Here is a 57671-nt window from a genome sequence, read left to right as displayed (position 1 = left end):
ACAAGTTCTCCGACGAGATCCACCAGAGAATCGAGTTTATCGCTTGCAACTCTTATCGACATTCCCGCTTTTCCGAGGGTTGCACTTCTTTTTTCCTGGACACGCTTGCCATGCTCCTGTTCCTGCAAGGCAGCCGAAATATCGCCACGGGAAACAGCCTTTGTTTCGACAAGCACTTCTCCAAGACGTTTCTGCTTTCCGAGAGCCTCCTTCAAGGTCTCTTCACTGATCACTCCGCGTTCGAGAAGAATATCTCCCAGTCGCCTTGACGGAGAGTTTTCAATCATATCGCTGAAACTTTCAATGGTATCGATTTGAATCGTCGAATCCGATTCGATGAAAATAAAGATATCGCGTATGGCGTTGATATCGGCTTTTGTTGTTAAGATGATTTCCCAGCTGCAAAAACAGGATTCGGGATCGAACTTCTTCAATCCTTCGATAGAATCAAGGCGGGGAATGATCGTGCAATCACCGAGTTCCCGAAGCTCACGCAAAAGCAGTATGGGATTAGTTCCCGATTTAAAAAGATAAGAAGGTGGAACAAAACGAATTCGGTACGTCACCTCTTCCTGATTCGATTCCTCCTTTTCCATTTCGGAAACCGCTTCTTCAGCCTCACCCTCTGTTTCCACATCAGAAGATTCCTCTCCCTTCGCCTGCTGCGCAAGCGTCCGAAAGGTCTGAAGAACCGCTTCACACTCCTCTTTTCGTTCGTTAGAATCCCCTTCCTCTTCCAGCATTTCCCGGATAAGATCCCTTGCCGAAAGAGTGGCATCGATTATCTGCCGATCGATGTGTAATTCGCCGTTTCGTACTTTATCAAAAAAAGATTCCACTTCATGGGTAAATTCCGAAATCGCATCGAAGCCGAACATGGCCGAAGATCCTTTTATCGTATGCATCACACGAAAGACCGACGACACAAGCTCCTTATCATCGGGGCTCGACTCCAATTCGAGAAGATCGCTTTCCAAAGACGCCAGAAGTTCGAAAGCCTCTTCACGAAAAGTTTCTTTGAAATTATCCATTGACGACAAAGCTGTTTCTCCTTCGGCCTTCAGTCAAAATCAATCAGTGAACGGTGTAATACGCTAAGATCGTCTACCGGCTCATTAAGGAATCCGGCATCAACCAAGGTATCCAAGAAAGCCTGAGAAGCCGTGCCGGTAAACTGAAATGTCTTTCCCTCTTTATCGGCCTGCCGTTTTGTCGCGTACATGAGCTGGATCACCGACAAGTCAATCTGCTCGACCTGCTCGACCTGAAAGAGAAGCGTATCGGTTTGTTTTAGCTTTGCCCGAATTTCATCGGCAAGAGAGGAAACCTGCTCTATTGTTGCTTTTGCCCCTAAGGCCACGACCACAGAGGAATCATTCTGTTCGTTCACACGAGCCTCCCTACATCAGTATAATCTACAGAAACGTTTTTGCAAGGAGAAGGAGAAACGAACTTAGAGAAAATTTGTAGTCTCGAGATAAGATGCCATCTGCACCCCGCTCTCGAGAAAGCCCGCCTTTCTTTTTTTTATCCTCAATACGGCAACAACAACACCAGGATCATCGATGACCTGCCATTTCTGGAGGGTAAAAGGATCAAGGGGAGAAAACCCCGTCTCATCCGCACTCGATCCGGAAAAGACCTCCTGCACCTGATAACGATCGGAGAAGAGACCGCCACCGATAAGTTCAACTCGCATACCGAACAGCGGAGGGAAAAGGTCCTCGGGGCGATCGATTTTGGCAAGGGGCAGAAATGGTGTCGGTTTTCGTTTTTCCATTCGAATAAGAAGAGATCGTTCCTGTCCATCTCTCAGCCAGCGAGTGGCAACGAGCTCACCGGGAGCATGATTGATCAGCAGAGGATGGACCTGAATTAACTTGTTCACCTTCGTACCATCAAACTCCGTCAACAGATCTCCGTACCGAATACCGACATTTTCCGCAGGAGAACCGGGTGCGACATAAATAACGCTGAGGCCTTCCTGGGTTTCCCTCACGGCAAAACCGATGGAGGGGAGAGGGGTATCACCACCTTTATATAATTTTTCCAACAACAAAAGTGCCCATTCCGAGGGGATGGCAAAATTGATCCCTTCAAACTGTTCTATTCCCGCAAAAACGATCCCGATCAACTCCCCGCTTGCATTAAGCAAAGGACCACCGCTGTTTCCATGATTGATAGGAACATCGACCTGAAAGACATCACCAAGTTGAAGGAATTTTCTTCCCGTTGAAGAAACAATGCCGGCGGTCAGGGTATTCTCAAGCCCTCCAGGAGAGCCGATGGCAAAAATTTTCTCTCCGACGTGGATCGTTTTATCGGGGCTAAAAGAAAGAAGCTGTTTTGGTTCTCTTTCGGTTTTAAGAAGCGCAAGGTCAAAGGTTTTGCTGTAGCCAACAACACGAGCGGGAATTCTTGTGTCACTATCATCGGAAAATTTCACATACAGGCGACTGTACCCTTCGTAGCTGGGGTCCACCTCGCTGGCAATGACATGGTAGTTTGTTATCAGATACCCACGTCTGTCGATAAAAAAACCGGAACCGATGACCCTGTCCGGTAAACCGACACCGCCGGTGATGGTCATCCCCCGATTGACCCATACGGTGGCCACGGCAGGAAGCTGTTCTTCGGGGCTGCGTTTCCTTCCATTAATAAAGGAACTAAGTGAGGAATCAAGCGTTTTTCCCCGATTCTGAAGCTCCCCGGCTATACGGGCCGCAACCGAACCGTTTGCTTCGGCCACCGAGAGCGCAGCTATCTCCTCTATCTGCGCATCCGAAAGGTCGTCGATCTCTTCAAAAAGGAATCGATTAAGAAAGGGAACAGGAGAATCATCCCCCGCCTCCTCAAGCTTTCGAAGAGCCAGCTCTCTTTCGTCCAGAAGATCAATATCTATCTCGGGATGGAGTATATGGAGGGCCGCAAGGCTCCTTCCCAGAGAAAGAGCAAGGTAGTAATCATTGGAATCGACAGCCTTATGGTAACTATCGACGAGCCCCTCGACGGACCGCGTAAAGAACCAGTCGAGGTTTTCATGTTCGCCCTCCTGCGGCTGCGAGGCGGGATCGAGAAGCTGGACTTCCTGAATCACCTCTTCATAACGTCCCGCCTCAAAGGCATCTTCAATGCCTTGATAGGTTACCTCTGAAAGAGGCTTACTCTCTCCACGAGGCTCCGGGCCGGAACTACAACCGATATATGCAATCGTGGAAACAAAAAGAAAAATCAGAACAGAGGCTCGCTTCGCTGCATCGTAATTCACGTCAAGTACCCTCCACTTCCTCGTTTAAACGAAAATCAAAGACCCCATCAAGCTTCGTCGAAACCTCCCGGACACTCCTTCCCGACTCGTCGATGTATTCGCGGCAGTCATAAAGACCGTCGTCGTTTAGGTCCCAGAGATAGACCGTTTGTTCTCCATGGGATTCCATGTATTCAGGATGTCCGTCGCCGTTTTCATCAAAGGTAAGCTCGATAAGTTTATTATCGAGATAGCGCTCTTTCACCTCAAAAATCCCATCATCGTCAGGATCCCGCTCTCGTATGATAAAGGTTCCATCACTTCGCCGCTGTTCTCTAACATCGCCCTCTCTCGGAGAGGTAATATGGTATTCAACACCCCCGGCAAAAGGCCGATCCATGGTAATCGTTTCACGGTTTTCCTTTACATACCGTTTTTCAGAAAGAGATCTGGCCGAAATACGTTCTTCGACAGGAAAAGTGATATGTACAACTGGCTTGCTGTCGTTCAAAGAATCCGTCAACCTGGGAAGATATTCGAGACGATGAATCATACTATATGGATATAGCATATAGGTGACGGTTCCTGTATCATCACTCAGTTCCGCCTGGTCAATATAGGGATAGTCCGCATAGGTCAGTTTCCAGGTATCGGATTGAATCGACGACGGTCTTCCATCCTCGAAATCCACACGATATTCATAGCGGCCATTCTGATCTTGATCAAGACGATATTCGGTAAGAATCCCATCCTTGTACCTTTCAGAGGTTTCAGAATATCCGTCACCATTCAGGTCACTAATAAGGAGCCCCGAAAAGGAAGCAAACCAGGCATCATAGGTTTCTCTATCGGTTTCGCCGGTAAAAAGGGATCGGAAAAAATGAATAGCTTCACGGGAAGCGGGAGTATGGGCGGTAAGTGCCCGTCCTATCAGCGAAGCACGCTCCTGCTGATCCACCACATCACCTATCCCCTCGGTTAAGTACCAGAAAAGATCTTCCCCGAAACGCTCTTTATACGCTCCTGCAATCTCGTGCTTCAGGTCTTGATTTCGCAGACGCACATAAAGCAGCTGATAAACATCTTTGTCGTAAGCAGAAAGCTGCCGCACCGCTTTTGGGTTATCAGGCGGCTTAATAAGAAAGGGAGGGAGATATCCGGCATCCACCTGCAAATACACCTTTACAGCAAGGGATGAAGAGGGATAACGGGAAGCAAGCTCCCTCGCAACATCGACGGATTCATCTTCCTTTCCAAGAAGTGAAAGGATTTTGACAAAAAGCGCCCCGGTCTCAGGAGTAATGTGCTCTCCTTCCGTCAATGGCAACAAATAAAGATACGATCGTTCCGGAAATCCAAGCCGCAAGGCGGTATCGGCCATACGACGCCGGAGCCGCTCCACATCAATCAGGGCCGTCTGGTCTGGGACATATGCGGCAGCGGTCTTTTCAAACAAACGAAGAGCCGATTCAAGTTCTCCCCCGTCGGCGGTAAGCAGAGCGGAAACCGCAAGAGCATCACGATTTCCCGGATCAAAAACCAGAGCCGCATTGGCGAGGCGGGATGCATCACTTTTTTCTCCCGCATTATAGGCGTCATAGGCATAGCCGGCATACAATGCTCCCAGTTCCGATTCTGCACCGGAAAGAGATCGTACCGGTTGAGCAAGAAGAAAAGCAGGAATCAAGCAAACTGCCAGAAAGAGGACAGGGAAGAACCGAGAAACCATACGTACCTCGCTACCGCTTCAATTCTTGCATACCGATCTCTTCGGAGCCTATTTCTCCTCATCCTCATTTTCGGGATCGCTTTCGGAATCTTCAGGCTCCGAAGTTTCTATTTTCAGACTTGTTATCGACTCCCGAGGAGGAAAACCGAGAAGGATTCTAATCTCGGCATCGTCAAGGGTCTCTTCCTTCACCAAATTTTTGGCAAGCGTATCAAGCTGATCTTTATGCTCGGTCAGAATCACGCGAGTTTCGTCCAGGGCATCCTTCAGGAGTGTTCGAACCGAGACATCAATTCTGGTTGCAGTATCCTCGGAATAATCTTTATGCTGGGCAATCTCTTTTCCGATGAAGATCGGTTCATCCTCCTGCCCAAGGGCCACGAAGCCAAGTTCATCGCTCATGCCCCATTCGGTGACCATTCGTCTGGCGATACTGGTTGCCTGCTTGATATCGTTTTGTGTTCCCGTTGTGGTCTCACCATAAATGAGCTCTTCAGCAACATATCCCCCCATAGCGATCTTTATCCGATCCATCAGCCAGCCTTTTGTTCTGGAATAGGTATCCCGCTCCGGCAAGGAAAGAGCAAGCCCAAGAGCCCTGCCGTGAGGAACAACGGTTACCTTGTGAAGAGGATCCGCATGTTTGAGATAATAGTGGAGCAATGCATGACCAGCCTCGTGATAAGCGGTGGCCCTTTTATCCTCCGGGGTAATAACCCGGGATTTTCGTGCGACACCCAGGAGGGTTTTATCTCTCGCCTCTTCGAAATCAAGCATACAAACCGTCTGACGATTGTTACGAGCGGCGAAAAGAGCCGCTTCATTGACCATATTGGCGAGATCGGCGCCTGAAGTTCCGGGAGTGGCCCTGGCAACTCTATTCAAATCCACATCATCGGCAAGCTGAATTTTTTGACAATGAATTGCGAGAATATCCTCCCGCTCCTTTACATCAGGCATATCGACAACAACCTGCCGATCGAAACGGCCGGGACGAAGGAGCGCAGGATCAAGAACATCAGGACGGTTCGTCGCCGCAAGAATGATCACTCCATCCTTCGTATCGAAGCCATCCATCTCCACAAGCATCTGATTCAAGGTTTGCTCGCGTTCGTCATGTCCGCCGCCGTATCCTGCACCACGGGTTCGGCCTACGGCATCAAGTTCATCAATAAAAATGATACAGGGAGCATGCCGCCTACCTTGCTCAAAAAGATCACGCACACGACTTGCGCCGACACCTACGAACATTTCGACAAAATCGGAACCCGACATATGGAAAAAGGCCACACCGGCCTCCCCGGCCACCGCCTTGGCAAGCAATGTTTTTCCCGTACCGGGCATTCCGACGAGCAAGACACCTTTGGGAATCTTCGCACCTATTTTTGTAAATTTCGTGGGATTCTTCAGAAAATCGACCACCTCTTCAAGCTCAAATTTCGCCTCGGACTGACCCGCAACATCATTAAAGGTAATTCGACTATCCTGCTCAAGATATTGCTTCGCCTTACTCTTTCCGAAGGAAAAGGCCTTGTTTCCCCCTCCCTGGACCTGTCTGAACATGAACCAGAAAAAAAGTAGAAAGAGCAGCCAGGGAATAAGTTCAAGAAAAACCCGGCCGGCAGAAAGCCCCTTGGTCCCTCCTGAAATATTAACATCGTGCTCTTCGAGCATAGGTATGAGATTATCGTGGTAATACGGAATGGTTGTGACGAAAACTACCGACTGCCCGTCGGAGCCCTTCATCGTTCCCCTGATTTCGCTGTTGTCAAGAATCTTAACAGCATCAACCTGTCCCTCTTTCAAATAATTGAGGAAACTGGAATAAGAAATTTCCATCTCCCCTCCGCCGGAATTCATCATGAAAAGAAGGACAAACATGATGATCAGCGAAATCAGAAAGAAGAGAGCAAACCTGTTCTTGTTAAAATCGAACTTTAGCTTGTTCGGATCGTTGCCATTCTTATCTGGCTGTCTGTTCTCGGGATTCACCTACATACTCCATTTTGATTGAACAATATTTCTTTCCACCAACGGCATATCTATCGGGAAAACCAAAAGGGCTGCCCAAAACGGCAGCGATACCGCGGCTATCTTCCAAAACAGGAACCATATTACGAAGACTCTGTGGCAGAGCCCATTCCTGAAAAAGTTTTTTCAGCCTTTTCTTCCCACCCGTCGTAGAAATAACATCCCCTTCCATTCGGTATCGAATAATCACCGGAGGGGTTAGCCCGGAAAAAGAAAGGCGAACCTTACCAATATTGGGAAGGTTTACCAGGCTACCATCCTGTATCCGTCTAATGTAACGGTTTTTTCCCCGAAGGACAACAACCCCGTCCCAAAAAATCCGATCTCCCCTCCTGCTTATCCTGGAACCGAATGCTTCAATCAAGGCTTCCGGCTTATCGTCCATGCGAATAATCCGTTCGACAAAGGGATATGGTAAACGCCGCTGAGAAGAATCGATTTCCGTATGGATGCGATAAAGAAAACGGCGGCGTGCCTCTTCCGGAGCGGCAAAAAAGGATTCGGCATCCCAGGAAACGGAGGAAGGAGATTCCTTCCTGAAGGGAATCTCAGGCAACAACGCTCTCAGCGCCGAATCGGCCATTCGTTGCTTTGCAAGAAAGGATTCTATGGCCGTACGATATGCGGGAAAAACAGAGGCGACAACAGGAATAATCTCGTTCCGAATACGATTACGCAGATACAAGTTCTCTCCGTTGGTCGAATCCGTCGAAAAGGAGAAATTCCGTTCTCTCAGGTAATCAAGCAAATCGGACTTTTTCACCGAAAGAAAGGGTCGAAAAAACGGCCCCCTGCGTTCGGGTATGCCCAAGGAGGAATCAAGGGCCGCCCCTTCGAAAAGACGCTGAAGGATCGTTTCCACCTGATCATCGAGGGTATGTGCCAAGAGGCAATAATCAAATTTCTCATGAGAAATGAGATTTTCAAAGCAGGAATAGCGGTATTGACGAGCCGCTGCCTCAACCCCGCTGCCTGACGCGCCTGCCTGTGAGACTATTTTCCCTTCTCCGGCGGATAGCAGATGCAGGGGAACATTCCAACGACGGGTCGCGGCCTGAATAATAGTACGTTCTTCCCGGCGTTCATCCTGGCTTCGCAGGCAGTGATCGATATACACAGCTTCAAGGGTAAAGTCGGCAGAAACGGAACGAAGCGCAACGGAGGCAGCAAGTAAAGCGGTAGAATCCGGCCCCCCTGAATAGGCAACAAGAAGCCTCCCCCCCGCTAAGGCCCCCACGGCTTCTAATTTCTGGCGCAACAGCGATTCAATGTCCGTTTTCACGATTCCTTCTATTAAAGCGGTTCATCACACTTTGCAGCTCCTCACCTTCAATAAGCTGGGTAACCGCTTCGGCGGCACGTACAATACCGGCCTCGACAGCCTTTTGTTCCTCTCCTTCGATAGGAATCCCAAGTACGTGATCGACAATGGTTCCCCCATTGGGGCGACCGATTCCTACATAGACACGAAGGAACTCTCCGGTCCCGGCGGCAGCGATGACCGATTTTAAGCCGTTATGACCGGCAGCAGAACCGCCTTTCCGAATACGAACCTGTCCCGGAGCAAGATCGAGATTATCGCACACAACGAGCATACTCTCAGATGAAGTACCGCTTTTCTGTAAAATTGCGGAAAGTACATCGCCGGAACGATTCATGAAGGTAAGAGGCTGGGCAAGAAAAAGCATCGCATCCGAATGTCTGTGCCTTGCAAAACGATACGGTGAGAAGAAGGGCCTTCGCCACTGAGCTCCGAATTCTTTGGCAAGAGTCTCTAAGACAAGAAACCCGACATTGTGTCGGGTTTCCCTATACTGCGGACCAGGATTTCCCAGACCGATACAAAGCTGATGTATCAAGGCAGAGAACTATTCTGCTGCAGAAGCTTCGGCAGCAGCCGCATCCGCTGCAGCAGCTTCCTCTTCGCCTTCCTCAGGAGCAGTTTCTTCAACCTTGGCAGTTGTGATTGAGGCGGCAACCATGTCCGTGCTGACAAGAACAGTAACCCCTTCGGGAACCGAGATATCGGATATGTGTCGAGAATCACCGATGGCCATACCCTCTACATTGATTTCGAGATGAGAAGGAATATCCTTTGGTAAACATTCGATTTCAATCTCGTGGAAACCAAGCTCGAGGATACCCCCCTCTTTTATCCCCTGGGCCGTTCCTACGGCATGCAGAGGTACATGGGTCTTCAGCTTCTTGCCCCGCTCGATCTCAAAAAAATCAAGGTGGGTCACTTCACCCCGCATAGTATTTTCCTGGTAATCCTTGATAAGAACATCGTACTCTTTTCCGCCGACAGAAATGGTAATGATCGTGCTCTCGGAAAGATCGGAATACTTCTTCTCAAACTCGTTGGCAGGGACGGAAATAGGCACGGGTTCTGAGTGGCCGTAAATAATAGCGGGAATCTTGCCCTCTCGGCGAAGCCTTTTGGCAGCACCTTTTTTTAGCTCGGTACGGGCGAAACCGGTTAACGTCTTCTGTTCCATGAAAAATCTCCTCCGGATCTTTTACTAAAAATATACCTGGGGCGGCAGGATTCGAACCTGCGAATACCGGCTCCAAAAACCGGTGGCTTAACCGCTTGCCAACGCCCCACTGTTCTGGCAACAGAGTTATGTTTCTATCATAGTTTAGATTTTTTTTCCACTAGAACGGGTGATTTTACTCCCTTTTTTCTATACCAATCTATTCATCTTAAAGACTTTCGTCGTCTTCGTAATGAGGGACATCCTCACCGCTCTCCAAAACACGTTCATATTCATCAAGAATCTGCTGTTGCAGCCGCCCACGGAAGTCGGAATTAATGGGATGTGCGACATCCTTGTATTCACCGCTCCTGGTTTTTCTACTCGGCATTGCAATAAAAGCACCATTCTTCCCATCGATGATTTTTACATTGTGTACCACAAAGCAATCGTCGAAGGTAATCGTCACATACGCTTTCAACTTGCTGTCGGAACCAAGTTTCCTGATGCGAATGTCAGTAATTTCCATAAATCCTCCATGCGCGTTGCACCTTTAGCTGTTATCGCCCATTGTAAACCGGGTCATACGGGCGCGCAAGCATTTTTCCAAGATGACAACGATAGCCCATGGATTTTAGCCTTTCAAAGGCCCAAAGGGCCGTTTTTTCCTCACCGAAGAGTCCGAAAAAGGTGGAACCGCTTCCCGACATCTGCGAATAGAGGGCTTCCTGGTCCTGCAACCGTAAAAGGAGGTCACGGGATTCGGGAAACTGCAAGAGAACCGGGGAGGTGAAATCGTTAAAAAAAGGCCATTGGGCAACAGGCCTGCGGTATGCTTCGCGTAGTTGCCCGGGGGAAAGGAAGCGGGGATGATCCGCTTTTTCGAGCCTAAACCTATCGATCGCGGCATAGGCATCGGGGGTTGAAATTCTCCAGGAGGGAAATACCAGCACAAGTGGATAAGCGGGAAGAGGTTCCACAGGTTCGAGCACCTCGCCCCTTCCCTGAGCTATCTCGGCCCCTGTGTGGAGGAAAAAAGGAACATCGCTCCCCAAAGAAAGGGCGATCTCATCAAGCCCCCCCCTTTCGGGAAAAGCCCCGAAAAAACGCTCAAGCAGCTTTAATAGCGCAGCGGCATCGGATGATCCCCCTCCGAGCCCCCCCCCCGCCGGGATCCTTTTCAAACAGGAAATGGTCAAACCAGGAGCCGGGGGAGCGTTCGGAATCCTCTTCTGTCTCTCTCGAAGATAGGCCGAAGCAGCCTTATACAGTAAATTGTCCTTCTTCAGACAGTCGAAATCCCCTTCAAGTTCCACCGTTCCCCTTTTTCCTTCCGTCCGCAGGCTCACCCTATCTGAAAGATCGACGAGGTGCATTAAGCTGAGAAGGTCATGATAACCGTCTGAACGAAGCTTTCCAACTTGCAGGTGAAGATTTATCTTGGCCGGAGCCTCTATGGTCAGTGTCATGATCGATAGTATAACCGCTACCATGCGTTAGTTCAATTTGACACGCTCTTCGTATCAACCTATACTGAGGGGCATGATAAACGGCCATTTATCGCTTTTTGAAAAAGCCTTCGAAGAGGTCCTCCATGAAATTGGATTTGCGGACCTTACGTATAAAGCGGCTCCCGAAATGAACCCTCCGAGTGAGGCCGTCGCGACCATCGGTATTACCGGGGATATCCAAGGATTCTTACTTCTACGCTCCGATACAAAAAGTCTGGTTGCGTTCATCTCCAAGGTCCTTGCCAATATGGGGATGGAAGAGAGTGAAGAAGGTTTTGGAAGCTTTCAGCGGGAAGCCTTCGGCGAGATCCTCAACCAACTTTCCGGAAGGTCGGTGATGCTTCTCGCAGATCACGGTTTCGAATGCGACATCACTCCCCCGACCCTGCTCATCGGGGCCAACATTTCTTACGACATCAGAGCGCTGGATGATTTCCTCAATCAGGATATTTCCGGCGGCTTCGGAAAGATCAATATCTTCGTTGGCATAAAAAAGGCAAAAGAATGGTCGAAAAAGAGTTGACATGTTTTATAGCCATCTCGTAGATTAGGTGTAGGTTAAGGTTGCCTCGACCGAAGTAACATGTTCTTCAGTACAGTAGATGCTTTCTGTATGAGAATCTTTTTGAGGGAGGGTTCACGTACGTAATGATGGACGAATTGGAAGATTTGGATTTTTTATCCAGCGCTGACGACGATCATCTCGACAATGACTTTGACGATTACGAGTCTGACTTTGATGATGATTTCGACGACTTCGAAGACGAACTGCTTGATGAAGAGTACGGAGAAGATCTCGACGAAGGGCTGGATGACGAAGAGGATTTCGACGAAGAGGAAGGCGAATTCCTCGACGAAGAAGACCTCGACTACGACGATGGTCTGGATTACGACGATTTTGATGCCTGAAACGATGTAAAGGCGGAAAGAAGAAACGGAGGGAGGACCAGCCAAGTGAAAAAAACGGCTCTTCCTCCCCTCTTATCTATCTTGCTTTCTTTATGGTTTATTCCCTGAAAATTACGTCACCTTCAAACCAGAGTCGTTCAAGGTCGTAAAAATCCCTCATTTCTTTGGTCATGAGGTGTATCACCAAAAAGCCGCAATCGATTAGCTCCCATCCGTCTTCGCCGATACGTTTATGTCGCTGAAGTAGTTCTACTCCAAGTTCGGCAAGTCTCTCTTTCACATTGCGGACCATTCCTTTCAGGTGTCCGAGACTGTTTACCGTCGAAATAAGAAAATAATCCGTCCAGCTACTTTTTCCCGTCAAATCGATGAGGACCGTATTTTCGCCCTTATGGCTACTGATTTCCTCCGCCAACGCCAGGGCCGCCCGCTTCATCTCATTCCTCCTTGCAGTATCTTCCATCAAAATCCTTTCCTAAAACAATAGTTACATCAATAAGAACATCGCTATCGGTAGTTGAAGCAAGGGATGTTTCCGAAGCGCTTCGAACATCCTTGCACCTGATAAGGTTCGCTACCCGCTGAGCCTTTGTGATATCACCTGTATGATCGACGACATAACTCTTTTCTACCTCGGTTTCGGGTGCATTTCCAATGCCGACGACCTCATACCCAAAGCCCTTAAAAACAGTAGAGGTTCTTCCCGCCAGACCATTTCTTGAAGTGCCATTCAAAATCTCAAGTGATAATGTCAACTCTTCATTACTCAGGATTTCCTCACTGGCGATGGAAACGAGGGTTTGTTCCACCGCTTCCCGGACGACCTTTCCTTCATAATGAGGAAACAGAAGTTCCTTCCCATCGACATTCCGTATCGTCCCCAGAATACGTTGAAATACAACCCGATCAGCATCAAAGAGAGTAAGCGATTCAAGATAGGAAGAGAAGGCCCGTCTATTGAGGTTGGTGGAAATACGTTTATGCAAAAGCTTCTCAGCACTTCCTTCCATAAGCAAGGAAGCCTCTTCCCCCATCCGACCGAAAAAGGCCTGAGCGAGACGCTGACGCCGGTTTATGCGTTCAATATCCGACTCGTCGGGATCATGATAGGTTCCGTACAGCGCGGCCTTTGCTCCGTCAAGTCTGACGCTTCCGGACGGGAGGAGAACGATCTGGTCGTTCTCCATATATTCAACAGGATTGGCGATAAAGAGATCAACACCTCCCATGAGATCCACCACACCTTCGAGATCCTCATAGGAAAGAATGATGTGATACGGAATATCTACCGCCATCATTTTGGCCACGGCATTTCGAAATTCATCAGGATGCTCCGGATCAAAAATCGTTTCGATACGATCAATCCTCTTCAATGAGGGTATCATCAGACCGAGTTCTCCCGGAATATCGAAAAAAGCGCCTTTTCCGGTAAGCGGATGATAGATAAAAAGTTCCGAAAAGAGATGCTCATCCCCCTCGTGAACGGAAAACAACACAGGAATATAATGCTGTTCCGAACGGAGAGCGGCAATCTCGTCGGTTCTAGTATTAACGTATAAAAAAACGACCGTTATTCCGAGAATAAGAAGCAACACCGCCAAAAGCAGCAGTGCCTTATTTGAGTTTTCTGTTTTTCGCCTCACAGCTACCTCGTTTTAGCTCATCATATAAAAGGAGAGACTCCTTGACAATCCGTCTGCCCTGTGATCGTAGATAGGCAAGCTGATGCTCAAGCACGACGATACAGAGAGAATCCAGGGTTTCGCAACGTTCACTCGCCTCCAGCAATGTCCGATCGAGATGATCCCTGCCTGGTTCAAGATAATCGGCACAAAAGATGATCTTGGCGATCGTACCCATCCCCGGTTTTCCTGCGGTATGGAACTCGACGGCTTCACAGACGGCAGCAGGACAATCCGGGAATATCGCTTTCAGAAGGCGGACTCCATACCAGCCATGCAGCAACAACGGGTGCTCCTCTTCTTCCGGGCTGACCTTGCGCCCAACCGCTTTGGCTGTTTCAAGAACCACAGAAGGCTTCTCACCTCGCCCAAGGTCATGGGCAATTCCGGCAAGCCTTCCGAGCTTCTCATCCGCGTCAAACCTCCCGCATAAGCGGGCTGCAGCCTCCGCAGTTCGGACAGCATGTTGATATCGTAAGGGAGATAGCAGGCGTTTCGCCTCGACATCGACTCTTTGATACATCTTCTCGAGATTCATCTTCATCGATACAGGCCAAGATCCTCAATCATGTGGTAGACAATCTCGGGAACAAGAAAGCGATAGGCCTTTCCATCTCGCACCCGTTTCCGGATATCGCTCGAACTAATGGGAAGAAGAAGGTTTTCAATGGCAACGGAGAGTTCGGAGCATAAAGGAAGCGCATGATGTTCCCGCCTAGCAACCACTACATCGACCATTGCAGAGAGATGATTCCAACGTTTCCATCCGTTCAAGCCATCAAGAAGATCATCGCCTACGACAAGAGCCGGTTTCCCCTCAAAAGTATACGTTCGATAAATATAATCGACAGTATCGGCGGTATAGGAAACACCCTTCCGTTTGATTTCACAATCATCGACGATAAACCCGGCGGGTTCTGCGGCTTTCCGAACCATCTCAAGACGAAGCTGGGGATCAATCAGATCGTCGGGTCTTTTGTGGGGAGAAACGAAAGAAGGAATGAAAACAACCTGATCGTACCCTCCATCGGTCCTCAACTCATCAGCAAGATGGAGGTGCCCCACATGGATCGGATTAAAACTACCTCCGAAGAGGGCCATCCTCATTTCGAACGCTCCGCTTCTTCGCAGAGTCGACCAAAAGCCTGGCCCAGCTCCCGAATCCCAAGACCGATAAAAGTGGAAATTCCCAAGATCGATTCATTTGGTAATAAGGCCTTCAACTCTTCAAAGCGCCCCATCGTTTCGGGAAGATCCAGTTTCGTAGCAACGATCAGCCTCGGTTTCTCGGCTAAAATAGGATCGTAAGAGGCAAGCTCCCTAAGTAAAACAGGAAAAGCCTCGGCATAGCGATCATCGGAAAGGTCGATAAGAAAGGCAAGCCCTGTTGTACGGGAGATATGCCGAAGAAAGGTATGCCCGAGACCGGCTCCCTGAGAGGCGCCCTTGATAAGGCCAGGGATATCGGCAAGGATAAGCTCCCTATAGCCGATATTCATCATCCCAAGATTAGGAATCTTTGTGGTGAACTCATAGGATGCGACCTCGGGCTTTGCATTGGTAGCGGCCTTCAGCAGGCTTGATTTTCCGGCATTCGGGAAACCGACGAAGCCTATATCGGCAATCAGGCGAAGTTCAACATGCACCCTTGCCTGAATTCCCTCTTCCCCATCCTGAGCGAAACGGGGAATCTGGCGTCTTGCAGATTTGAAGTGCGTATTTCCCTTGCCCCCGCGGCCTCCGGAGAGAAAAATCCAACTTTCCCCCTCCTCCAATTCCGCAAGATCTTTTATGATCTCTTCGCTCTGGGGGTCACGCAAAATAGTCCCCGGCGGAACCGGAATAACAGCATCGGCGCCGTTACGGCCATGCCGACGCTGGCCGCTGCCGGCCTGCCCAGCCTCAGCACGAAAGTGGCGTTCCTTTTTCAAATGTGCAAGCGTTCGCAAATTTTTCCGAACAAGAAAGACAACATTTCCACCGTTCCCCCCGTCACCGCCATCAGGTCCCCCTTTGGGAACATATTTTTCACGACGAAAGGAAATGGCGCCGTTACCTCCGGATCCGGAGGCAACGTCTATATAGGTCTCATCAGCGAAACCAATCACGAGTTTTGACTTATTGCGCTATGGGATCGATATTGATGTAGTGTCGCCCAAGTCGTCTCTTGAATACGACGGTCCCGGCTTCTTTTGCAAAGAGGGTATCATCCTTTCCTTTTCCTACATTCAAACCGGGATGAAATTTCGTCCCGCGCTGTCTGACGATGATTTCTCCTGCCTTTACGACCTGTCCGCCGGCACGCTTTACTCCAAGCCGCTGAGCTGCGGAGTCTCGACCATTCTTGGAACTTCCGCCACCTTTTTTATGTGCCATTTCACGCTACTCCTTGAATCTTTTTACCCTCAACGAACATTGTCGGGGAAATGTCTCATGGAGGTCGGAAAGACCAGTCAGCAAAAACTGAGAAGCCCCCTGAAAAAGAGGCTCCCGTTCCCGACAGGGCTTACCAACACTCGCATACAAAACGCCGGATTTCGGCGCTTCTCCTTCAACGGACTCTATCCCTCCAATCTCGATCCAGCGGAGATAGGTCCGAACAAGAACCGTAACGGCGGCACAAACAGGATTTTCGCCCTTGGCAAAACCGAGGGCATGTCCTTCCGCCGTCATTTCCCGGACGATTCCGGCCTCGTCAAGAGAGACGACTACCGTTACCATCCGAACCTTCTTGCCTTAGGCGCCGATAATATCGGTAACCCGAATAGAAGAATACTTCTGCCGATGGCCCTGTCGTTTTCGATAGGCTTTCCGCTTCTTGAATTTGAAAATAGTGACCTTATCACCCTTTTCTTCTCCTTCAACGGAGACCTTTACCTTAACACCATCAACATAGGGAGTGCCTACGCTTACCTTCTCGCCATCGCTGGTAAGCAGAACCGAATCAAACTCCAGCTCCTGACCTTCGGGAGTATCAAGTCTGTCGACCGTAAGCAGAGCCCCTTTTTCGGCTTTGTACTGTTTTCCTTTAATTTCAACCAGTGCGTACATCAATCCAACCTCAATCAATCCATAATAATACGTAGACGAACTTATACCATAACAAGGCAATGGGGGTCAAGCTACATCACTTCGAGAAAAGGAATCCCCACAAGCCGATAGGCATTTTTCAGGACCTGCAAAACCCCTTTCGCCAGGGAAAGCCGTGTAAATGCCAAATTCTTATCATCGTTGTTCAAAATCTGATTATCGTGATAGTAGCGGCTAAAGGTCCGGCTCAGATCGTACAGATAGGTGGTGACGATGGAGGGATTAAATTCCGCTCCAGCCTGTGCCACCCTCTCCGGAAACAACGATATCAACTTGATAAGTTCCCGCTCTTCAATCGTGGTAATGAGCGAGGGATCCACTGTCGCCCCCTTGAACTCATCGCTTCGTTCTTCGAATTTTCTCAGCATGCTGCTGATCCTCGCCCCCATGTACTGCAGGTAAGGGCCTGTATTGCCGTTGAAGGAGATCGACTCCTTCGGGTCGAAGATCATATCCTTTGCAGGAGAAATCTGAAGGAGATAATAGTTGAGAGCGGCAAGTCCGACGGCTTCTGCCGTTTTTTCGACATCTCCCACATCACTTTCTCGACCCTTCGACTTGATTTCCGCAGCAGCCATGGAACTCAATTCGGCAATAAGATCGTCTGCATCCACAACAGTCCCCTCCCGGCTTTTCATTTTGCCTTCCGGAAGATTGACCATGCCGTAAGAGAGATGGTAAAGGTTCTCGGCCCAATCGAAACCAAGCTTGTTCAAGACATGAAACAAAACCTTAAAATGATACTGCTGTTCGGAAGCCACGACATAAATAAGCCGCTTAAAGGGCCAATCTCCATGTCTGGCGATCGCCGTACCGATATCCTGGGTAAGATAGAGGGTCGTTCCGTCGCTTCGCAGAAGAACCTTTTTGTCCAGATTGATTTCGGCAAGATCAACCCAGACGGAGCCGTCTTCTTCTTTATAAAAGACACCGTTGCGTAAGCCTTTCAGCACCTCATCCCTGCCTGCCGAATAGGTTTTACTCTCATAATAGATATCGTCAAAGGAGATGCCGGTCTTTCGGTATGTCTCACCTATGCCGTCGATGGTCCAGCGATTCATGGTTTTCCAGAGTTCGACGGTTTCAGGATCACCGGCCTCCCACTTTCTCAAGAGTTCCCTGGCTCGTTCCTCTGCCTCGGGTTCCTCTTTCGCCCAGCTGTTGTACTTCACATAATAATCACCGACAAAGTGATCACCCTTACACCCCTCTGATTCCGGGCTTTTCCCTTCACCGAAAACAGAATAGGCAAGCATGGATTTACAGATGTGAATACCGCGGTCATTGATGAGATTTACTTTCATCACATCGGCGCCGTTGGCCTTTAAGATCCTGCTTACGCTTTCTCCAAGGGCATCGTTGCGCAAATGGCCAAGATGAAGGGGTTTATTTGTATTGGGGCAGGAAAATTCAATCATGATCTTCTCGCCAGCATACAGATCGGTTTTTCCATAAGCTTCCGTCTCGGAAAAAACCTGCTTCAGCAAACCGGGCATCATCGATGCAAGATCGTAACGGACATTTACATAGGGACCGGAAGCCTCGACCTCACCTGAGGCACCAAGTGCCGCTGCAGTCTGTTTTGCCTGATCGGCCACGGCACTTGCAATGGCCATCGGAGATGTGCGAAAAAGCTTGGCAAAAGGAAACATAGGAAAGGCGAGGTCCCCCATTTCCGGTTTCGGGGGCTGTTCCGCAACCAAAGACGCGGGATCCGGCCGCTGGAAGGAAATCTTCATACTTTCAGCGTGGCGCAACAAGGCGTCGGCAACGGCACCTTTCCACAGAGTTTTCGTATCGGTAATGTCGGCCATGATGTTCTGTTCCTTTCGACCATAGAGGACGGTCGCTGTATTCGAGGAAAAACTTTACCGAAAAAAGGCGATCAGTGCAAGCATTCTATGGAATGCTTCGGGCCCCTCCCTGCGATAACTGCCGAAACGATCATCGCAGCTGGTACAGCTTTTCTCCCGTACCAGCTGGCGTACCCCGGAGTTCCGCAGCAAGCGTTCATTTACCTCACCGAGGTCGAGGTAGAACTCCCGTCCATCCTTTCGCAGGACGGCATCACCGTAGCGTCGGGAAAAATCCAGAGCCCGCTTTTCGTCCACCCGATAGCAGCATCCGCCGATTGATGGGCCGATAAAGGCCTCCACCTCGTCCGGGGCGATGGCCCAATTCGCCCGAAACGCCTCCAATGCATCAGCGACGATACCGGTGCCCCTCCAGCCACTGTGGAGTGCGGCAAAGGTTCCGCTCTTCGCATGAAAAAGGAACATAGGCAGGCAATCCGCAACGGTGACGCCAAGGGCAAGAGAAGGATCACGACTGATAAGACCGTCCCCCTCCATTCGGGAAACGGCAACGGGAAGATCGCTTCCGTCCACGTAAACGATACGGCGGGAATGGACCTGCTGCAGCGTAAAAACTCTCCGCGCCGAAAGGCCTGTTCCTTCGTAAAACCTACGACGGGGTTCCCCCTCAGGATCGCTCATGTCACCGAGACTGCGAAGCGACATATCGACCTGCACCTTCGGATCGGAAAAGGGAAAAAAACGAAGAAAATCATTATTAACCGAGATTTCGCTCAATATCGTACAACTCCCTGCAAATAAAGATTGCCTTTTCTAAAATCTGTTTAATGGCCTTTAAACGGCGCATGAGGTTGCTGTTGTCGTTCTTACCGATATAGCCGAGATTACTGAGAGTGTCGAAACGCCCCCCCATTTCCCCGTCTACGATGCCACCGATGACATTTGCCAAAAGTCGAAGATTTTCCTCAAACCCGTTGATAATCCTATCGGCCTCACGATCCAGTTCTCCGATTCGGGCCTCGACTTTTTTGCGAATAATCTTCGTGCCGAGGACCTCTTTCGAAAGCTGCTCAAACTCACCCTGCAAGGCCCCGTCGGGGGCAAGCGCCGAATCAATGTACGCAATGTCGTCGACAACCTTCAAGATACCGCTGTAGGACTCGTTGTACTCTTCCCTATTCTGTTCCTTATAGAACTGCCCGTCGATAAGAATCAATTTAAGAGGGCTGTGCAACTCCTGAAGAAAAAGCTCCTTCACAAAAGAAGCAATAAAGCTAAGACTAATGGGAAAACGGGGGCGAACATTCAGCATCACCGAAGATGGACGATAGTTATCCAATAGGGGCAGCTCACGTTTTTTCAGGAATTTTACCGCATCCTGAATGATCTGTTTCCGCTTGGACTCTTCAATATAGCGGCCGAGTACAGCATCACACCGTTTCTGCCAGAATTTCCGATATATCTGAAACCAGTCTTCTCCCCCACCCACGGATTCGGCCTGATAGTTGAGGTTCCTACTCACGATCCGACAAAGATCGTTGACACGTAACTCGGCGGCGGTCTGACGAATGACCTGCCATGCCCAGGAAATGCTGTCCATCATCTTCAGAAGCTGATCCGCAGGATTAAAATCCCGTTCATCCAGATCCTTCTGCATATCGAACATAAAAACAGCCTTCAAGGCATCATCATCGGGCAGGGGTTCCAATGAGTAAAGAAGGGCATCGAATTCAAATAACGTTCCCCTGATTTCGTTCATCGCAACAGGAGAAACCCTGCCATCGGCATTGGTAAAGGGTTGAAGCAGTTTGGAAAAGGGAAAATCAACAAATTGCTTGAGAAGACTCAACGCCCGGGCCTGCTGATAGAGTCGCTTTCTGTCGTTATCGAGAATCTCTCCAAGGTATTCCTTAAGGGAAGATTCAATCGCCCGTTTCACCTCGAAGGGGTCATCGAGAGAACGCTCAAAGGCAAGCTTCTCAGGATCAAGCAAAGTAAGCAGCTCTTCCTGCACAAGGGGCATAATCCAACCGACATAGAAAGCAACGAACTCCTCTTTCGATCCACCGAGGGCAGTTCTAAGCGGTGGTCTGAGTACGGTCAGAGAAGCCTCAAGCTTGGCGATTCGATCGTAAAATCCTATACCGATCTCCCCCTGCCCATAGTTGAGCACGGAGGGGCTCATTTTTTCCACATCTTTTGCAAGACGTTGAATATCAAGCTCTTCAACAATTTCGTACTTATCGGTACCGGTGAAAAGTGCCTTCAGAAAACAAAAAAACCGTTTCCAAAATCCAAGGCGGGCAAAAGAATCACGAGGCGTATAGTTTTCGATCGGCTCTTCCAACACCAGAGGTTCATCGCTGGTCATTGTAGCGGTACGAATACGATCAAGCATCGTCTGCCGCTCTTCGGTTGAAAGGGCCTGCACCAAACGATCGAAAGAACTTTCACTGTTCATGGTTTTAATAAGATAGCGGACAAGAGAATAAAACACAAGGATTTTCAAAAGGAAAGCGAGAGACAAAAAAACGCCCGATTATCGAGCGTTTATCGCCGAAATAGTCCCTAGGGGAATCGAACCCCTCTTTGAAGACTGAGAATCTTCCGTCCTAGCCGATAGACGAAGGGACCATGAAGAGCTGGCCGAGAAGGATTTGAACCCTCACAAACAGATCCAGAATCTGTTGTGCTACCATTACACTATCGGCCAACGTTTGGTACATGGGAATCTACTAAAAAGCCTTATTTTTGTCAACTCCTACATTTTTATTCTCCCTCATAGCAAACCAATGTCTCGATGCTGCAATCGGAAAGAAGCTCCCTAAAGCCAAGAAAAGGTAAACCAATGACGGAAAAAAGCTCGCTTACACAAGCGCCCGATTCACGAAGGAGGTCCACCGCAGCGCGGATGGTACCTCCTGTGGCAATCAGGTCGTCAACAATAAGAACATTCCCCCCTATGGGGATATCGCCACGATGGATTTGAATCGTATCCTCACCATATTCCAGAGAAAAAGAACGCTCTACGGTGGTTCCGGGAAGTTTGCCTTTTTTCCGAATCAGAATTGTCGGAAGATTCAGAAGGTACGCAAGGGGAGTGGCAAAGAGAAATCCCCGGGCCTCAACCGCTGCTATGGCATCAATACGCCGACCTTGGTAAAGATGCTTCATTGTGTCAATCACGGCCCCAAAAGCCTCGGCATTTCCAATCAACGAGGTAATATCGTAGAAAAGAACGCCAGGTTTGGGAAAATCGGGTATTCTTCGTATGGCGGCATCGAAATCGTATGTGGCACTCATAGAAGCCACCATAATACAATTTTACCCGAAAGCGAAAGAGGGGATGGCCACAGATCATTGCTTTTTCCGACACTCTCCTCTATGCTGTTATCGATATGCAGGTAATTATTCCTATTGCCAGTGGAAAGGGTGGCGTCGGAAAAACGGTTTTCACCGCCAACCTGGGTATAGCCCTCGCCTCCTTGGGGAAAACGGTCATCCTCGTCGATCTCGACCTCGGAAGTTCCAACCTTCACACCTGTCTGGGAGTCAAAAATCGTCATGCAGGCATCGGCAGCTTCATCTATAAAAAGGCGGAGTCTCTGGAATCGCTCCTTGTAGATACCGGGATTCCCAGGCTTTTTCTTATTCCGGGTGATGCCCTGCTTCCGGGCACTGCCAATCTTCCTTATTTCCGCAAACTTAAGATCATGAAAGAGCTGGGACAACTGACCGCCGACTTTGTTCTTCTGGATTTGGGAGCCGGCAGCAGCTATAATGTCGTTGATTTTTTCCTTATGTCCTCTTCGGGGCTCATCGTTACAAGCCCTGAAACAACCGCGATCCTCAGCTCCTATTCCTTTCTAAAGACTGCGGTCTTCAGACTTCTCTTCCGCACCTTTCCCTCCAAAAGTGAAGAACGGAACTTTATCTCCGAGTTTATGACCGAGCGACTGGAGGGATCGGGAAACGATTTTTCAGATCTTCTGGCCGGGATGGAAGATTTTTCGCAGGAAGCGGCGGAGCAATGCCGCAGCCAGCTGGGCAAGCTCTACCCGAGGATCGTTCTTAATATGGGGGCCAGCAACCAGGACCTTTTACTCGGTAGCAAACTTCGCTCCATAACCACCCGCAATGTCGGCATCAAAATGGAGTATATCGGATTTCTGAAGCGGGAAGAAGGAATATCCAGATCCATTATCGAACGCCGTCCTTTTTATCAGAACCATCCGGATAGTCAATTCGGCAGGGCGATGACATTAATTGCAAAGAAGCTTATCTCAACTCCAATACCGGAAGCACCGGCACTGTTCGAAGAGAACGAGGATATCCGGCAGCTTGGCGAAGAGTTCTGACCGATTTTCTTACGGATAGCCTCGTCTAAAGGCAGCGACCCTTGATGAGGCATTTTCGGCCAAGGACGAGGTGATGCCGTTTATGAACATCATATAGCCCAGCCCCGCTATCATTGCACCATTATCGGTACACAACCGCATCGAAGGAACGATAACCTCCACATCCTCAAGCTCGGAAAGCTCTCGACGCAAACGGGAGTTTGCGACCACTCCGCCGCCGGCCACCACGCGGCGAATATCTGTGTCCTCAATGGCGTATCTCAGACGTTTCATCAGCATCCCAACGGCAGCCTTCTGAAAGCTTGCGGCAATGTCCTCGTTACGATATGGAGGAGGCGCAGAGGTAAACTGGGCAATTTGATTGATGACCGCAGTCTTTAAGCCGGAATAGGAGACATCATATCGATGATCCCCCTTGTGCAATGATGGGTCAGGAAAAGAAAAGAGGGAGTCATCCCCCTGCTTTGCAAGCTTGTCGATAGCCACCCCTCCGGGATAGCCCATCTTGTAATGCTTTGCAACCTTATCAAAGGCCTCACCACAGGCGTCGTCTATGGTTGTGCCCAGGACTTCAACGCTGTCGTACTCCCGGACAATCCCGATGACGGTATGGCCGCCTGAAACGAGGAGTCCAAGATAGGGATAGTCGATACAGTGTTCCAAATGGGGAGCGTAAAGGTGGGCACGGATGTGGTCGACCGTAACCAAGGGCTTGCCGAGGGCAAAAGCAAGGCCTTTGGCAAAGGAGAGCCCAACCAGCAGAGAACCAATGAGCCCCGGACGGCTTGTCACCGCCACAACATCAATGGCCTCTTTCGCAATACCGGCCTCTTCGAGGGACCTCCTGAAAACCGAAGAAATCCACTCGGTATGGAGACGAGAGGCGATCTCGGGTACCACCCCGTCGAATTCCCGATGGAGATCGATCTGAGTCGCTACGATGTTTGAACGAATTGTTTTGCCGTCTTCAACCACGGCAATCGAGCATTCATCACAGGATGTTTCAATTCCAAGAACCAGCATGCTTACTCCGAAGTATCATCAATCAAATCACTTACAGAAAGGAACTCGAACCCCTCTTCCAGGGCCTGAGGATACACCTCCAGTAGAATTTCGGCAAGCTCATGACACCATACGTGACCAATCATAATTGCCCGCCCGTTTTTTTCCGCCTTTTGCAGTCCCTCCTGAAAAGCCTGGAGGATCTCTTCCCGCTCTTGAGTATTGTCCAGAAAAACGCTCCTTTCCTGATACGGAATATGCAGGCGCTGCGCAATCCCCCTGGAGACCGTCTCTGCAGTAGTCCTGCTGTCTATAAACATCAAGTTTTTTTCTCTCAAATCATCCAAGACCGCTTCCATCACCCGAGGATCGGAGGTTACCTTGGAACCCATATGATTGTTGATCCCCTTAACGCCCCTGAGCTCCTTTAGATTTTTGTCCAACTGTTCGCGAACGGCTGTACTGTCCATCCAGGTGTAGATGGCACCGGGCCCCGGATCATTACCTCCGACAGCCTCCATGGGCTGGTGAAGTATAGCCTCCTTCCCGGCCTGAAGGATTTCCTTAAGGGCCTCCTTGGAATAGGTAACACCCGGAAGGATTGCAAAGGTGATGGGACCCGGAAAGTCAAGCAGGGGACGGAGCTCTTTGAGACTATACCCGACATCATCGATAATGATGGCAAGCTCTCCGCGTAACGGCTTTATCGGAACCTTCTGACCGGGAAGAGGCTTCCCGCCTTTCAGTTCCTCGGCGGGTTTTTGCGTCGCAACGGGAAGAGTCCCCGAATCAGGGGGAACCTCCTGTTGCGAAGGAGAATTCTCCTTTTCCTCCGAAAGTACCCGCTTCCGCGACCCTGTCTTTCCCGGAAAAAGCAACAATGCCGCAAGGAGCAGTACTATAATGACTCCCAGCAGCAAATATAGTTGGGTCGGCTTGGTTTTCGGCGGTCGCTTCTTATCCGTCACCCTATCACACTATTCGTTCATAGGGCTTTGGTCAAGCTCGGTGAAGATAGTCTTTCATCTCCTCCGCATGGTCCCGCAACTTTCGAATCGCACGCATTTCAATCTGACGTACCGTCTCCGGGCTGATACCCATCTCCATTCCAATCTTCTTTAGGGTATATTTTTTCCCGCCGAAGAAGGCAAACCGATACAAGAGGATTTGGCGCTCGCGCTCTTTCAGATGGTCGAGAAAGTGCATGGTATCTTCCTGCATCGACTTGTTTATACAGACGCGCTCCGGTTCATAGGTTGAATCTTCCAGCATGTCAAGAAGGGTCGAAGCATCATCGCCGATCTCACAGTCGAGGGAAACAACGGGATTTCCAACCTGAAGCATCTGGTCGACCATGGAGGGATCAATTCCTATTTCCACAGCGATCTCTTCGGCCGAAGGTTCGTGTTCAAGCTCCTGGCTGAGTTGATAATAGGTACGCTGAATCTTCTTCAGTAGATTATTTTTCCTATGTGGAAGCCTGATTGCCTTCTGCTTCTTTGCAATTGCCCGTACGATACTCTGGCGAATCCACCATGCCGCATACGTGGAAAACCGTACCTGTTTTCGGTGATCATATTTTTCAGCGGCCCGGATGAGTCCCATATTTCCTTCCTGGATGAGATCAAGGAGACCAAAACCTGGTGTCACATACGATTTGGCGATCTTCACTACAAGCCTAAGATTTGCCTCAATGAGACGGTGCCGAGCGGCTTCATCACCCGATTGAATTTTTCGGGAGAGTTCCAGCTCTTCCTCGAAGGTAAGCAGCTTGTGTTGTTTAATCTCATCAAAATAGCTTCGCAGGGCATCATCTTCCTGCCTGTGTTTCTCAATCTTCGTCATAGTTTGCTCCTGTCGAACAGAAAGCAAAAACCATGCCATAAAAATCGAAACATTATTGTTTTGTTATCTATATACTATATAAATAATTATTAACATCTTACATAAAAAAATATTGATATCGAGAAAAAATGTCTACTTTTTTAGACTATCCCTTTACTGCTGAGTTGTCGAAACATCATTTCGGCAATACCAAGTTTACTGGTTTTTGATGCTTCGTCGGCATAAGAATCGAGCAGCATATCACGAAAATACTCTTCGGCCATTCCCCCGTCCAAGAGTCCGGTATGCTCGACGGTCTTATCCATTGCCTTGAACATCTGTTTTATAAAGAGAGCCTCGAAATCATTGCACGCCTTTTTCAGCTTCGTCTGATCCTGAGTCAAAGACGCCCTTCTCGCCGCCGCTTCTGCTGCGGGAACCGATCGATCTGCCGATCGTATTGTCGCTGGAATCTCCATGAAATAATCACCTCACATCATTTCAAGGCTGCCATACAGGGCCCCGGCCCTATCGATAACCTTAAGAATATCAATAATATCATCGGTCGCGATGCCAGATGACTGAAGAACTTCGAAGAATTTCTGAACGGAAACGGTTTCATCGATGGAAAATCCATTGGTATTGCCGCTATTCCAGCCGGGAGGCCCTACCTCGATCGTCGCTCCTCTATAGGTCACCGTCACGGGAGCTATCTGTACATTCCCGCCCATAACGACGATACCGGAAGCCTCGTCGATAACAACCTTCGAGGGGCGGGGAAGATCGATGCGAAGCTGCTGAATCTCGCCGATAAGACGGACAAGATCCCCTTCCTCACCAAGGGTAACACTTACCGACGAAGCATCTCCGGCGGATACCGAAAGATCGGGATAGGCGTTGGCTATCGCCTCCCGAATGAGGTAGGCAACACGGTAATTGGGACGATCGAGGAGAAGGGTGAAACCTCCTTCACCTTCTACATCACTATGCACACGGTTTTCCATGACGGCTCCGCCAATGATCTCTCCAACGGTGGAGCTCTCGCCGGAACGTTCGACCTTGCCCTGGGCAACAGCGTAGACATCGCCTCCAGCCGACTTAAGCGGAGTCTGAAGCAGGACTCCACCCTTCACGTTTTTCGCATCGAAAAGCGCCGAGATAGTTATGTCGATACGATCCCCGGGAGAAGCGAAAGGGGGGACGTCGGCAGTCACTAAAACAAGTGCGCTATTTTTCCCTGCGGCATCCTGGGCATCGACCTCGATTCCGAAGTGTCCGAGCATAATGGCAAGTGACGACCTGATGGGAACGGAACGGGAACCGTCACCCTTGCCATCAAGTCCGGTAAGGATACCGACACCGACAAGCTGGTTCGTTCTGATTCCACGAAGCTCGGTAATATCGCCGATTCTCGTTCCCCCTGCAGCCGGAGCCGCCGAGGAAGAAGAAGTCGCGCTACTGGCAGCCTGCGCGTAACCGGTGCTGCTGCACACCAGACATAGGGCAAAAAAAAGGGATAGCCGTATCTGTTTCATTTCAACGCTCCATCGACAATTGTAGCCTTTCCGTTTTCATCAAGCACCGCATCAAAACGAGGGGTTCCCCGTTCATCCCGAAAAAGCGAAGAGAGCGGCCGGATACGCAAGGTTCCTGTTCTTTCATCTACAGATTCAACCCGTGCGGAAAATTTCACAAGAACACCACCGGTTCCATAGCTAACCCGCAATTGATCGCCGGAACGGACGGCCGATGAGTAAGCGTGGTCTTGAAGAGAGAAAAGCCGAAGTCGGGCCATAACGATTTTTTCTTCCCCGTGAAAAACAAGTCGCAGGGGAAGCCGGCAGGACCCGCTACCGGTTTGCATCCCGGAAAAGGCGGCAGCCAAGGGATCAAGAGCCAAAAAGGAGAGATCACGGAGTGGCATGGAACTATCGTTCATCGATTGCGGAAACTCAAATTGAATGACCGTATCATCTGGAATCAGGTCCCGAAGGGGAGCCGATTCCAGAGCAACGCCGAATTTTTGGACCAAAAGAGGAAAAAAGGTATAGAAAAAAGAGGAGGGAGCCTCCGACGGAAGCACAGCGATCCACTTGGGAGCAACCACGGCCCCTTGGGATGGAGAAAGAAGCGATGAAGCAGCGGAACCCGAGATAAGAAGCATACCGTTGCCGGGCTTTTGAAGCCCCGACCTTGACAAAGCCTGTGTCATCCGTCCCCAAAGTGCGGAAGCATCGGGTGCCGAAGCGCTTGTATCCGCACGAATAACAGATGGAATCCGCAGCACATCATCCGCGGAAAGCTCCAGAATCGGGATGAAAAGAAGCAACAAAGCAAGCCCTTTTCTCCAGCAACGGGTCACCATCATCGCCCTAACCTATCGCTTAAGACTATTGGCGATCCCCAGCATGGTATCGGATGTCTGGATTGCCTTCGAATTCAGTTCATAGGCCCTCTGAGCGACAATCATATTCACCATTTCCTGGACAACCGAAACATTACTCATTTCCAAAAAGCGCTGAACGGTTTGTCCCATACCGTCGAAACCCGGACGACCGGGAATGGCATCGCCGGAGGCATTGGTAACCTTGAAATTATTTTGCCCGATGGCGCTTAGACCCGCAGGATTCACAAAACGGTAGAGTTCCAGCTGCCCGACCTGAACAGGATCATCATTTCCCGCCACCTTGACGGTAATACGTCCATCCTGACTTATGGTAAGGGAATCCCGTTCAAAATTCTCCGGCAAAACAACCTCGGGTATGAGTCTGTGTCCGTTTGAGTTTACCAGCTGTCCGTTGCTGTCTATCTTAAATGAACCGTCCCGAGAATATCCATAACTCCCGTCGATCAGAAGAACACGAAAAAAACCGTCCCCCTGGATCGCCAGGTCCGTAACGTTGCCGGTGTTCTGAAGGGCACCCTGGGTAAACATCTTCTGGGTAGCAGCAACCTTCACACCATGGCCAACCTGCACTCCCGTGGGGACCGTGGTCAACTCGGTGGCAGGGGTTCCTGCGACCCGGCTTGTTTGATAGAGCAGGTCCTCAAAATCCGCCCGGTTTTTCTTGAAACCGGTGGTATTTACGTTCGAAAGATTATTGGAGATAGTGTCTATATTAAACTGCTGTCCGGTCATGCCGCTGGCAGCGGTCCACAAAGATCGCATCATGGCTCAATCACTCCTTATACTTTAATAGCGTCGTTGATCAGACGTCCGGTAAGTGCGTCGTGGGTTTGAATCGCCTTCTGGTTGGCCTCGTATGCCCTGTTTACCTCTATCATCCTGACCATCTCGGTGACTGAATTGACATTACTCCCTTCGAGAAAGCCTTGGACCACCTTGGTTTCGGAGCCGAGGGCAACCTGATTGGAAGCGCCAGCCTCTTCGGGGGCAATATAGAGACTGTCACCCTCTTTTTTCAGGTAACGGTCCCGACGGAAATCCACCACCTTTAAGGTATCTACCAGCTCAAGGTTCTCCCACTCGTTTTCCTCTTTGGAGACAAGGCGCTGGGGATCACCGTCGTAACTGCCGTTCTGCCATACCTGGCCCCTCTCATCCACCACGAAATTATTCTTTTTGATCCGGATGATACCGTTCTCTCCGAGAACGGGCTCTCCCTCTTTGGTGGTAAGGATTCCCTCTTTGGTCAGAACAAAGGTGCCGTTGCGGGTATAGCGTTCCCCTCGGGGGGTGTCGACCGCAAAAAATCCCTTTCCGTCAAGGGCAAGATCAAAATCGTTGCCTGTCTCTTTCAGGGCCCCTTGCGAGAAAACGGTAAAGGACTCATTGTACTCGACACCGGTCCCGATCATGCCGACAACCGGAGCGGTATCCGCACTTCCAAAGGGAAAGGAGTAGACCCCGTCGTCGTTCATTCTCCGTATCAGCATCTGAGGAAAGGCTTTGCTTACCGATTGATCACGCTTGTACCCGACCAGATCGACATTGGCAAGGTTGTTCGAGATGGCATCCATTCTGTGCATCTGATCGACCATTCCGCTTGCACCGGTATAGATTCCTCGTACCACAGTTTCCTCCCGCGCTTTTCGCTTCTCTTTTATTACTATCGGCAAGAGGAGAGAGGACTTGAAGCTCTTCTCGCTATCCTTTAGCTTCCAGCATAGACTCGGTAATTCCCGAAAGCGCAAGTTCTTTTCGCATGGTGATCATACAAGCGTCGAGACCAGCAGGCGAAGCAGCCTCACAGCGGATGGTTATATGTGGCTGGGTATTTGATCCGCGAAGCATCCAAAAACCATCGCCGCAATGTGCCCGAATGCCGTCGATGTCGGTGAAAGGGATCCCCTTTTCTTTCAGACGCTGTGAAATTTCTTTCACCACCCCTTCTCGCTTCTTACGTGAAAGGGTGATGCGGATTTCTCCACTATCGTAAAAGCGAGGAAAGGCCTTCCTCATCTCGGTAATGCTCTGGCTACTGCGGGAAAGAATATTGATGAGCTTGATTGCGGCAAAAAATCCGTCGTCATAGCCCCTATTTTCCTCGAAAAAGATGTGACCGCTGGTCTCTCCTGCAAGCCCGATTCCCTCCCGCTTCATTTTCTCTTTTTGATTTGTGTGCCCAACCTTCCACATCAGTGGAACACCACCGTGAGATGCCACGTCATCAAAGAAAAAACGGCTGGCCTTGACCTCCGACATCACCGTGGCGCCGGGATGAGAGGCAAGAAAATCCCTTGCAAAGATGGTCAGCAGCTGATCACCCATAAAGATATAGCCTTCCCCGTCGACAACCCCTATCCTGTCGCCGTCACCGTCGAAAGCGATGCCGAGATCGGCATGCTCCTCTTTTACTGCACCGGCGAGCATGTTCATGTTTTCCTTTAAGCTCGGATCGGGATGATGATTGGGAAAGGAGCCGTCGACCTCCCCACAAATGATGCGGTGAGATCCCGGTAGCCCTTTAACGATTGAGGGAAGAATTTTCCCTGCAGAACCGTTTCCAGGGTCCCAGACCACCGACAGCGTTCGGGCCTCCGGAAGCTTCAGGTGGCCAAGGAGATACATGATATAGTCATCGTCGATAGAGTGAAAGCATTCACTACCCTCTCCCTCTTCAAAATCCCCATTCTCACAGAGCCGCCGAAACTCCTGGATTGCCTTCCCGTGGAAGGGCCCTTCGGAGCTTAGAAATTTAAAACCGTTATATTCGGCGGGATTATGGCTGGCGGTCACAACCACGCCGGCATCCATATTCCAATGGTGCATGGCAAAGTAGAGTTCAGGAGTCGGCACAAGTCCGATCTTTGTTACAGAGATTCCACAGGAGATAAGCCCCTCAATCAGCCGCCTGGAAAGTGACGGCGAAGAGAACCTGCCGTCGAATCCCACCAGGCATCTTTTCTTCCCCATGCGAATAAGAGAGGTGCCGAAGGCCTTTCCGATAAAGAAGGCATCCTTCTCATTGAGATCATCGCCTACGATGCCGCGAATATCACAAGCCTTAAGTATTTCTTCGGATAAGTGATGAGATGCGTGCATAGTTACTCCTTACAATGCTTTTCGAACGGGAAATCGGAGGATGAAAAGGGCTCCGCCCTCACGATTCTCAGAAACGAGGATGGTCCCGGAAAGTTGGTCGATCATATGCTTTGCAATCGAGAGTCCCAGACCGCTACCCGGATTCTTGCTGTTTGTCGATCGATTGATTTGATAAAAACGCTCGAAGATGTGCTCCCGTTCTTCTTTTGGAACACCGGGGCCCGAATCGGAGACCGAAAGGCTTAGGGACCGATCGCTTTCCGCTACGTTGATCTCCACCCAGCCCCCAGCGGGGGTATATTTCAATGCGTTGTCGTAGATATTGTAAACGATTTGTCGAAACCAGAGTTTTACCCCATCCATCACCGGACCATGGTTCGGCAGATGAATCATCGTCGAAATATCCTTGCTTCGTTCAATCGGTTCCAAGGCTGTACGAACCTCTCGTACTATCTCCGAAACATCAAAAGGGGAAAAGGTCTCTTCCTGCACACCATCATCGAAACGAGAAAGGGTAAGCAGTTCTCCGATCAGCTTCTTCAGGCGTGCAGCCTCAAGGGCGATAATGGAGACGGCGCTATTTCTGTCATCATCCGAAAGGCCTTTCCATGCTCCCAGGGTCTCGGCAAATCCGCTTATGACCGTCAGAGGGGTGCGCAGTTCGTGGGAAACATTTGCCACGAACTGCTGTTTCAGGCGATCCAAACGCTTCATTTCCGTCACATCGCGAACAAGGACAAGTACCCCCGTATAATCATAGGGGAGGTATTTATTCGTCATGGCCTCCAGACTGCACTCCAGGATTTCACCCCGGGATGAGGTCAGACGTAGGGACCGGGCCTCGCGGTCTCCGTGTATCAGCCGGGTCTGGCGAAGTATTGCGGCAATGTGTTCATTATTCGAGGGAAAAACATCACCACTTGCAAATAGCCTCGCCTTATCCAGGTCGAGCAGCATCTCGGCCCTGGGATTGACCAGGGTAATCTTATTGCTTCGGTCGATCATCAGGATACCGGTTTGCAGATTGGAGAGAAGGGTATTTATTCTGCTGTATTTGCGATTGTCGTTTACAACAAGGAAATCATACCGATCGACAAGCGAATTAAAATTCTCAACCAACTCATCGAGATCGGGATCAACGGTATCGATGCTGATTTTTGAAAGACCGCTGGCCGCCGCATCCTTTGTGTGCTGTAACAGGGTACGGATGGGACGGCGGTATCGTTTGATCTGAATCGTAAGAAACAGGACAATCATCGCCGTAAGCAGAAGAAAGGTGATTATCATCCAAATCAGGAAAGAGATTTCCAGACGACGAATTTCATCGATATCGTAGGTTACGGATATCAACACCCCTTCGTGGTCCCTGATGTCCACCTGTTTCGCAATGGATACGGATAGATTATCGGGATGGCGGTTTCGAAGGGCGTGGGTTGCCTCTCCCCTGCGAAGTCTCGCCTCGGAAAGGTCCGCATCAATATATTTGCCGGAAAGCTGAGTTTCGGCTTTGTGAGAATCGGCCAAAAGCCGCGCATCGGTATCGACAATCACAATATGCGCCGGTATGGTTTGAGATAGCTGCAGGATAATCTCCTGCACCGTTCCCTCCTCCCGATCTAAGGCCCGCCTGATCTGATCGATCGCATCAAGCCCGCGTCTGCGTGTTTGGCTCACGATGAGGTCGACGGTATAGAGGTAGAATGCAATGGTGACCGAGCAAAGCACCGAGAAAAGAACAACGATCAGGGCGGTTTGCCGTTTTTTCATGGTTGAGGGAGTATCCTGTAGCCTGAGCCGTGGACCGTCTCGATACGGCAGCCGGTGACCCCTGCATCGTTCAATTTCTTTCTGATATTCCGGAGGTGCACATCCACGGAACGTCCGGCATCGGCGGGATCCTTGTCAAAAAGTTCCCGATACATAAGAGGACGGGAAACCGCTTCTCCCTGATGCTTTACCAGCATGTTCAAAATCTTAAACTCTGCAGGCGTAAGATCGATTTTCTCCCCGCCATTTAAAGCAAAGTAGCGTTCGGTATCGATGGAAAGCGATCCGATAAAAAGCATATGCGGCCGCCCCGACCGGGCCCCCGTCAGTAATGCAATTTGCCGCAACGAGGCCTCGACCCGCAAGAAAAGCTCCGTGAGACTAAAGGGTTTGGTAATATAGTCGTCGGCTCCTCCCTCAAGGCCGTGAATCTTGTCGATCCCCTCGCTCTTCGCGCTGAGCATAAGCACGGGGATAAGCTGGGTGCGAGGATCACTTTTGAGCAGCCTGCAAACCTCGATTCCGTCTATTCCGGGAAGCATCACGTCGAGGATAATCAGGTCCGGATGATGTAACCGGGCCTGTTCAAGCCCTTCTTCTCCGGTATAAGCATAGAGGCAACCATATCCCCGGGATGTGAGGTTCATGGAGAGGAGCTTTACAACATGCTCCTCATCATCCACTACAAGAATTGTCTTTCCGCTTCCCGAATCATCAACCACCATGCGACAGCTCCTTTGTGATGATTCTACTATAAAGAGCTCTTTCTTACAGCAGCTTTCCAATGGCAATAGTACGTTCGCTTTTCTTATCGAAGAGGACATTCTTATCCGACTGAAACGAGAGCCACACCTTCTCGCCCATGGTAAAATCGACACTTCCGAATACAACGCTGGTAAGAATCTGTCCGCCGAGATCAATCTTGACAATGGTTTCCATTCCGGACGGCAGGGTTGAATAGATGCTCCCCTCTACCGTCCCCTCCGGAGAAAGGACGATATCTTCAGGCCTGATGCCAAGAAGCAATTGCTGACCTTCCTGAACGGTGATGCTCGAAGAGGTGGGGGTAAAGAGAAGTTTGAGTAGTTTGTGATTCAGCTTTATCTCGTCGAGATTTACATTTTCTCCGGTCACCTCTAGGATATTAATGTTGGGACTTCCCACAAAATCGGCGACAAAAAGGTTCATCGGTCGGTGGTAGACCTCGAGGGGCGGTGCAAATTGCTGTAGGAGTCCCTCCTTCAGAAGGCAAATTTTGCTTGAGAGGGTCATGGCCTCCAGCTGGTCATGGGTCACATAGACAAAGGTTGAATCTGTTTCCGCATGAAGACGCTTAAGCTCGGTCCGCATCTCCATCCGAAGTTTCGCATCCAGGTTGCTCAGCGGCTCGTCCATAAAAAGTATTTTCGGCCCGGTGGCAAGGGTCCTGGCAATGGCTACCCGCTGCTGCTGACCGCCTGAGAGCTCGGAAGGATAGCGGTCCCGAAGCTCTTCGATTCGGAGCATCTCCAAGAGCTCACGCACCCTGGATTCTATTCGTTTCTTTTCCCACTTCATATTTTCAAGCCCAAAGGCAATATTCTTGTATACGGTCATGTGAGGCCAGAGGGCATAATTTTGAAAAAGAAAGCCGACATCCCGCTTATCGGGAGAGATATCGATCCCCCGTTCCGAGGAAAAAACACAACGGTCGTCGATGTAGATTTCCCCCTCGGTCGGGGTCTCCAGTCCCGCAATCATACGAAGGGTTGTCGTCTTACCGCAACCCGAGGGGCCCAGCAATGTCACAAACTCTCGGTCTCCGATGACAAGATCGAGGTTATCCACGGCCACAGACCTGCCGAAGCGTTTTGTAATGTGTTCCAAGTGAATTTTCGGCATTAGTGCCCTCCTATTCCTTTATCGATCGATGCCCCGGTGACCCGGTTCACCACAAGATTACTGATGACCACAAAGAGAACGATGAGAAGATTGATGGCGTTGGCGTACTGGTTCCATCCCTTTTCATTATATTGAAAAAGCATGGTGGTTAGGATTCGCGAAGAGGGGGTGACAAGGAGAATAAAAAGGGAAAGTTCCCGCATGCAGGAGATGAAGGGAAGCAGGTAGCCGGAAAGGAAACTTGCCTTCTGGATCGGTATGATGATACGGAGCATGCGCTTTCCCCAGCCGATACCCTGTATGGTTCCAGCCTCTTCGATTTCGTTGCTCAGCTGATGCATGGCACCCACACTTGCCCGGGATGCAAAGGGAAGATACTTAACAGCGCCCACCAGAACAAGAAGCGCAAATGTTCCATAGAGGGGAGGAATAAAGCCTCGTTTGACGGCAAACATGGAAAGGTAGATGGCACCGAAGGCCATGCTCGGCATAAGGTAGGGGAAAAATGCCAGATTATTTACCAGCAGCGACAGCCTTGAATTACGCCGCTTTACGATGGCGTAGCCGGCAAGGATTCCGACCGAACCTGCTATAAACGCCACAATGACCGAAAGCCTGACACTGTTCCACAGGCCGTGAAAGATCGAGGAATTCCGTAAAACCCCAGGTTCGCCGTTTGCAATGGTCGGGTCTCCAGAACCGACCCAAAAGAGGGTGGTAAAGTTTCCGAGGGAATAATTGCCGGGTTCCATGATAAAGGATTCCAATGCAAAAGAGAGCAGAGGGACAATACAGACCAGGGCGACGAGCAGAAGGAGCAGTACCGAAATGACGCTTCGAAAACCACGCAGATTGAGATAGGCGATATTAGAACTTTTCCCCGTTATCGTTGTAAAAGACCTTCTGGTACCGATGATTTTTTGGTTGATACCGAGGATCAACACACCAATCAGAATCATGATAAGCGCAATGATGTAACCGTAGCCGGGGTTCAGCCCATTGAGGGTCCTGAACATCTGGGTGGTCAGAACCTGGAAACGAACCGAAGTTCCGAGGAATGCCGGAACGGCAAAGGCGCTCATGGCACTGGAAAAAACGAGAAGAAAAGTGGAGAGCATGGCAGGGAGCACAATGGGAATGGTAATCTTCCGCATAATCTTCCCCCTGCTTGCTTTCAGGATAAGGGCAGCCTCTTCCAGGTTCGCATCCATATTCCTGAGAATACCGCCGATCAGGATATAGGCAAAAGGAGCATAATGCAGTCCTAAAACTACCACGATGGGGAAGAGACCGTAGGCAAACCAGTTGGGTGTCTGTATGCCCGTAATTGCGGTAAAAAAACCGGGAGCACCACCGACAAGGGAGTTCTTGAAAAAGTTCAACCATGCCATGGCGAGCGTCCAGGAAGGCATGATATAGGGAAAAATAAAGAGGGTCGAGATAACGCCCTTGAAGCGCATATTGGTCCTTGTAACCAGCCATGCAACCGTTCCTCCGAGAAGAATGGCGATAAAACAGGTACCGAAGGCAACCAACATGGTATTTAAGAATGGCTCGTAAAATATCTTTTTACCGGCCGAAGAAAAGAGGACCTTGGTCCAGTGGTAAAGGGTAAAATCCCCTACCCTTGCCCCCTTCACCCGCATCAGTTCGGCCTGATGGACCGTAAAGGTATCCATCATGATAGTCAGCATCGGGACAACCGTCAGGTAAATAAGAATAACGGCAAGAGACACAAGGATGACGTTATGAGGCTTTTTCAAAAATGATATAGCCCTGTTACGGTAGTTCACAGATTCCGTCCTTTTCGTATCCGTCTAAAAACGTACCGGATCTTAGCAAACGATCCGGTACGGTACATAATCAGTAGATGTATTCGTTGAGAAACTCTTCGACCTCGGCTCGATGTTCGAAACAGTAGGCAGGATCCTCCTCGACCAAAATCTTCACCCAGGTGGTCATGGGATAGTCGTCAGGCTGGAGGGGAATCGAGGGGTTCGAAGAGTAGGTTCCGAGATCGGAACTCCAGGGAGAAAAGCCCTCTTCGGTGAGCAGAAACTCGATAAAAAGCTTTGCAGCATTGGGATGACCGGCATTCGAGCACATCAGAGCGTAGATCGGATAGTAAAAACCGGAAAAGGGTTCCATCTCCATAATCGGAGCAAGGGCAAGGTTCTTGGTATCCTTGTATCGCAGCTTTGAGAAGACAAACAGTCCGGCATTATGCTCCTTACCCTGCCCTTTTACCCCGATACTCTCGGCGGTTTTGGTGTCGCTGGTGGTAAGCACAAGGTCGTTTTCCAGAATCCGCCTGATCCATTCATAGCCCGCATTCGGGGTGGTCAGCTCGATCTCTTTTCCGAAATAATCCTTGTACGCCTTTGCAATCCTGTCGGCAACCTCGGGCTTCGTCACCATGGTAAGAAAGTTTGCATTGACCCCTTCCTGAAAGGGATTTTTGAACTGAAAATTACCTTTCCACTCCTTGGTCGTGAGGGCCCATATGTTGGTAAAGGGATACGCCTCGCTCACCTCGTCGTTGAAAATGAAAACCTTATTGATAAAGGCAAAGGCCAGGGGACTTTGGAACTCAGCGGGAATTTGATCCTTCATTGTCGGAGGGACATAATTATACAGATATTCGAGGTTGAGGAGCTCTCCCATGACGCGGCCACCGTCCTGGCAAAGTACAAAATCGGCTCCGGCAGCCCCCGTACTACCCTCTTTCGAGATCTTTTCGATCAGCTCGAAATCCTTGAGGTTCGTTGCCTCAACCTCAATCCCGTATTTTTCGCCGAACGCCTTGGCAGCATTGGCGATTCTGCTGGTGACGGAATAAACGACCACCTTTCCTTCGGCCTGGGCCGCGGCCACAAGCTCTTCGTGGGTCATAGGCACCTCTTTGGCTACAGCGGGTTCGGAAACCTCCTGTTTCCCTCCGGCAAAGAGAAGAGAAACCGAAAGAGAAGCGGTAAGAACGAGGCAGGTAAAGAGCAAGACTATCTTTTTCATCATCATCTCCTTTCACAGAAACCAGAATTTGTTAAGATCGCTTAACAAGTAAAAATGTTAAGATACCTTTACAATTCTGTCAACGTTTTTTTGGAGATTTGCAGATAGTAGAATATGGAAGAGAAAGAAAAGCCTACAGCGTGGCAATCACCGCCCTGATGATAAAGGTCCAGAAGATCGACAGAGCGCTGGATAGGAGCGTCCCGATCAGCATGTATTCCGCAAAATCTTTATCATCAAGTTCCTTAAAGCGGGCAAACGCCTTTGCAGTCAAGACAAAGGCAACAGAAGAATAGTTCCCCGTCAAGACAAAGAGGTAAAAGAGCATTCGCTCCAGAACACCGATGATCTTTCCCCTCCCCAGCTCCTTGCTGTCGAGGTCATCATCCGTTGTCGCTTTCAAGCGCGGCTCGGTTTTTATCAGGCCGAGGATAAAACGAATGACATTGTTCATCTCATTCACCAAGACAACAGCGCCGAAAAAAACAAGCACAAATCGGTCGAAAGCGCCTGTTCCGAGGGAAGACAGAAGAGGATTGTTTCGCCCCATGAGCCTCGAAAGAGAGACAGATACGGAATTGAAAGAAAGTCCGGGCAAAAATATTCCAAAGAGAAAGCTTCCGGCAAGCATGAGGACCAAAAACTGAAGAATTCTGGAAAGAAATATCGAATTCCCTCGCTGTTCAGCGCGGTGTTCGGTAAAAAGAGAAAACAGGTTGAACAAAACGGTAAACAAAAAGAGGGGAAGAAGGCTCCTCCAGCTGTAAAGAGGCATGAGCAGGAACAACTCGGCCGTAGAGCAGCTCAGCATCGACCGCAGATCCAGGGGGGCTTCCCGCCACTGGGCCCACAAACGTACGATAAGAATCACAAGGCAAAAATAGAGGTATCCTATCACGGCTAACCTTCCCCCATGGCTGCAATCTCATCGGAAACGGTCTGAAAATATCGTGCCAAGGCGACGAGATTATGTGTTTTGATCGTTTTATAGACTCCCCGCTCACTGATTCCCACAATCCGGGCGATATCTTTCACGGGCTGATTCCTGAAAACCCCATAGAAAATCGAAAGGGTATGCTCTTTCCAGTCACTCATCACCGAATAGGCGTAATACAAGCCGCTGTTGAGAAGCCTCTGCCTTTGTTTATAGCGACCATAGAGCTGTACAATAGTGATTTTTTCCTCTTTTACATTGTTTAACCCATCCCGTGCCACATGAAAAGCGGGCCCATCCATCCCGATTGCCTCTTTCGTGTTGATATCCGTCGCAATATCATCGACCCCCAGGGCGATTCTGAGCGAAACAGGGAAAAGGCTCCTGCTGATAAAAAGCAGATCCTCCACGACCCGGGAACCAGCCTTGTAGACAGCCTGGAATTCATCCCCCAGGGTGATCGTATAGGGAGATAAAAGGGCCGAGCTTGTTTCATTGAGGTCGCTAAGGCATGCTTGTAGCTGCCTCTGAAACTCCTGTCGCCGCTCAATCCGCCGGGAATCGACAATATCCGCGATCACTGCTATGACTTTCACAACACCATTGTAACGATTAGGTACGATATCTGTCAAATGAACTTTTTAGGTTCATACAAACTTATATGTACCCTTTTGGTACATCCTTACACAATGCAGCGTAAGAATATGCAAAACATACAAGGATTCTGCTATATCTGCCGGACCAGGATAGTTACCATACACCCGACAAGGTAAAAAGGAGGAACACCGTGGCCCATCCAATTAATGAAGAGTTATACCAATATATTACGGATACCTGTTTGGGGGCCTACGAAAATCCATCCCCGCCGCTGCAGCTTTTGGAAAAGATATGGAAAAATCCTGATTTTCCCATGCACTGTCCGGAACACCACTACCTTGTTCCGGCAGTCCTTTTGACCACCTATTGCAGGCTGAAGAACGACAGGAAAGCCAAACTCAGGGAAGCGCTGAACCTTGCCGGAGACCGGGCAAAAAACCTGCTCGCCGGATTCTGCGGTTGGTACGGAGCCTGCGGTGCGGCCGTCGGAAGCGGTATGTTCCTTTCGGTAGCGACAGGCACAAGCCCCTATTCGACCGACACCTGGGCACTTGTAAACCGCCTAAGCTCCGACTGCCTATACAACATCGCGGAAATCGGCGGCCCCCGCTGCTGCAAGCGCGTCTGCTTTACCGCAGTAAGCACAAGCATCACCTTCATGAAACAACATTTTGACCTCGACCTTGGGCAGACCACACCGATACGCTGCACATTTTACCAGCGAAACGCCGAATGTAAGAAAACAGCCTGTCCCTACTACCCAGCAACCTAAGTCCTGAATACGAAGGCAGAGGCTATGATATTCCACACCATCTGGGCGTCACCCTCGCTTGCCGCTCGGGTCGGGATTGCTCCGAAGTCCGCTTCGCTACCGTCCTCGGCTTCGCCTCGGACCGGCCCTGCGGCCGTTCTCCGCATCCCTGACGCTCGGTCATCGGTTTGTTTATAAGGGGAAAGTATACTATTCAGGGTAAAAAAAACAGACTACCCGCATATCATGTCACCATGTGAATTCTCAAATGACTTTTTTATATCTTCAGGCATATCTTCCGGTTTAATAGATTTGACTCTTTCTTCGGAATTATCTTTCACGGCTTCGGTATAATACCAGCATTTATATGTAATCAAATCCAAAACTTTAATCATCGCAAGGATATCAGCCTCAACGGACTTCTTCTTATCAAGAAACATATCCCGCCGCTTAACAAGCGTTGCGTTACTGGGAACAAGCCTTCCTTATCATAATAACGAAGAGCTGAAATAGAAATATTAAACATTCATTCTGGTATAGGGACCTGGCGGGATACTATCTACGTTCTACAATAGTCGGAAATTTCACAAAACGTCTGAAGCAACTTGCCATAGATCGCTTCTTTTCCGATGTATGAAAAGGTGTGTTTTTTTATTTAGAAAAGTCCGCTCTTCCGCCTTCGTAAAAATACCGCTTCATCTCAACTACCTTACCGAATTCTCCTCGGAAAAAGGGAGAGAATCGCAATTCCCTCCCTTTAAAAGCAGTGCAGTGTTCTTTTAAAACTCAAATACGGCAACGACCGGTTTGTGATCGGATACTCCGCAGCTCGCCCCGCTTCCATGGAAATCAACCACCGAAGCAAGAACCGGCAGAAGCCCTCTGCCGTACATTATACGGTCTATCGTCTCGTTCATGTAGATCTCTTCGGACAGCGCGGGGTTTGGAAAGGTCGGAGGCTGAAGAAGGCCAAGTTCGTAAAAAACATCTTTGAGACCAGCCTCAGCCAGTATCCTTGAAGGGTGCCACGGATCGTTAAAATCGCCGCAAAGTAAAAGCGGTGGAGCATCCGACTTGCGGTTTTTAAGCCAGCGCGCAATCTTCAAAGCCTCTTCATGCCTGTAGGAAGTTCCTGTATCCTGTTCGTCCTTGTTATTCTGATGGGTCAGGTGGACCGTACAAACCTGGAATTTCCTGCCGTCTGCAAGGCATTCAAGATCAAGTATGAATAGCCTGCGATCAGGTTCCGGCATGTCCAGAAAGAGTTCGGTATGCCCCGTTTCCCGAAAGAGATCCTTTTTATAATAAATGTTCCCTTCATTCCGCCAGCCGTTGAAATCATCTTCAACCCTGGCATGAAAAGGCATAGCTTCGTCCAGAAAACGCATGGTTTCCTCCCGTATTTCCTGAAAACAGCATATATCGGGATGAAACCTTACCAGAAAATCTTCCAGCGCAGCCTTTCTTTGTTCCCATTTTTCGGTGTTCCATATATTGCATGTGCATAAACTGAACCTGAATGGTGTTTGCATTTCAATCCTCCCTTGTTTCCCTGAAGACTTCAGGGAAACGCTTCTCGATTTTAAGCCAGGCACCCAGCCCCAGAACGGTAACCCAGGCTATGCAGATATCGTAAAAACCCTTGAAACGGTCAACGCGGTTGAAATAATCCCAGTTTGTGTGATTTATCTGCTCCGGCTGCCACCCGTCCGCCCCCGCTGCTGCAGGGCTTCCGTGAAGACCGTCCCCTGCCAGCTGTCTGCAGGCATTAATCATCATAAGAGCGTTTTTACGGTATATGTCTGTTCCCGAGGCTTCCCACAAACGCAGAAAATCGTAACCGATGGACATCCCGTAGAAATCCAGGTGGTGGTGGGCAACCGAAACGGAAGTCATGCCGGTTGTCCGGAATTCAGCCTCTGCCAGAGGGGTTCCGGCCGGGAAAACTATATCATACTGCCAGACCCATGTAAGAATGTAATCCGCCGCCTTTTCAGCGTAGTCCAGCCATTTCCTGGCTCCGTCCCTTTCATACAGATCCAGAAACATGGAAAGCAGGGAAACTCCCGATTCCTTGTCGTACGCATCCGCATCCAGCGTATCGCCAAAGAAGTCGCCGGAATCCGCAAGACCTGCATAATAACGGGCCGCCCTGTCGACAGCATCATTCAGCCTCTGCGAATCTTCATAGTAGGGTTCCAGCAGAAGAAGAAACGATACTATGTAAGCCCCGTTAGTCCCAAGAGAATTTACTGGTTTCCCGTCTGTAGACCACCACCTGCCGAAAGAACCCTCTGAATCATCGCGCAGCTGGTTATCCATATAGAAATCAGCAACCCGCAGCGGGAGCTGTAAAAACTCGGGAACACTCCTGCCTTGTTCTAAAAGACTTTCATACAGCTTGATATAACCGCTCATTGACTCGCCGTTGCACCTGGCGTTTACAAGATTTCTGTATTCATCATTTTCGGAAATTCCAAGGTAGCCGCCCCATTCGCCGTTCCGGAGATCGCGGCAATCCTGATGTACGCCGGGAAGAACCTCGCCGCGGAGAAAAAACCGGCCTATGCCTTCGGCATAGGAAAGGAATTCCGGCCTGTTCATTCGCCCGGCCAGCCTTGCATAAATCCATGCGCCTTCAAGGCTCTTAACAAGAAACGAGGCAGCTGTATACTCGTATATTTCCTGCAGCAGCCCGTTGTCCCTTCCCATTCTTACATATGCAAGCCCGGAGCGTTTGTCGTATTCCGTCAGATAAAGCAGATTACGAATTTTCCCGTCCAGATATGCCGACCATTGCATTCCGCAAGTGGTATTCCGGACAGGATTAAAAAAGACATCCGAATATTCCAAACCTTCCCGGTACGCAGCGAAAATATCGCTCTTTTCTTCCGGAAAGACAAGGTAAAATGATCTTGAGTAGATATACGGCAGCTCCTCCTCTGGAGAACAGACCGTAAATGATCTGGCATCGTGTCCGGAGGAAAGGGCCTTTTTTCCTGTATATCTGAAAGGGCCTTCGCTGCCCGGCACAACCGTCCGGATCTTTATCAACCCTTCGTTGCTGACTACCGATCTTCCAGCCGTATCATGCTCTCCAGTTGCCGGCCCGGTAAAGAAAATAAGCTTTTCTTGATCATTGTAAACAACAAGACAGCACGGCAGCGGTGTCCGTTCCTCTGAATAGGCCCATCCTGCGGCTTCGGAGCCTTTCGGAAAGCAACCTTTGCCGCGGTTATTTCCTCGGTAAAGAACCGAGGGAATAAAAAACTCCGCTCCGTCCATGCGGATATTCAGATCCGTTTCGAGATTCCAGGCTGCATTTTGTTCAAGAATCCAGGTTCTGTCGATTCTGAGAACTCGGCCGTTTAAAGAAAATTCATCCGTAATCGAACAGGATTCGAAAACGGCAGTAGTCCTGCCTTTCTCATATTCAAGCGTCAACGGTATGGTAGAATCGCCGTCTTTTTTAATTCCATACTCTATGGAACATTTCTCCAGCAGCGGATCTACATGAAAGAGTTCCAGCTTGGTTTTGCATGCTATGTGCATCTTTCTACCCCTTGATCCCTGTCATTGCAATTCCTTCAACAATCTTCTTTCTGAAAATGAAGTAGAAAACAAACTGTGGTACGGACGCGATTACCGCCCCTGACATGATCAACGAATAATCCGTTCCGTGGACTCCCTGAAAGTTGGCGATACCGACGGTAATTGTATATTTTGCCGTATCGGATATTGCTATAAGCGGCCAGAGAAAATCGTTCCATGCATTTATGAAAGACAGGATCATGACGGTAGCCAGCGCGGATTTCCCAAGCGGTAATATGATAGTCGTGAAAATACGCCCCCTGCCGCTTCCGTCTATAAATGCTGCTTCCTCCAATTCATCCGGGATCCCCTCGAAAAACTGCTTAAGAATAAATATCCCGATAGGAAGTGCAAGCCTTGGCAAAATGGCTGCGGAAAGCGTATTAACAAGTCCGTAGCTGTTGAACTGTAGATACAGCGGTATTATGATGACCTGGAAGGGGATCATCATTCCGGCCATTACGAACCAGAAAAGGATCTGCCTTCCACGAAACTTGATCTTTGCCATTGCATATGCGATGGGCGCATCTACGGCAAGCGTAAGGATCATCGTTACCACAGAAACAACCGTGGAATTCCAGAGCCATTTAAGTATATAGGTTGAAGAAAACGCCTTGGCATAGTTCTGCAGGGTCGGGTGTTTGGGGAAAATGCGGAATACGTCAGTAAGGACATCCTCCTCCAGCTTAAGCGAGGTTATTGCAAGCCAGACAAGCGGAAAGATCCATAGCACAAGAACAACAAGAGCGACAATGAACAGAATCTTCTTTTTCATTTATCTCTCCCCATTATCTTGTAATAGACAACTGAAATCACCATTATGAGCAGAAAGAGAACGTAGGCCATTGCCGAGGAATACCCCATCTTGAAATAGGTGAACCCGTTTTCATAGATATACTGAATGAGGACCCGGGTTTTTCCGTAAGGCCCTCCTCCCGTCATTACGAAGACCTGCCCGAAAACCTTGAACGAGGCTATTATCTGGAGAAGCAGGCAAAGAACTATCGTAGGTCGCAGCAGCGGGATCGTTATGTCCTTGAGAATGCGGAAATATCCGGCCCCGTCTATTCGGGCCGATTCGTAAACCTCGGCAGATATCTGTTTCATTCCGGCGGAGAACAGGATCATGTTGAATCCGGCCGTCCACCATATAGTGGCCGCCGAGACGGACCACATGGCCTTTTGTGGATCGGTAAGCCATCCGACCTTGGCGTGACCGAGAAGCATGAAAAGCTGGTTGAACAGGCCGTAGTTCTTCTGAAAGAGCCATGCCCAAAGCGTGCCAATAACCGTTATCGACAGAACATAGGGTATAAAAAAGATATTCTCCCCCGCTCCTCTCAGCAGCGATTTCGAATTAACGAAAAGCGCCATTAGAAAACCTGCAACCATAAGAATCGGTGTTGTCATAAAAACAAATTGGAAGGTATGCCACAGCGATGTATAAAAGGTCTTGTCCTTGAACAGACTTATATAGTTTCCGAGACCGATGAATTTTCTGCTGGACAGGATGTCCCATTTATAGAAGCTGATGCAAAGTCCGAAAATAATCGGAAATACAAGCAGAAACAGGTATATCAGAACAAAGGGTAGAGAAAACAGAACTCCGTCCCTGGTGTCTTTATTGCCGGGAATTGCCATATAAACTCCATAAGCTGTTGAAATGAAGGGAGAGAGACCTCTCTCCCTTGCATTTTAGAATCTTACAGGCAGGACTCAATAAGAAGCGATAATTGAGTTGACCATTTTTTCCATCTCGGCAAGAGCCGTTTTTACATCCTGTCCGGATGCAACGGCCAGCTCCAGAGAGTCGGAAAGGTTGTTGTAGATCTCGTCCCATGCGACTGTCCTTGGAGCAGCGAAAGACGATGCGGCGGCAGCTGCATAATCCTTTCTGTGGGGGAGAGACTGAAAATTGGGGTTGTCTGAGACGGATTTCCTGATGGGAATATGGCCGGCCTTCGCCCAGAGGTCCCCCCTCTCGGTCATCCACAGCATGAACTCGACGGCGGCCGCCAGTTTTTCATTGCTCATTTCCTTTTTAGCTGGAATAGCAAGCGTATGGGATCCGGACCATGCGGCGGGTTTCCCCAGCATTGCCGGCAGCGGTACCGCGGCAAAATCCAATCCTTCCTGCTTCTCGAATGAGCCGGTAGCCCAGACGCCGTTAATATGAATTGCGGCTTTTCCGAGTTTGAATGCGGCGACAGAGGAATCATAATCCAGACCGCTTTCCGTTATCCCGTATTTATGGACCATGTCGACAAGGGCTTGAAGCGCCTTCTCACCCATTTCGTTGTTGAAATCGGCAGCGGAAAGATCTTCCGTCAGCACGCTTCCACCTTGCTGCTCCATGAACGACATGAACAGCCTGGTAAGGGTATAGGCCTTATAGGTTGCAGTAGTATTATCGATAGCGGCACCCATGGCCCCTGTTTTGTCCTGAACCTTTTTAGCCGTCGCAACAAATTCTTCATAGGTGACGGGCACCTTGTCTATACCGGCCTGTCTGAAAAGGTCTTTATTGTAGTACATGATTAGAGCATGCACATCCAGCGGAAGCGAGTAGATCTTTCCGTCGAACGTGCAGGGCTCCAGTGCTGCGGGAATAAAATCATCCATGGGAGCATTTACACTTTTCAGTACATCGTCAAGTGGATATAGTGTTCCACTAGGCACGTAGTTCAGAAGTTTGCTTCTGTGAATTACGACTACATCCGGAGCATTCTGTGATGTTAATGCAGTTGTAAGTTTGGTATAATAATTATCAAACTTAACGGTATCGGTTGTCATAACGATATCATCATGGGTCCGGTTGAACTCATCAACCATGGCGTCGAAAAACTCACCGTCACCACCGGTGAACAGAGACCAGAAAGTGATTTCAATCGGGCCCCCTTTTTCAGACGCAACATCTTTCTCCTGGCTACCGGACGCGCCTATGCCGACAGTACCCAGAAGAAGCAGCGACAGTACAAGCAGACATGCCGACAAGCTTTTTCTCTTCATGTTTTCCTCCTTAAAAATCACATAAAAATATTTCTACCTTTTGGTAGTTTCCCTGAAAACCAACCTCGGTTTCATTTCCAAGGTATTATACGGTCTGTTTCCGTCTTCAATATGCAGCATAAGCTCCTCTACAGCAGCCTGTCCCAGCCTTGCTTTGGGAACATCAACGGAACTGAGTCTGGGCTGCATGTATTGCGCCATATTCAGATTATCGTAACCGAAAACCTCAATATCCTCCGGTACACACAATCCATTTTCATGGAGCGACTTCAGCACACCCATCGCAACCAAATCGTTGAAACATGCGACTGCCGTAAATTCCAGCCCTTTGTTCAGCGCCCGGTTCATCTCCGAATAGCCGTCGTCTATATGCCCCCTTGTCTCAACAACAAGGTCTGCATCAAAGACCCGCCCTTTTTCCCTGAAAGCCCTCTTCATGCCTTCCAGCCTGTCGACCGAATTGCTTATTCGGCCCGGCCCGGCAAGATAAAAAATCCTTTCGTGGCCGGTTTCCAGCAGATAACTGAACACCTCCGAGGAACCCTCTTCATCTCCGTGCAAAATCGAGTGTGCCTCAAGCCCCTTGACGCGCCTTCCCGCAAAGATGTACGGAATACCCAGCGATTCATACATACTCAGGTTTTTAGGATCGTCAAATACGGGAATAATAATAAGACCGTCCACCTGGCGGCCGATAAGAAGCTTGACTGCATCATATTCATTCTCTGCCTGCTCCTCAGTATTGATAAGCAGGATACTGTAATTCATCTTTCGGGCTGCATCCTCTATTCCAAGAAGGACTTCCGCAAAGAACGGGTTGGAGGAATCAGCAGACACAACCCCGATTGTATTGGTCCTGCTGGAACGCATACTTCCGGCAACCTCATTTCTGATGTATCCCAGCTCTTCCGCTTTGCTGCAGATCAGTCTGCTGGTTTGCCCGCTGATTCGGGAATCGCCCCTCAGGGCTCTTGATACAGTATTTATCGAAAAACCCGTAATACGGGCGATATCCGAAAGTTTTACATTCATAGATTAACGTTAACCCAGCTTTTAAAATAACACAAGGATTATTTGCCTAATAGCTCCCCAAACCCACTTTATACCGTTCAAAAACACAATATAACATTGGTTTTAAGGATTATCGTTAATCTTTAATAGGATCATACGGTCGAAGTAACACTGCTGTTTGGGCCGAACCGGTTCACCGAAATAATCGTCAGCAACGAAATTGAAGCGAATGTATACCCGCCTACCGGATACGCGTTTTTCATAACGGCCAGCGATAACCTTGTCGAGTATCTGGAAATCGGAAACGACGGAAGCAATATCAGCCTGGGACTCAGGGATTTATACACCTATTCAAACATCAAGATTCGTGACCACATCAGCATGCCGATGCTTGAACGCGGATATCAGACACAAGAAGCACCAGAGCTTACGTATTCAAGGATCACATCATCAAGAGCGGAAGTCAATGTCCCAAACAGCTATAATATGATTTTTCACCGTAAGCGCTTCAGAAACATCGTCATGCAACAAAGGAAAAAGGAGTGTTTTGCTATGAAGATTACCACCGAAGAAAAAAAGCTTCACATCGAGTATTGGGGAAGAGGTCAGCGAAAAGCTGGAGATTCGCCACAATCCTGTCATCAACATGGATGAAACCCGGGTGCAGGTACACCGAGAGCACAAAAGAGAGGACAGCAGCAACTCCGATATTTGGGTAGCAATCGGAGGAGATCCAAAGAGGCGAATCGTGCGCTATCTCTATGCGACATCACGAGGTGCTTGCCTTGCACACATCAGGAAAAAGTTTGTTGAAGCGACAAAGATAAAAAAGAAAATCGGAGCCGTCCATGAGGCGGTAAGCAAGATTGCAAAAATCTATCGACCAGAGAAGGAGCTGAGGGAGAAGGAGCTCCCTGCCGAAGCATTCCTTGCAGCCCGGCGCGATGCAATTGGACCATTGCTTGAAGACTTTGCTGCCTGGCTGAATAAGAAAAGCACTGTTGCTCCATCCTCCCAGTTGGGAAAAACGATAACCTATGCAAAAGGCCAGTGGAATAAACTCAGCAAGTTCCTCGATCATGAGGCGCTGACGCCTGACAACAATGCGAGTTTATCCTCACGATATTGTTATCGTAGACCGTTTAATTTGGCCATAACGGTCTCGTTTTCTATCCAAATTGGCTTTTGGGTTTGTTGTTCTGGTGTCTCAAGAGTTGTGTAGCTCGGGTTCTTCTAAACATGTACGGATGCACCTTGGAGGGAACAGAAATACACTGAGCGCGGGCTTCATTTGCATATTTAGCCATAAATCGCTCAACGTTGCTTTCGGACATAGCGTTTGCCGAGTTTTTGATGATGGTGAAAAACAGGAGGTTCGTTTTCAGGGGAACTGCAGCGTGATAGATGGAAAGGTACTGAGTCTCCGCAATCGATGAGTGCCCGAGATATCGACTGAGATAGGGCATCATTATGCCGGTATCAACGTCGTCTTCCATCCATTCGTTCATTTTGTTGACAACGAAGGTGTGCCGTAAGCTCTGAATAGTCGGTTTTCGATCTACCCTGCTGGTAAAGGCTGTCTTGTTCCAAAATTGAGCGAATTTTCTATCAAGTGAAGTCTTTTCGAACGGTCGGTCTCCTTTTCCTCCCGGAAAAAACCATTGCCGGTTAGGAATTATCCCATCCCTATACTCGTCAAATACGATGCACATATGGCAGACGTCCCTACTCATAAACACAATGCGATCTTTGTTTCCCTTGGATTGAAGAATATGCAACACTCCGTCGATCAGATCTACGCACGACCGTCGGAGAAAACAACCTTCCGAAAGGCGAAGACCGCAGCAGTAGAACAAACGGAGCAGTACTTGATAGGTCGGGACCAGACGCGCGAATGACAGTTGGGGCGGCGCATAGGTGTCGACTATCGAGAGAAGCTCTGCAGTTGTTCCGGTGATAGAATGTGGGGCGTTGCGGTGGTACCGGAGGCCATGTATCACCACGATTCAGGACACTTTGAAGCCATAAATATGCAGGCCTTTTTGATTCAGAAATGATAGTTCTTATTGGTCTCTTTATAAATATTTTATGAACCACATTGACACATGTATGATTTCGTACTATATTTATTTAGTACGAAATCGTACTTTTAGGTGTAGTAATGGGTATACAGAGATTTAACGAAATTCATCAAATAAATTATCTGACTTCAGAAATGGAAGCGCTTTATCATCAGGCGTCCTTGAAGCTGGGCATTACAGATAGCGTTTCTATTGTTTTGTATACGATCTACGACACAGGAGAAAACTGCTTACTCAGCGATATTTATAAAAAATCGGGAATCAGCAAGCAAACAGTCAACTCGGCTGTCCGAGGTTTAGAAACTGATGGCATTCTATATCTGAAGCCGTACACAGGCAGAGCAAAAAAAATTGTCCTAACAGAAAAAGGTAAGGACTATGTGAATAAGACTGTGGCGACGCTCTACGAAGCGGAAATACAGGCTTTCAAATCCTGGTCAACAGAAGAAATCAACACCTATATCCATCTGATGGAAAAATATGCGGATTGTTTTCGTAAGCAAATAGATGCTTTATAAGAAATAACATCATGAAGATACAACTTTCAGATCGTTTTACCTATGGCAAACTGATAAGATTTTCACTTCCGTCCATTGCTATGATGATCTTTACATCTATTTACAGCGTGGTGGACGGTTTCTTTGTTGCTAACTATACAGGCACAACTGCATTTTCTGCAGTCAATCTGATCATGCCCTTTTTGATGATCGTGGCAACCGTTGGCTTCATGTTTGGTACCGGAGGAACCGCCATTGTTGCCAACACCTTTGGTGCTGGTGACAAGGAGAGGGCAAACAGATATTTTTCTCTGTTTGTGTATGTGGCTTTTATTCTTAGTGTCTTATTCGCTACATTAGGATTTGTATTTATTCGTTCGATTGCCACACTGCTTGGCGCAAAAGGCGAGCTTCTTGGGCATTGCATTGTTTACGGACGAATTATTCTTATGACGTTACCGTTTCTTGTGTTACAGCTTCTGTTTCAGAGCTTTTTTGTAGCAGCGGAAAAGCCTCATCTCGGTCTTTTGGTGACGGGTGCAGCCGGTGTCACCAATATGGTTTTGGATGCGGTTTTGGTGATTCTCCTGCCGCCGGAATATAAGCTGGCAGGTGCAGCTATTGCCACAGCATTCAGCCAGCTTATAGGCGGTGTTATTCCTCTTATCTATTTTTCTCAAAAAAACAACAGTATTCTTCGCCTTGGCAAAACCAGCTTTGACGGCAAGGCTATTTTTAAGGCTTGTACCAACGGATCTTCCGAATTTATGAGTAACGTTTCCATGAGTATCGTGGGAATGCTCTATAACATACAGCTTCTGAAATTCGCCGGAGAAAACGGCGTGGCAGCCTACGGTGTCATGATGTATGTCAGCATGATTTTCGCGGCTACCTTCATAGGGTACTCTATTGGAGTAGCCCCCATCATCGCTTATCACGACGGTGCAAAAAATCACAACGAGCTAAAGGGCCTTTTAAAAAAGAGCCTTCATTTACTTGGCATTAGCGGCATCGTTATGGTAACTGCCGCACAGCTGCTGGCTGTTCCGTTGGCACAAATATTCGTGGGCTACGACAAGGAACTGGCAGATCTGACTGTTTCCGGGTTCCGTATTTTCGCCATTGCATTTCCCTTTATGGGTTTTGCCATTTTCGGTTCAGGCTTCTTTACTGCACTGAATGATGGACTAACCTCCGCTTTGATTTCCTTTTTGCGTACATTGGTGTTTGAGGTCAGCGCCGTTTTGATTCTCCCGATGATTTGGGGAATTGATGGTATTTGGCTTTCCATTGTTGTGGCTGAAGTGATGGCGGTTGTTTTTACAGCAATATTCCTTATCGTAAAGCGGAAAAAGTATCATTATTCTGCAAAAGGAGCGTCGTACATGAATTTAACGTTATTACCTGTAAGTCAAGAAGATTTGGCAAATTACAAAAAGGATATGCAAGAGGCTTTCCAAAAAGGAGCAGCAGCGGAGTTTTCTGATTTTGATGCAGAGATACTTCCCAAAGAGGATATCGACCATTCATTAAATAGCAAAGGGGCAATCGCTTTCAAAGCGATGGTAGATGGTGAAATGGTCGGTGGGGCCATCGTTATAATTGACGAAGAAACACAACACAATCATCTTGATTTTCTCTATGTAAAATATGGAACGCAGAGTCGTGGTGTGGGACAGGCTATTTGGAAGGAGCTTGAAAAGCTGCACCCTGACACAAAGGTTTGGGAAACTGTTACCCCATATTTTGAAAAGCGAAATGTTCATTTTTATGTGAATCGCTGTGGCTTTCATATAGTGGAATTCTTCAATCCGCAGCACAAAGATCCCAACACACCCGAAGACATGGTAGGCGGAGATTATTTCTTCCGTTTTGAAAAGCAAATGAGGTGAAACAAATTCCATATGACCATACCCATAAGCCGTCCAACGGAAATAAAAAAATAGTTGTTGCGGCAACAGGAAAATTATACCCCAAAAGGAAATACAGTAGCCAAGTTTGGGGTCTGCACTTTTATTTTGACTTTTTCATCATCAAGGGCAAGCCTTCCGGTGTTGCCCAGGACCGTCACCTCGTCGCCAGCAAGGTACGCACTGCCGTCCGTGGGAACCGTCCCCGAGTTTGCGCCGTTGGCGTTGTAGGTGACGGTGTAGGTCTCTGCCGGCCTCACATGATCTGTTGTCCCGTTGGAACAGCCTGCAAAAATAAGCAAGGCCAGAACGGCCGCCGTCGCGACTATGACACTTTTTCTTATCATCTCTGTTCTCCTGTAACTCGATTTGTCTCCCGGGTATCCGTGACAGGCGGAAGGAATATTTTTCTGCAATCAGAAGCAACTGTAGACGATTTTTTACGGAAACTCTCACAGATTTATAAATCTGGCAGTTTTTTTGAGAAATTCCTGTGTCCGAGTTTTCAAGCTGGGAACTGCAAAGAGGATACGGAAGAAAATCATTTACGAGGGGTGAGTGAGGTTCCTGACCCACCGGGCGGAACCTCAAATCAGGGGTCTTTGACAAATTAGAGAAGGGGGCTACTGCCTCGAAATTGATCACAAGTCGAGTGATCAAAGAGCTTCAAAGGCAGGGCTGTGCTATGCAAAAGAAACAGGCATCAGGTTAAATACTTCATATATTATGTTGTTGGTTAGCGAAGCTAAGCATTGCTTTCTCCGCATGAGATTGGCTTAGAAGTGAGATATCCCGTGTCAAAGTAGTAAATTCAGACCGTTTGCTATAGTGTTGCTCAATCCGCATTAGCTCATTTGCCAGTTCGTTATATCATTATAAACCTCGTGAAATCCGTATAACATTTGCTTAACCTGTATTTTCGTGCCCGTAGGGCTTGACGCAATTTGTGCGTCAGGAGCGTAGCGACAGCACAAAATGTGACAAAGCAAATATCAGGTTGAAGCAGTTGTTAGCTGTCTTCCCGTTCTTTATTTTGAGAAGCGCCTTCTACTATGTTTAAACTTACCAGAAAACATGAAATACAGTAACACAATTTAATCTGCCTTAGCGATATATACTGTTCCGCCGAGTAAAACGAGGATCGATCCAGATGCTATCATTATTATTTTCATAGACATTGCATCTGCCAAAGGACCAAAAGCTGCCATTCCCATAGGAAGAAAAAGCGCGTATGCGGAACTGAGTAATCCGAACACCCGCCCCTGCATCGAGGTCTCTGTATTTTCCTGAATCAGCGTTGTGGCAGCTGTCTGAGTCATGGTAAGAGCAATTCCGTATAAAAGCATACATCCAAGATACAAAATAAAATTCGATGCCCCCCCCCATCCCGACGGCAAGCACACCGAATAAAGCAAGTCCTGCTGCAAACGTCTTCTGTCTGTTTTTGAATCCCCCCCATGTACTCATCAAGATTCCACCGCCGGTCATACCGAAAAAGCCGACAAGCTCAACCGCTGTCATATACCAATATGCCGTACCGTATGTACGGTTCACATACAGCTGCGCAAGAAATCCCGCAGGAGTACTTAGAAAAATAAAAAGCCCGTATACAATCAGAACACGCGCTATCAAAGGGGACGATGCAACATAGCGCAATCCGTATTTCATGTCGGTAAAAAGGTTTGCTTTGTGTCAGAAGCATTTGTTTCCGGTACAGCATCCCCTTTTCCTTCCGAGGTAATCTGTGGAATTGCCACGAATAGACACATGCTGACGCCTATCGCGGCGGTTACAACATCCACCAGCAGTGCATACCGGATGGAGCTATATGAAAGTAGCACGCCTGCAGCTGCTGGGGATGCAAATTGCATAACTGCCTGAAAAGTTGCGTTTATTCCGTTGAATCGCATGAGTTCGGTTGCTGGCACTATCGATGGCAACACTGCATTTATAGCCGGGGTTTGGACACCGGCGCCAAAAGAACGCACTACAGACATAACAAGCAGGGCGTATAGCAACATATTCTGATGTACGTCATCAGCAATATACGGCATAAGCAAAAACATGCCTAACGTAACAAGTGCAATAACGGCATCCGCACCAATGATGACGCGTTTACGATCATATCGGTCAGCCCATACACCGCCTACAAATGAAATCAAAAACTGAGGCAGATACGAACAGATTGTAAATATGGCTACCCACTTTCCGAGCGAAGTTTGCTTCGTCACAAACCAGATTATTGCCATCTGTACAACCGTCGACCCGAACAATGTCACAGCCTGGCCCGCCAAAAAAAGAATTGTATTATTTTCCCAAGTTTTCATAATAGCAATTCTACATGTGAAAAATGTCCGCTTATAGAAGAAAAAAGACATTCTATATAGGCTGTGAAAAATAATCTGAATATAAAAAGCCTTCTTTGACAAGTTGCAGCGGTGTCAGCCCGGAAAATGTTTTAATTTCTCTTATCATGTGCGACTGGTCAGAGAAGCCACAGGCGCACGCTATGTCAGAAAAATGATCCACAGTGTTCGTTTTTTTCTGCATCATACTAAGTGCACGTTGGAAACGAACAATACGGTAAAACTCCTTCGGATTCATGCCGAGCATATCGGTAAAAATACGATTAAATTGTTTTCGTGACAGATTTGTTACTTCCGACAGTTTTTGAAGGCTTACGAACGGATTTTGATTCATTTCCCGAACAACACTACGAACCCTATTCGTATTTAAGTCATCAAACGATTCAGAAATACGCTGCAAAAGCCATAGCTCAATCAACTTGATACAAATGTCATCATTTTCTGTTTCAATGATTCGTTCTGCAAGTCCATTCAAACTCCTGTCATCTAAATCTTTCACAGCAACCTCACAACCATATAAAAGATTACACGGCAGTTTTAAAATGCAACCTGCTGCATACGGTTCGAACACCGTAACAAACATTTTTAAATTACCTGAAGATTTTAAATACGACGGATAATTAGTTTGTCCGCTGACGGTTGCATAGCTCTGCAAGCTTCCGGATGTAGAAACGTAAAGAGGTGTTCCTTTGTGAAAAACGAGCTGCATACAGCCAATTGGAAACGTAAGTTGGGATATCTTGGCGTTACTATGCAAAATCCAGTGATAGCGAATATACTTTTCGAGTGCGCTGCATGGTTTAATAAAACGAAATTTTTCTTGAATCATTTCTTTCTTCCCTTTTATTTCTGCCGCTTTCTTATTCTATGGCCAGTTCTTTATCCGGTGGTTCTGGTACAACACATCAAGCCCTCTCAACCCTTTTGAAAGGGTTCCTATACTCACATCTGTTCCCATCACCTTCGCTACATTCAGTGTGCCTCTTCCCGTCTCATCTGGACGTCCCCCTCGCTTCCCGCTCGCACTCGGGATTGCTCCGAAGTCCTGAAATTCATCTATATCGAGATCCCCGGCCTCTGGCTGGGTACACATTCAGCGTAAAATGACAAGACAGAGATAAATAAGATAAGACCGATGCTTTTCAAATCAATACACCTCGCCATGGATTCCGATGGATATCAATAAGACGCTATCCTCATCGACCATGCGATTCTTCAATTTAAGAGCATTCAAGTCAGCAATGAACAGCTTGAGTTTCTGCTTAACCATTTCGCGACTTTCCTGATGTTTTGTAACCCACTTTTTAAGCTTTTCTCAAAACGACTCGGCCATTCAAGACGAAGCATCAGCCAATTCGGAGATTGAAAAGCTAATCTCTTCTCCAGCTTGTTCTTCTGGTTTTACGAATGTGTACGTTACACTTTGCCCATCGCATGCAATCGGTATCATCACTATCTTGGACCTGTTTTTATAATCGCTGGTTTCCAGGAATTCATCGCGCGTCATGGTCGCAGGATCTACCTCAAGTAAATACGTTTTGGCATTTGTCATGGTAAAATCCATCTCAAACCCACGTCTGCCGATTTTCGTTTCACCAGTATGCTTATTCGTCACTTCATATATCATATCAGGCTTAAACAGCACTAAAAACTCTTCATTTTCCAATTTAACAGAATGATTATTTTCTTCCATCGTAGGGTTCAGGACATATTTTATGTATTGACTTATGGTACTCTCATCATTCCCCTGCAATTTCTCAAGGTTTAAAGAAGCCTCCATACCTTCATTCATATCATAGATCTTAATTCTGACCTTACCCCCTTCCTGCATTCCTTCAAGCATATAATCTTTACCAGCATCAAATTTTCCGATCGCCTTCATAGGAAACATAGTAAATACTTTCCCCGTATCATATTTAACAGTTAATACATGTATGCCGGATGGAATCCTAACAACTTGGCGGGCAAAATCTTCCTCTGTTGCATTCCAATCGACATCGGCATCATCAATTTTAAGAACGGCTATGTAATTATGAATATATAAACGCGCAAGCTCTGCAGAAGATACTCTATCGGGGTTGTACTCTCCCCTGTCAATCACTTTAGGATAGTCAGGCGTACTAGTACAATTCACCAATAATAAGACCACCGATAGACCCAAAAAAATCTGTACTACCTTTCTCATGGAAAACTCCTTCCTTTTCATTCACAGATCTCGTGCTATACCTGTCCGACCGAACGTAGCTTTATTTCAGCACTATGCTGTTGGTAGCAATTTCCATATGTCTCAAGGCAAATTCCCCAATCGTTCCAGATTCAAGGGCCTTCAATCCTTCATCGATTACCACCACCTGTTCGTTTAGTGTCAATGCATAACCGCTGTCTATATAGGCTTTTACTATCTCAAAAAATACTTTTGCAACATCCTCTTTGTCTACATCAACACCGGAATAATCCTTGAGCTTTGATACCATCCCCAAGGTTGCAGTAAAATAGACTGCTTTATCTGCATCTGTTAATTCAGCAGGGATAGGGCCAATCGATACGTTCCTTAACATATCAGGATTTTGGTTCATATCTATTTCCACAACATAGTCTGCATCAGCTGCATAGATGAAGTCGATCCGTCCATCAAGAATATCTTCATACAACTGCTTCATGGTCCCATCGCCAAGGGAATACAGCCCCCGAAGGGCAAAGCCAATTGATATTCCTGATTCTTCCTGAAACTTTTCGTTCCTCTCACTCATCGGTGCTGTGGTTGCACACGATAAAACAAGAACCACAGAAACCACTCCCAATAAAAGCACATGCACAATATTTCTTTTTACCATCTCTTTATCTCCTTCCTTATACACATATGAACAAAGTATAGCACCAGTATAGTATTAGATTCTCTAAATTCTTTATCAGCCCTCATTTCCCCGGCTCTTCATCTGCCTCCCCTTCGTTTTTTTCATCTGGGCGTCCCCCTCGCTTCTCGCTCGGGTCGGGATTGCTCCGAAGTCCGCTTCGCTCCCGTCCTCGCACTCTGTGCTCGGACCGGCCTTCAGGCCGTTCTCCGCATCCCTGACGCTCGGCCTT

Annotated in this window: 62 protein-coding genes and 2 tRNA genes (1 of these 64 running past the window's edge); 7 read left to right on the top strand and 57 right to left on the bottom strand. The window is 48.5% G+C overall.

The annotated features are described in order from the left end of the window. The 11 genes from F459_RS0110735 to ispE all read right to left on the bottom strand — a co-directional run. Positions 1-1031, bottom strand: the 5' end (the start) of a protein-coding gene (locus tag F459_RS0110735) for a chemotaxis protein CheA (RefSeq protein WP_020612725.1). 1096 nt of this gene lie to the left of the window's left edge; the window shows 1031 of its 2127 coding nt (coding positions 1-1031); its start codon is at positions 1029-1031; its stop codon lies beyond the left edge, outside the window. Between the two features lie 29 nt (positions 1032-1060). Then, the gene (locus F459_RS0110730) at positions 1061-1390 is read right to left on the bottom strand and encodes an STAS domain-containing protein (RefSeq protein ID WP_020612724.1); all 330 of its coding nucleotides are present in this window, start codon (positions 1388-1390) and stop codon (positions 1061-1063) included. A gap of 63 nt (positions 1391-1453) precedes the next feature. Beyond that, entirely contained in the window at positions 1454-3268 is a 1815-nt protein-coding gene (locus F459_RS0110725) for a S1C family serine protease (RefSeq protein WP_020612723.1), read from the bottom strand. Between the two features lies 1 nt (position 3269). After that, positions 3270-4976, bottom strand: a complete 1707-nt coding sequence (locus F459_RS0110720) for a tetratricopeptide repeat protein (protein ID WP_020612722.1) — start codon at positions 4974-4976, stop codon at positions 3270-3272. Positions 4977-5024: 48 nt separating this feature from the next. Then, on the bottom strand, positions 5025-6968 hold the full coding sequence (ftsH, locus tag F459_RS0110715) for an ATP-dependent zinc metalloprotease FtsH (RefSeq protein WP_020612721.1): 1944 nt from the start codon (positions 6966-6968) through the stop codon (positions 5025-5027). Further along, positions 6940-8289, bottom strand: a complete 1350-nt coding sequence (tilS, locus tag F459_RS0110710; RefSeq protein ID WP_020612720.1) for a tRNA lysidine(34) synthetase TilS — start codon at positions 8287-8289, stop codon at positions 6940-6942. The genes ftsH and tilS overlap by 29 nt, the downstream gene beginning before the upstream one ends. Next, complete coding sequence (gene pth / locus F459_RS0110705; RefSeq protein WP_020612719.1) at positions 8273-8866, bottom strand: aminoacyl-tRNA hydrolase; 594 nt, start codon at positions 8864-8866, stop codon at positions 8273-8275. The genes tilS and pth overlap by 17 nt, the downstream gene beginning before the upstream one ends. 9 nt (positions 8867-8875) lie before the next feature. Then, positions 8876-9505: a 50S ribosomal protein L25 gene (locus tag F459_RS0110700; RefSeq protein WP_020612718.1), complete on the bottom strand. Its 630-nt coding sequence runs from the start codon at positions 9503-9505 to the stop codon at positions 8876-8878. Between the two features lie 36 nt (positions 9506-9541). After that, positions 9542-9614: transfer RNA gene (locus tag F459_RS0110695), tRNA-Gln, on the bottom strand. A gap of 99 nt (positions 9615-9713) precedes the next feature. Next, entirely contained in the window at positions 9714-10013 is a 300-nt protein-coding gene (spoVG, locus tag F459_RS0110690; RefSeq protein ID WP_020612717.1) for a septation regulator SpoVG, read from the bottom strand. A gap of 31 nt (positions 10014-10044) precedes the next feature. Next, positions 10045-10953 carry a 4-(cytidine 5'-diphospho)-2-C-methyl-D-erythritol kinase gene (ispE, locus tag F459_RS0110685; protein WP_245540148.1) on the bottom strand — a complete coding sequence of 303 codons (909 nt, stop codon included), beginning with the start codon at positions 10951-10953 and terminating at the stop codon, positions 10045-10047. A 73-nt stretch (positions 10954-11026) separates the two neighbouring features. Between ispE and F459_RS0110680 the strand changes: the two genes are divergently transcribed. Both F459_RS0110680 and F459_RS0110675 read left to right on the top strand, forming a co-directional pair. Next, the gene (locus F459_RS0110680) at positions 11027-11518 is read left to right on the top strand and encodes a chemotaxis protein CheX (RefSeq protein ID WP_020612715.1); all 492 of its coding nucleotides are present in this window, start codon (positions 11027-11029) and stop codon (positions 11516-11518) included. A 125-nt stretch (positions 11519-11643) separates the two neighbouring features. Continuing rightward, positions 11644-11904, top strand: coding sequence for a hypothetical protein (locus F459_RS0110675; RefSeq protein ID WP_013254400.1), 261 nt, complete (start codon positions 11644-11646; stop codon positions 11902-11904). Between the two features lie 97 nt (positions 11905-12001). Here the strand turns inward: F459_RS0110675 and rsfS are convergent, their stop codons facing one another. The 13 genes from rsfS to F459_RS0110610 form a co-directional block, all read right to left on the bottom strand. After that, the gene (rsfS, locus tag F459_RS0110670) at positions 12002-12340 is read right to left on the bottom strand and encodes a ribosome silencing factor (RefSeq protein ID WP_013254399.1); all 339 of its coding nucleotides are present in this window, start codon (positions 12338-12340) and stop codon (positions 12002-12004) included. Position 12341: 1 nt separating this feature from the next. Further along, positions 12342-13547, bottom strand: a complete 1206-nt coding sequence (locus F459_RS0110665) for an LCP family protein (protein WP_020612714.1) — start codon at positions 13545-13547, stop codon at positions 12342-12344. Continuing rightward, on the bottom strand, positions 13519-14130 hold the full coding sequence (locus tag F459_RS0110660) for an HD domain-containing protein (RefSeq protein WP_020612713.1): 612 nt from the start codon (positions 14128-14130) through the stop codon (positions 13519-13521). The genes F459_RS0110665 and F459_RS0110660 overlap by 29 nt, the downstream gene beginning before the upstream one ends. Beyond that, on the bottom strand, positions 14127-14693 hold the full coding sequence (gene nadD, locus F459_RS0110655; RefSeq protein WP_020612712.1) for a nicotinate (nicotinamide) nucleotide adenylyltransferase: 567 nt from the start codon (positions 14691-14693) through the stop codon (positions 14127-14129). The genes F459_RS0110660 and nadD overlap by 4 nt, the downstream gene beginning before the upstream one ends. Beyond that, entirely contained in the window at positions 14690-15694 is a 1005-nt protein-coding gene (gene obgE, locus F459_RS0110650) for a GTPase ObgE (protein WP_020612711.1), read from the bottom strand. The genes nadD and obgE overlap by 4 nt, the downstream gene beginning before the upstream one ends. Positions 15695-15704: 10 nt before the next feature. After that, the gene (gene rpmA / locus F459_RS0110645) at positions 15705-15962 is read right to left on the bottom strand and encodes a 50S ribosomal protein L27 (RefSeq protein WP_020612710.1); all 258 of its coding nucleotides are present in this window, start codon (positions 15960-15962) and stop codon (positions 15705-15707) included. Positions 15963-15968: 6 nt separating this feature from the next. Continuing rightward, complete coding sequence (locus F459_RS0110640; protein WP_020612709.1) at positions 15969-16307, bottom strand: ribosomal-processing cysteine protease Prp; 339 nt, start codon at positions 16305-16307, stop codon at positions 15969-15971. A 15-nt stretch (positions 16308-16322) separates the two neighbouring features. Further along, positions 16323-16637, bottom strand: coding sequence for a 50S ribosomal protein L21 (rplU, locus tag F459_RS0110635; protein WP_013254392.1), 315 nt, complete (start codon positions 16635-16637; stop codon positions 16323-16325). A 71-nt stretch (positions 16638-16708) separates the two neighbouring features. After that, the gene (argS, locus tag F459_RS0110630) at positions 16709-18490 is read right to left on the bottom strand and encodes an arginine--tRNA ligase (RefSeq protein WP_020612708.1); all 1782 of its coding nucleotides are present in this window, start codon (positions 18488-18490) and stop codon (positions 16709-16711) included. A gap of 54 nt (positions 18491-18544) precedes the next feature. After that, the gene (locus F459_RS0110625) at positions 18545-19267 is read right to left on the bottom strand and encodes a polyphenol oxidase family protein (protein ID WP_020612707.1); all 723 of its coding nucleotides are present in this window, start codon (positions 19265-19267) and stop codon (positions 18545-18547) included. After that, positions 19248-20951 carry a DUF5312 family protein gene (locus F459_RS0110620; protein WP_245540147.1) on the bottom strand — a complete coding sequence of 568 codons (1704 nt, stop codon included), beginning with the start codon at positions 20949-20951 and terminating at the stop codon, positions 19248-19250. The genes F459_RS0110625 and F459_RS0110620 overlap by 20 nt, the downstream gene beginning before the upstream one ends. A gap of 181 nt (positions 20952-21132) precedes the next feature. Then, positions 21133-21203, bottom strand: a tRNA-Gln gene (locus F459_RS0110615). Between the two features lie 56 nt (positions 21204-21259). Further along, the gene (locus tag F459_RS0110610) at positions 21260-21793 is read right to left on the bottom strand and encodes an adenine phosphoribosyltransferase (RefSeq protein ID WP_020612705.1); all 534 of its coding nucleotides are present in this window, start codon (positions 21791-21793) and stop codon (positions 21260-21262) included. Positions 21794-21888: 95 nt separating this feature from the next. On the opposite strand from F459_RS0110610, the gene F459_RS0110605 reads away from it, so the two are divergent. Further along, on the top strand, positions 21889-22848 hold the full coding sequence (locus tag F459_RS0110605; protein ID WP_020612704.1) for a nucleotide-binding protein: 960 nt from the start codon (positions 21889-21891) through the stop codon (positions 22846-22848). A 9-nt stretch (positions 22849-22857) separates the two neighbouring features. Here F459_RS0110605 and tsaD read toward each other — a convergent pair whose 3' ends face one another. The 16 genes from tsaD to F459_RS0110525 all read right to left on the bottom strand — a co-directional run bounded on the left by tsaD (position 22858) and on the right by F459_RS0110525 (position 39370). Next, on the bottom strand, positions 22858-23871 hold the full coding sequence (gene tsaD / locus F459_RS0110600) for a tRNA (adenosine(37)-N6)-threonylcarbamoyltransferase complex transferase subunit TsaD (protein WP_020612703.1): 1014 nt from the start codon (positions 23869-23871) through the stop codon (positions 22858-22860). Positions 23872-23873: 2 nt separating this feature from the next. Continuing rightward, positions 23874-24818, bottom strand: coding sequence for a divergent polysaccharide deacetylase family protein (locus F459_RS0110595; protein WP_020612702.1), 945 nt, complete (start codon positions 24816-24818; stop codon positions 23874-23876). 31 nt (positions 24819-24849) lie between these two features. Continuing rightward, a complete protein-coding gene (locus tag F459_RS0110590) occupies positions 24850-25695 on the bottom strand; it encodes a sigma-70 family RNA polymerase sigma factor (RefSeq protein WP_020612701.1) in 846 nt (281 codons plus the stop codon). Positions 25696-25835: 140 nt separating this feature from the next. After that, positions 25836-26153, bottom strand: coding sequence for a rod-binding protein (locus tag F459_RS0110585; protein WP_020612700.1), 318 nt, complete (start codon positions 26151-26153; stop codon positions 25836-25838). A 12-nt stretch (positions 26154-26165) separates the two neighbouring features. Continuing rightward, positions 26166-27209 (bottom strand): flagellar basal body P-ring protein FlgI, encoded by a 1044-nt coding sequence (locus F459_RS0110580; protein ID WP_020612699.1) that lies wholly within the window; start codon positions 27207-27209, stop codon positions 26166-26168. After that, a complete protein-coding gene (locus tag F459_RS0110575; protein ID WP_020612698.1) occupies positions 27206-28042 on the bottom strand; it encodes a hypothetical protein in 837 nt (278 codons plus the stop codon). The genes F459_RS0110580 and F459_RS0110575 overlap by 4 nt, the downstream gene beginning before the upstream one ends. A gap of 9 nt (positions 28043-28051) precedes the next feature. Next, positions 28052-28846, bottom strand: a complete 795-nt coding sequence (flgG, locus tag F459_RS0110570) for a flagellar basal-body rod protein FlgG (protein WP_020612697.1) — start codon at positions 28844-28846, stop codon at positions 28052-28054. Between the two features lie 14 nt (positions 28847-28860). Beyond that, the gene (gene flgF / locus F459_RS0110565) at positions 28861-29709 is read right to left on the bottom strand and encodes a flagellar basal-body rod protein FlgF (RefSeq protein ID WP_020612696.1); all 849 of its coding nucleotides are present in this window, start codon (positions 29707-29709) and stop codon (positions 28861-28863) included. Between the two features lie 73 nt (positions 29710-29782). After that, positions 29783-31180, bottom strand: a complete 1398-nt coding sequence (locus tag F459_RS0110560) for a phosphomannomutase/phosphoglucomutase (protein ID WP_020612695.1) — start codon at positions 31178-31180, stop codon at positions 29783-29785. Between the two features lie 9 nt (positions 31181-31189). Next, complete coding sequence (locus F459_RS0110555) at positions 31190-32947, bottom strand: sensor histidine kinase (RefSeq protein ID WP_020612694.1); 1758 nt, start codon at positions 32945-32947, stop codon at positions 31190-31192. Then, entirely contained in the window at positions 32944-33672 is a 729-nt protein-coding gene (locus F459_RS0110550) for a response regulator transcription factor (protein WP_020612693.1), read from the bottom strand. The genes F459_RS0110555 and F459_RS0110550 overlap by 4 nt, the downstream gene beginning before the upstream one ends. Positions 33673-33715: 43 nt before the next feature. Further along, positions 33716-34828, bottom strand: coding sequence for an ABC transporter ATP-binding protein (locus F459_RS0110545; RefSeq protein ID WP_020612692.1), 1113 nt, complete (start codon positions 34826-34828; stop codon positions 33716-33718). Continuing rightward, positions 34828-36621: an ABC transporter permease gene (locus tag F459_RS0110540; RefSeq protein WP_020612691.1), complete on the bottom strand. Its 1794-nt coding sequence runs from the start codon at positions 36619-36621 to the stop codon at positions 34828-34830. The genes F459_RS0110545 and F459_RS0110540 overlap by 1 nt, the downstream gene beginning before the upstream one ends. Positions 36622-36691: 70 nt before the next feature. Continuing rightward, positions 36692-37840, bottom strand: coding sequence for an ABC transporter substrate-binding protein (locus F459_RS0110535; protein WP_020612690.1), 1149 nt, complete (start codon positions 37838-37840; stop codon positions 36692-36694). A gap of 133 nt (positions 37841-37973) precedes the next feature. Beyond that, positions 37974-38711, bottom strand: coding sequence for a hypothetical protein (locus F459_RS0110530; RefSeq protein WP_245540146.1), 738 nt, complete (start codon positions 38709-38711; stop codon positions 37974-37976). Between the two features lie 29 nt (positions 38712-38740). Then, positions 38741-39370 (bottom strand): SatD family protein, encoded by a 630-nt coding sequence (locus F459_RS0110525; protein WP_245540145.1) that lies wholly within the window; start codon positions 39368-39370, stop codon positions 38741-38743. 191 nt (positions 39371-39561) lie between these two features. Here F459_RS0110525 and F459_RS0110520 point away from each other — a divergent pair, with 191 nt between their 5' ends. Beyond that, positions 39562-40143, top strand: a complete 582-nt coding sequence (locus tag F459_RS0110520; RefSeq protein WP_020612687.1) for a DUF5714 domain-containing protein — start codon at positions 39562-39564, stop codon at positions 40141-40143. Here the strand turns inward: F459_RS0110520 and F459_RS23930 are convergent. The 9 genes from F459_RS23930 to F459_RS0110480 all read right to left on the bottom strand — a co-directional run bounded on the left by F459_RS23930 (position 40140) and on the right by F459_RS0110480 (position 47754). Beyond that, complete coding sequence (locus F459_RS23930) at positions 40140-40289, bottom strand: hypothetical protein (RefSeq protein ID WP_020612686.1); 150 nt, start codon at positions 40287-40289, stop codon at positions 40140-40142. The two genes, F459_RS0110520 and F459_RS23930, sit on opposite strands and share 4 nt — an antisense overlap. Positions 40290-40355: 66 nt before the next feature. Then, positions 40356-40562 carry a hypothetical protein gene (locus F459_RS22210; RefSeq protein ID WP_020612685.1) on the bottom strand — a complete coding sequence of 69 codons (207 nt, stop codon included), beginning with the start codon at positions 40560-40562 and terminating at the stop codon, positions 40356-40358. After that, complete coding sequence (locus tag F459_RS24665; protein ID WP_211214003.1) at positions 40514-40648, bottom strand: MerR family DNA-binding transcriptional regulator; 135 nt, start codon at positions 40646-40648, stop codon at positions 40514-40516. The genes F459_RS22210 and F459_RS24665 overlap by 49 nt, the downstream gene beginning before the upstream one ends. Before the next feature lie 253 nt (positions 40649-40901). Beyond that, positions 40902-41654, bottom strand: a complete 753-nt coding sequence (locus F459_RS0110505) for an endonuclease/exonuclease/phosphatase family protein (protein ID WP_020612684.1) — start codon at positions 41652-41654, stop codon at positions 40902-40904. Between the two features lies 1 nt (position 41655). Next, positions 41656-43674 (bottom strand): glycoside hydrolase family protein, encoded by a 2019-nt coding sequence (locus F459_RS0110500; protein ID WP_020612683.1) that lies wholly within the window; start codon positions 43672-43674, stop codon positions 41656-41658. A gap of 4 nt (positions 43675-43678) precedes the next feature. Beyond that, positions 43679-44488, bottom strand: a complete 810-nt coding sequence (locus tag F459_RS0110495) for a carbohydrate ABC transporter permease (RefSeq protein WP_020612682.1) — start codon at positions 44486-44488, stop codon at positions 43679-43681. Further along, a complete protein-coding gene (locus tag F459_RS0110490) occupies positions 44485-45354 on the bottom strand; it encodes a carbohydrate ABC transporter permease (RefSeq protein WP_020612681.1) in 870 nt (289 codons plus the stop codon). The genes F459_RS0110495 and F459_RS0110490 overlap by 4 nt, the downstream gene beginning before the upstream one ends. Positions 45355-45429: 75 nt before the next feature. Continuing rightward, a complete protein-coding gene (locus F459_RS0110485) occupies positions 45430-46722 on the bottom strand; it encodes an ABC transporter substrate-binding protein (protein WP_020612680.1) in 1293 nt (430 codons plus the stop codon). A gap of 33 nt (positions 46723-46755) precedes the next feature. Then, positions 46756-47754, bottom strand: coding sequence for a LacI family DNA-binding transcriptional regulator (locus F459_RS0110480; protein WP_020612679.1), 999 nt, complete (start codon positions 47752-47754; stop codon positions 46756-46758). A gap of 571 nt (positions 47755-48325) precedes the next feature. Here F459_RS0110480 and F459_RS23595 point away from each other — a divergent pair. Then, on the top strand, positions 48326-48955 hold the full coding sequence (locus tag F459_RS23595; RefSeq protein WP_322786010.1) for an IS66 family transposase: 630 nt from the start codon (positions 48326-48328) through the stop codon (positions 48953-48955). On the opposite strand, the gene F459_RS24660 is transcribed toward F459_RS23595, so the two are convergent. After that, entirely contained in the window at positions 48903-49733 is an 831-nt protein-coding gene (locus tag F459_RS24660; RefSeq protein WP_169517944.1) for a tyrosine-type recombinase/integrase, read from the bottom strand. The two genes, F459_RS23595 and F459_RS24660, sit on opposite strands and share 53 nt — an antisense overlap. Positions 49734-49894: 161 nt before the next feature. Here F459_RS24660 and F459_RS0110450 point away from each other — a divergent pair, with 161 nt between their 5' ends. Further along, the gene (locus tag F459_RS0110450; RefSeq protein ID WP_020612675.1) at positions 49895-50332 is read left to right on the top strand and encodes a MarR family winged helix-turn-helix transcriptional regulator; all 438 of its coding nucleotides are present in this window, start codon (positions 49895-49897) and stop codon (positions 50330-50332) included. A gap of 11 nt (positions 50333-50343) precedes the next feature. Further along, positions 50344-52203 (top strand): GNAT family N-acetyltransferase, encoded by a 1860-nt coding sequence (locus tag F459_RS22200; protein ID WP_020612674.1) that lies wholly within the window; start codon positions 50344-50346, stop codon positions 52201-52203. 74 nt (positions 52204-52277) lie between these two features. On the opposite strand, the gene F459_RS0110440 is transcribed toward F459_RS22200, so the two are convergent. The 7 genes from F459_RS0110440 to F459_RS0110415 form a co-directional block, all read right to left on the bottom strand. Then, positions 52278-52568 carry a hypothetical protein gene (locus F459_RS0110440; protein WP_020612673.1) on the bottom strand — a complete coding sequence of 97 codons (291 nt, stop codon included), beginning with the start codon at positions 52566-52568 and terminating at the stop codon, positions 52278-52280. A gap of 747 nt (positions 52569-53315) precedes the next feature. Then, positions 53316-53567, bottom strand: a complete 252-nt coding sequence (locus F459_RS24270) for an MFS transporter (RefSeq protein WP_211214002.1) — start codon at positions 53565-53567, stop codon at positions 53316-53318. A gap of 318 nt (positions 53568-53885) precedes the next feature. Then, positions 53886-54548, bottom strand: a complete 663-nt coding sequence (locus tag F459_RS24265; RefSeq protein WP_211214001.1) for an MFS transporter — start codon at positions 54546-54548, stop codon at positions 53886-53888. A gap of 52 nt (positions 54549-54600) precedes the next feature. After that, entirely contained in the window at positions 54601-55416 is an 816-nt protein-coding gene (locus F459_RS0110430) for a helix-turn-helix domain-containing protein (RefSeq protein ID WP_020612671.1), read from the bottom strand. Between the two features lie 318 nt (positions 55417-55734). Next, on the bottom strand, positions 55735-55857 hold the full coding sequence (locus F459_RS24535) for a hypothetical protein (RefSeq protein ID WP_020612670.1): 123 nt from the start codon (positions 55855-55857) through the stop codon (positions 55735-55737). 63 nt (positions 55858-55920) lie between these two features. Beyond that, complete coding sequence (locus F459_RS0110420; protein WP_020612669.1) at positions 55921-56772, bottom strand: hypothetical protein; 852 nt, start codon at positions 56770-56772, stop codon at positions 55921-55923. 61 nt (positions 56773-56833) lie between these two features. Continuing rightward, the gene (locus tag F459_RS0110415) at positions 56834-57421 is read right to left on the bottom strand and encodes a hypothetical protein (protein ID WP_020612668.1); all 588 of its coding nucleotides are present in this window, start codon (positions 57419-57421) and stop codon (positions 56834-56836) included. Positions 57422-57671: the final 250 nt, after the last annotated feature.

The organism is Sediminispirochaeta bajacaliforniensis DSM 16054 (genome assembly GCF_000378205.1).
In the GTDB taxonomy this organism is placed as follows: domain Bacteria; phylum Spirochaetota; class Spirochaetia; order DSM-16054; family Sediminispirochaetaceae; genus Sediminispirochaeta; species Sediminispirochaeta bajacaliforniensis.
The sequence above is the reverse complement of the archived record's forward strand: the minus strand, read 5'-3'. Positions and strand labels throughout refer to the sequence as shown.

Excerpts from the sequence above, each read along its gene's own strand:
- F459_RS0110700 (WP_020612718.1), bottom strand. The coding sequence starts at position 9,505 with ATGGAACAGAAGACGTTAACCGGTTTCGCCCGTACCGAGCTAAAAAAA.
- F459_RS0110610 (WP_020612705.1), bottom strand. The coding sequence starts at position 21,793 with ATGAGTGCCACATACGATTTCGATGCCGCCATACGAAGAATACCCGAT.
- F459_RS0110430 (WP_020612671.1), bottom strand. The coding sequence starts at position 55,416 with ATGATTCAAGAAAAATTTCGTTTTATTAAACCATGCAGCGCACTCGAA.
- F459_RS24535 (WP_020612670.1), bottom strand. The coding sequence starts at position 55,857 with ATGGTTAAGCAGAAACTCAAGCTGTTCATTGCTGACTTGAATGCTCTT.
- F459_RS23930 (WP_020612686.1), bottom strand. The coding sequence starts at position 40,289 with ATGCGGAGAACGGCCGCAGGGCCGGTCCGAGGCGAAGCCGAGGACGGT.
- F459_RS0110605 (WP_020612704.1), top strand. The coding sequence starts at position 21,889 with ATGCAGGTAATTATTCCTATTGCCAGTGGAAAGGGTGGCGTCGGAAAA.
- F459_RS0110555 (WP_020612694.1), bottom strand. The coding sequence starts at position 32,947 with ATGAAAAAACGGCAAACCGCCCTGATCGTTGTTCTTTTCTCGGTGCTT.
- F459_RS0110450 (WP_020612675.1), top strand. The coding sequence starts at position 49,895 with ATGGGTATACAGAGATTTAACGAAATTCATCAAATAAATTATCTGACT.
- rsfS (WP_013254399.1), bottom strand. The coding sequence starts at position 12,340 with ATGAAGCGGGCGGCCCTGGCGTTGGCGGAGGAAATCAGTAGCCATAAG.
- F459_RS0110680 (WP_020612715.1), top strand. The coding sequence starts at position 11,027 with ATGATAAACGGCCATTTATCGCTTTTTGAAAAAGCCTTCGAAGAGGTC.
- F459_RS0110675 (WP_013254400.1), top strand. The coding sequence starts at position 11,644 with ATGATGGACGAATTGGAAGATTTGGATTTTTTATCCAGCGCTGACGAC.
- F459_RS0110545 (WP_020612692.1), bottom strand. The coding sequence starts at position 34,828 with ATGCCGAAAATTCACTTGGAACACATTACAAAACGCTTCGGCAGGTCT.
- F459_RS0110620 (WP_245540147.1), bottom strand. The coding sequence starts at position 20,951 with ATGAACAGTGAAAGTTCTTTCGATCGTTTGGTGCAGGCCCTTTCAACC.
- F459_RS0110485 (WP_020612680.1), bottom strand. The coding sequence starts at position 46,722 with ATGAAGAGAAAAAGCTTGTCGGCATGTCTGCTTGTACTGTCGCTGCTT.
- rplU (WP_013254392.1), bottom strand. The coding sequence starts at position 16,637 with ATGTACGCACTGGTTGAAATTAAAGGAAAACAGTACAAAGCCGAAAAA.
- F459_RS0110660 (WP_020612713.1), bottom strand. The coding sequence starts at position 14,130 with ATGAAGATGAATCTCGAGAAGATGTATCAAAGAGTCGATGTCGAGGCG.
- tsaD (WP_020612703.1), bottom strand. The coding sequence starts at position 23,871 with ATGCTGGTTCTTGGAATTGAAACATCCTGTGATGAATGCTCGATTGCC.
- F459_RS0110640 (WP_020612709.1), bottom strand. The coding sequence starts at position 16,307 with ATGGTAACGGTAGTCGTCTCTCTTGACGAGGCCGGAATCGTCCGGGAA.
- F459_RS0110535 (WP_020612690.1), bottom strand. The coding sequence starts at position 37,840 with ATGAAAAAGATAGTCTTGCTCTTTACCTGCCTCGTTCTTACCGCTTCT.
- spoVG (WP_020612717.1), bottom strand. The coding sequence starts at position 10,013 with ATGGAAATTACTGACATTCGCATCAGGAAACTTGGTTCCGACAGCAAG.
- F459_RS0110560 (WP_020612695.1), bottom strand. The coding sequence starts at position 31,180 with ATGCACGCATCTCATCACTTATCCGAAGAAATACTTAAGGCTTGTGAT.
- flgG (WP_020612697.1), bottom strand. The coding sequence starts at position 28,846 with ATGATGCGATCTTTGTGGACCGCTGCCAGCGGCATGACCGGACAGCAG.
- F459_RS24270 (WP_211214002.1), bottom strand. The coding sequence starts at position 53,567 with ATGCTTTTATACGGAATTGCTCTTACCATGACTCAGACAGCTGCCACA.
- F459_RS24665 (WP_211214003.1), bottom strand. The coding sequence starts at position 40,648 with ATGTTTAATATTTCTATTTCAGCTCTTCGTTATTATGATAAGGAAGGC.
- F459_RS0110550 (WP_020612693.1), bottom strand. The coding sequence starts at position 33,672 with ATGGTGGTTGATGATTCGGGAAGCGGAAAGACAATTCTTGTAGTGGAT.
- F459_RS0110495 (WP_020612682.1), bottom strand. The coding sequence starts at position 44,488 with ATGAAAAAGAAGATTCTGTTCATTGTCGCTCTTGTTGTTCTTGTGCTA.
- F459_RS0110500 (WP_020612683.1), bottom strand. The coding sequence starts at position 43,674 with ATGCACATAGCATGCAAAACCAAGCTGGAACTCTTTCATGTAGATCCG.
- nadD (WP_020612712.1), bottom strand. The coding sequence starts at position 14,693 with ATGAGGATGGCCCTCTTCGGAGGTAGTTTTAATCCGATCCATGTGGGG.
- F459_RS0110580 (WP_020612699.1), bottom strand. The coding sequence starts at position 27,209 with ATGAAACAGATACGGCTATCCCTTTTTTTTGCCCTATGTCTGGTGTGC.
- ispE (WP_245540148.1), bottom strand. The coding sequence starts at position 10,953 with ATGACACTGACCATAGAGGCTCCGGCCAAGATAAATCTTCACCTGCAA.
- F459_RS0110440 (WP_020612673.1), bottom strand. The coding sequence starts at position 52,568 with ATGATAAGAAAAAGTGTCATAGTCGCGACGGCGGCCGTTCTGGCCTTG.
- F459_RS0110585 (WP_020612700.1), bottom strand. The coding sequence starts at position 26,153 with ATGGAGATTCCAGCGACAATACGATCGGCAGATCGATCGGTTCCCGCA.
- F459_RS0110490 (WP_020612681.1), bottom strand. The coding sequence starts at position 45,354 with ATGGCAATTCCCGGCAATAAAGACACCAGGGACGGAGTTCTGTTTTCT.
- F459_RS0110420 (WP_020612669.1), bottom strand. The coding sequence starts at position 56,772 with ATGAGAAAGGTAGTACAGATTTTTTTGGGTCTATCGGTGGTCTTATTA.
- F459_RS0110480 (WP_020612679.1), bottom strand. The coding sequence starts at position 47,754 with ATGAATGTAAAACTTTCGGATATCGCCCGTATTACGGGTTTTTCGATA.
- F459_RS22210 (WP_020612685.1), bottom strand. The coding sequence starts at position 40,562 with ATGTTTCTTGATAAGAAGAAGTCCGTTGAGGCTGATATCCTTGCGATG.
- F459_RS24265 (WP_211214001.1), bottom strand. The coding sequence starts at position 54,548 with ATGAAAACTTGGGAAAATAATACAATTCTTTTTTTGGCGGGCCAGGCT.
- F459_RS0110590 (WP_020612701.1), bottom strand. The coding sequence starts at position 25,695 with ATGACGAAGATTGAGAAACACAGGCAGGAAGATGATGCCCTGCGAAGC.
- F459_RS0110720 (WP_020612722.1), bottom strand. The coding sequence starts at position 4,976 with ATGGTTTCTCGGTTCTTCCCTGTCCTCTTTCTGGCAGTTTGCTTGATT.
- F459_RS22200 (WP_020612674.1), top strand. The coding sequence starts at position 50,344 with ATGAAGATACAACTTTCAGATCGTTTTACCTATGGCAAACTGATAAGA.
- F459_RS0110505 (WP_020612684.1), bottom strand. The coding sequence starts at position 41,654 with ATGCAAACACCATTCAGGTTCAGTTTATGCACATGCAATATATGGAAC.
- rpmA (WP_020612710.1), bottom strand. The coding sequence starts at position 15,962 with ATGGCACATAAAAAAGGTGGCGGAAGTTCCAAGAATGGTCGAGACTCC.
- F459_RS0110415 (WP_020612668.1), bottom strand. The coding sequence starts at position 57,421 with ATGGTAAAAAGAAATATTGTGCATGTGCTTTTATTGGGAGTGGTTTCT.
- F459_RS0110575 (WP_020612698.1), bottom strand. The coding sequence starts at position 28,042 with ATGATGGTGACCCGTTGCTGGAGAAAAGGGCTTGCTTTGTTGCTTCTT.
- argS (WP_020612708.1), bottom strand. The coding sequence starts at position 18,490 with ATGGCCGACATTACCGATACGAAAACTCTGTGGAAAGGTGCCGTTGCC.